This window comes from Streptomyces sp. NPDC058701 (assembly GCF_042715295.1).
In the GTDB taxonomy this organism is placed as follows: domain Bacteria; phylum Actinomycetota; class Actinomycetes; order Streptomycetales; family Streptomycetaceae; genus Streptomyces.
The window spans coordinates 1-56,159 of sequence record NZ_JBHXSY010000013.1 but is presented as its reverse complement, the minus strand read 5'-3'; the positions used below and the strand labels follow the sequence as shown (position 1 = coordinate 56,159).

At 74.7% G+C, this 56,159-nt stretch carries 49 protein-coding genes (1 of these 49 running past the window's edge); 28 read left to right on the top strand and 21 right to left on the bottom strand.

Annotated features, from left to right (window positions below):
* Positions 1 to 410: the final stretch of a DUF418 domain-containing protein gene (locus tag ACFWW8_RS16470; RefSeq protein WP_386529140.1), read on the top strand. It extends 844 nt beyond the left edge of the window; the window shows 410 of its 1,254 coding nt (coding positions 845–1,254); its start codon lies beyond the left edge, outside the window; the stop codon is at positions 408 to 410.
* Between the two features lie 626 nt (positions 411 to 1,036).
* Positions 1,037 to 1,693: a DedA family protein gene (locus tag ACFWW8_RS16465; RefSeq protein WP_386529137.1), complete on the top strand. Its 657-nt coding sequence runs from the start codon at positions 1,037 to 1,039 to the stop codon at positions 1,691 to 1,693.
* Between the two features lie 169 nt (positions 1,694 to 1,862).
* Here ACFWW8_RS16465 and ACFWW8_RS16460 read toward each other — a convergent pair whose 3' ends face one another.
* Both ACFWW8_RS16460 and ACFWW8_RS16455 read right to left on the bottom strand, forming a co-directional pair.
* Complete coding sequence (locus ACFWW8_RS16460) at positions 1,863 to 5,231, bottom strand: CARDB domain-containing protein (protein ID WP_386529134.1); 3,369 nt, start codon at positions 5,229 to 5,231, stop codon at positions 1,863 to 1,865.
* Between the two features lie 488 nt (positions 5,232 to 5,719).
* Positions 5,720 to 6,364 (bottom strand): dihydrofolate reductase family protein, encoded by a 645-nt coding sequence (locus ACFWW8_RS16455; protein ID WP_386529131.1) that lies wholly within the window; start codon positions 6,362 to 6,364, stop codon positions 5,720 to 5,722.
* Positions 6,365 to 6,473: 109 nt separating this feature from the next.
* On the opposite strand from ACFWW8_RS16455, the gene ACFWW8_RS16450 reads away from it, so the two are divergent.
* Complete coding sequence (locus ACFWW8_RS16450) at positions 6,474 to 6,590, top strand: MarR family transcriptional regulator (protein WP_386529128.1); 117 nt, start codon at positions 6,474 to 6,476, stop codon at positions 6,588 to 6,590.
* A 286-nt stretch (positions 6,591 to 6,876) separates the two neighbouring features.
* Here the strand turns inward: ACFWW8_RS16450 and ACFWW8_RS16445 are convergent, their stop codons facing one another.
* The gene (locus ACFWW8_RS16445; protein ID WP_386529125.1) at positions 6,877 to 7,050 is read right to left on the bottom strand and encodes a CsbD family protein; all 174 of its coding nucleotides are present in this window, start codon (positions 7,048 to 7,050) and stop codon (positions 6,877 to 6,879) included.
* A gap of 147 nt (positions 7,051 to 7,197) precedes the next feature.
* Here ACFWW8_RS16445 and ACFWW8_RS16440 point away from each other — a divergent pair, with 147 nt between their 5' ends.
* Entirely contained in the window at positions 7,198 to 7,389 is a 192-nt protein-coding gene (locus ACFWW8_RS16440; RefSeq protein WP_386529122.1) for a hypothetical protein, read from the top strand.
* Between the two features lie 81 nt (positions 7,390 to 7,470).
* Here ACFWW8_RS16440 and ACFWW8_RS16435 read toward each other — a convergent pair whose 3' ends face one another.
* The 7 genes from ACFWW8_RS16435 to ACFWW8_RS16405 form a co-directional block, all read right to left on the bottom strand.
* Entirely contained in the window at positions 7,471 to 7,701 is a 231-nt protein-coding gene (locus ACFWW8_RS16435; RefSeq protein WP_386529119.1) for a hypothetical protein, read from the bottom strand.
* 933 nt (positions 7,702 to 8,634) lie between these two features.
* Positions 8,635 to 11,811, bottom strand: coding sequence for a condensation domain-containing protein (locus ACFWW8_RS16430; RefSeq protein ID WP_386529117.1), 3,177 nt, complete (start codon positions 11,809 to 11,811; stop codon positions 8,635 to 8,637).
* Positions 11,801 to 13,735 carry an amino acid adenylation domain-containing protein gene (locus ACFWW8_RS16425; RefSeq protein WP_386529114.1) on the bottom strand — a complete coding sequence of 645 codons (1,935 nt, stop codon included), beginning with the start codon at positions 13,733 to 13,735 and terminating at the stop codon, positions 11,801 to 11,803. Before ACFWW8_RS16425 ends, ACFWW8_RS16430 begins: the two co-directional genes overlap by 11 nt.
* A 1-nt stretch (position 13,736) precedes the next feature.
* A complete protein-coding gene (locus tag ACFWW8_RS16420) occupies positions 13,737 to 15,737 on the bottom strand; it encodes a non-ribosomal peptide synthetase (protein ID WP_386529112.1) in 2,001 nt (666 codons plus the stop codon).
* Positions 15,737 to 18,916, bottom strand: coding sequence for an amino acid adenylation domain-containing protein (locus tag ACFWW8_RS16415; protein WP_386529109.1), 3,180 nt, complete (start codon positions 18,914 to 18,916; stop codon positions 15,737 to 15,739). Before ACFWW8_RS16415 ends, ACFWW8_RS16420 begins: the two co-directional genes overlap by 1 nt.
* 434 nt (positions 18,917 to 19,350) lie before the next feature.
* A complete protein-coding gene (locus ACFWW8_RS16410; protein ID WP_386529107.1) occupies positions 19,351 to 20,781 on the bottom strand; it encodes a non-ribosomal peptide synthetase in 1,431 nt (476 codons plus the stop codon).
* Positions 20,782 to 20,837: 56 nt separating this feature from the next.
* Positions 20,838 to 22,181 (bottom strand): MFS transporter, encoded by a 1,344-nt coding sequence (locus tag ACFWW8_RS16405; RefSeq protein WP_386529104.1) that lies wholly within the window; start codon positions 22,179 to 22,181, stop codon positions 20,838 to 20,840.
* 452 nt (positions 22,182 to 22,633) lie between these two features.
* Between ACFWW8_RS16405 and ACFWW8_RS16400 the strand changes: the two genes are divergently transcribed.
* Together ACFWW8_RS16400 and ACFWW8_RS16395 are read left to right on the top strand one after the other, a co-directional pair.
* Entirely contained in the window at positions 22,634 to 23,221 is a 588-nt protein-coding gene (locus ACFWW8_RS16400) for a TetR/AcrR family transcriptional regulator (protein ID WP_386529101.1), read from the top strand.
* Entirely contained in the window at positions 23,218 to 23,598 is a 381-nt protein-coding gene (locus ACFWW8_RS16395; protein ID WP_386529098.1) for a hypothetical protein, read from the top strand. The genes ACFWW8_RS16400 and ACFWW8_RS16395 overlap by 4 nt, the downstream gene beginning before the upstream one ends.
* 33 nt (positions 23,599 to 23,631) lie before the next feature.
* On the opposite strand, the gene ACFWW8_RS16390 is transcribed toward ACFWW8_RS16395, so the two are convergent.
* Positions 23,632 to 23,868, bottom strand: coding sequence for a hypothetical protein (locus ACFWW8_RS16390; protein ID WP_386529095.1), 237 nt, complete (start codon positions 23,866 to 23,868; stop codon positions 23,632 to 23,634).
* A 295-nt stretch (positions 23,869 to 24,163) separates the two neighbouring features.
* Here ACFWW8_RS16390 and ACFWW8_RS16385 point away from each other — a divergent pair, with 295 nt between their 5' ends.
* From ACFWW8_RS16385 to ACFWW8_RS16345, 9 genes are all read left to right on the top strand, one after another.
* Positions 24,164 to 24,517: a PRC-barrel domain-containing protein gene (locus ACFWW8_RS16385; RefSeq protein WP_386529093.1), complete on the top strand. Its 354-nt coding sequence runs from the start codon at positions 24,164 to 24,166 to the stop codon at positions 24,515 to 24,517.
* 134 nt (positions 24,518 to 24,651) lie between these two features.
* Positions 24,652 to 25,011, top strand: coding sequence for an ATP-binding protein (locus ACFWW8_RS16380; protein WP_386529091.1), 360 nt, complete (start codon positions 24,652 to 24,654; stop codon positions 25,009 to 25,011).
* Positions 25,012 to 25,155: 144 nt separating this feature from the next.
* Entirely contained in the window at positions 25,156 to 25,506 is a 351-nt protein-coding gene (locus ACFWW8_RS16375) for an STAS domain-containing protein (RefSeq protein WP_386529088.1), read from the top strand.
* A 170-nt stretch (positions 25,507 to 25,676) separates the two neighbouring features.
* Complete coding sequence (locus ACFWW8_RS16370) at positions 25,677 to 26,531, top strand: STAS domain-containing protein (RefSeq protein ID WP_386529086.1); 855 nt, start codon at positions 25,677 to 25,679, stop codon at positions 26,529 to 26,531.
* Entirely contained in the window at positions 26,528 to 26,956 is a 429-nt protein-coding gene (locus ACFWW8_RS16365) for an STAS domain-containing protein (protein WP_386529084.1), read from the top strand. Before ACFWW8_RS16370 ends, ACFWW8_RS16365 begins: the two co-directional genes overlap by 4 nt.
* Positions 26,953 to 27,354, top strand: coding sequence for an anti-sigma regulatory factor (locus ACFWW8_RS16360; RefSeq protein WP_386529081.1), 402 nt, complete (start codon positions 26,953 to 26,955; stop codon positions 27,352 to 27,354). The genes ACFWW8_RS16365 and ACFWW8_RS16360 overlap by 4 nt, the downstream gene beginning before the upstream one ends.
* Positions 27,342 to 28,583: an ATP-binding protein gene (locus ACFWW8_RS16355; RefSeq protein ID WP_386529080.1), complete on the top strand. Its 1,242-nt coding sequence runs from the start codon at positions 27,342 to 27,344 to the stop codon at positions 28,581 to 28,583. The genes ACFWW8_RS16360 and ACFWW8_RS16355 overlap by 13 nt, the downstream gene beginning before the upstream one ends.
* Positions 28,577 to 29,938 (top strand): PP2C family protein-serine/threonine phosphatase, encoded by a 1,362-nt coding sequence (locus ACFWW8_RS16350; RefSeq protein WP_386529078.1) that lies wholly within the window; start codon positions 28,577 to 28,579, stop codon positions 29,936 to 29,938. The genes ACFWW8_RS16355 and ACFWW8_RS16350 overlap by 7 nt, the downstream gene beginning before the upstream one ends.
* A gap of 135 nt (positions 29,939 to 30,073) precedes the next feature.
* A complete protein-coding gene (locus tag ACFWW8_RS16345; RefSeq protein WP_386529076.1) occupies positions 30,074 to 30,616 on the top strand; it encodes an ATP-binding protein in 543 nt (180 codons plus the stop codon).
* On the opposite strand, the gene ACFWW8_RS16340 is transcribed toward ACFWW8_RS16345, so the two are convergent.
* A complete protein-coding gene (locus ACFWW8_RS16340; RefSeq protein ID WP_386529075.1) occupies positions 30,524 to 31,162 on the bottom strand; it encodes a LysE family translocator in 639 nt (212 codons plus the stop codon). The two genes, ACFWW8_RS16345 and ACFWW8_RS16340, sit on opposite strands and share 93 nt — an antisense overlap.
* A gap of 135 nt (positions 31,163 to 31,297) precedes the next feature.
* Between ACFWW8_RS16340 and ACFWW8_RS16335 the strand changes: the two genes are divergently transcribed.
* The 5 genes from ACFWW8_RS16335 to ACFWW8_RS16315 all read left to right on the top strand — a co-directional run bounded on the left by ACFWW8_RS16335 (position 31,298) and on the right by ACFWW8_RS16315 (position 41,036).
* Positions 31,298 to 31,804 (top strand): hypothetical protein, encoded by a 507-nt coding sequence (locus ACFWW8_RS16335; protein ID WP_386529073.1) that lies wholly within the window; start codon positions 31,298 to 31,300, stop codon positions 31,802 to 31,804.
* Between the two features lie 54 nt (positions 31,805 to 31,858).
* Entirely contained in the window at positions 31,859 to 33,346 is a 1,488-nt protein-coding gene (locus ACFWW8_RS16330; RefSeq protein ID WP_386529070.1) for a hypothetical protein, read from the top strand.
* Between the two features lie 163 nt (positions 33,347 to 33,509).
* Positions 33,510 to 35,402 (top strand): RNA ligase family protein, encoded by a 1,893-nt coding sequence (locus ACFWW8_RS16325; protein WP_386529068.1) that lies wholly within the window; start codon positions 33,510 to 33,512, stop codon positions 35,400 to 35,402.
* Positions 35,402 to 38,308 carry a poly(A) polymerase gene (locus ACFWW8_RS16320; protein WP_386529066.1) on the top strand — a complete coding sequence of 969 codons (2,907 nt, stop codon included), beginning with the start codon at positions 35,402 to 35,404 and terminating at the stop codon, positions 38,306 to 38,308. The genes ACFWW8_RS16325 and ACFWW8_RS16320 overlap by 1 nt, the downstream gene beginning before the upstream one ends.
* Positions 38,309 to 38,879: 571 nt before the next feature.
* A complete protein-coding gene (locus tag ACFWW8_RS16315) occupies positions 38,880 to 41,036 on the top strand; it encodes a discoidin domain-containing protein (RefSeq protein ID WP_386529064.1) in 2,157 nt (718 codons plus the stop codon).
* 242 nt (positions 41,037 to 41,278) lie between these two features.
* Here the strand turns inward: ACFWW8_RS16315 and ACFWW8_RS16310 are convergent, their stop codons facing one another.
* Positions 41,279 to 42,196 carry an NADP-dependent oxidoreductase gene (locus tag ACFWW8_RS16310; RefSeq protein ID WP_386529537.1) on the bottom strand — a complete coding sequence of 306 codons (918 nt, stop codon included), beginning with the start codon at positions 42,194 to 42,196 and terminating at the stop codon, positions 41,279 to 41,281.
* A gap of 351 nt (positions 42,197 to 42,547) precedes the next feature.
* On the opposite strand from ACFWW8_RS16310, the gene ACFWW8_RS16305 reads away from it, so the two are divergent.
* Positions 42,548 to 43,861: an ROK family protein gene (locus ACFWW8_RS16305; RefSeq protein ID WP_386529061.1), complete on the top strand. Its 1,314-nt coding sequence runs from the start codon at positions 42,548 to 42,550 to the stop codon at positions 43,859 to 43,861.
* 132 nt (positions 43,862 to 43,993) lie between these two features.
* Here ACFWW8_RS16305 and ACFWW8_RS16300 read toward each other — a convergent pair whose 3' ends face one another.
* The 4 genes from ACFWW8_RS16300 to ACFWW8_RS16285 form a co-directional block, all read right to left on the bottom strand.
* Positions 43,994 to 45,088 carry a LacI family DNA-binding transcriptional regulator gene (locus ACFWW8_RS16300; RefSeq protein WP_386529059.1) on the bottom strand — a complete coding sequence of 365 codons (1,095 nt, stop codon included), beginning with the start codon at positions 45,086 to 45,088 and terminating at the stop codon, positions 43,994 to 43,996.
* 134 nt (positions 45,089 to 45,222) lie between these two features.
* On the bottom strand, positions 45,223 to 45,384 hold the full coding sequence (locus tag ACFWW8_RS16295; RefSeq protein WP_386529058.1) for a hypothetical protein: 162 nt from the start codon (positions 45,382 to 45,384) through the stop codon (positions 45,223 to 45,225).
* Between the two features lie 244 nt (positions 45,385 to 45,628).
* The gene (locus ACFWW8_RS16290) at positions 45,629 to 45,976 is read right to left on the bottom strand and encodes a hypothetical protein (RefSeq protein WP_386529055.1); all 348 of its coding nucleotides are present in this window, start codon (positions 45,974 to 45,976) and stop codon (positions 45,629 to 45,631) included.
* A gap of 170 nt (positions 45,977 to 46,146) precedes the next feature.
* A complete protein-coding gene (locus ACFWW8_RS16285; RefSeq protein WP_386529052.1) occupies positions 46,147 to 47,223 on the bottom strand; it encodes an RNA ligase (ATP) in 1,077 nt (358 codons plus the stop codon).
* A 193-nt stretch (positions 47,224 to 47,416) separates the two neighbouring features.
* On the opposite strand from ACFWW8_RS16285, the gene ACFWW8_RS16280 reads away from it, so the two are divergent.
* On the top strand, positions 47,417 to 48,160 hold the full coding sequence (locus tag ACFWW8_RS16280; protein ID WP_386529050.1) for an SDR family NAD(P)-dependent oxidoreductase: 744 nt from the start codon (positions 47,417 to 47,419) through the stop codon (positions 48,158 to 48,160).
* 169 nt (positions 48,161 to 48,329) lie between these two features.
* Here the strand turns inward: ACFWW8_RS16280 and ACFWW8_RS16275 are convergent, their stop codons facing one another.
* The gene (locus ACFWW8_RS16275; protein ID WP_386529049.1) at positions 48,330 to 48,995 is read right to left on the bottom strand and encodes a peptidoglycan-binding protein; all 666 of its coding nucleotides are present in this window, start codon (positions 48,993 to 48,995) and stop codon (positions 48,330 to 48,332) included.
* 881 nt (positions 48,996 to 49,876) lie between these two features.
* Entirely contained in the window at positions 49,877 to 51,289 is a 1,413-nt protein-coding gene (locus ACFWW8_RS16270; protein ID WP_386529046.1) for an MFS transporter, read from the bottom strand.
* Positions 51,290 to 51,559: 270 nt separating this feature from the next.
* Here ACFWW8_RS16270 and ACFWW8_RS16265 point away from each other — a divergent pair, with 270 nt between their 5' ends.
* The 3 genes from ACFWW8_RS16265 to ACFWW8_RS16255 are packed head-to-tail and all read left to right on the top strand — an operon-like array spanning position 51,560 to position 53,013.
* On the top strand, positions 51,560 to 51,982 hold the full coding sequence (locus ACFWW8_RS16265) for a hypothetical protein (RefSeq protein ID WP_386529044.1): 423 nt from the start codon (positions 51,560 to 51,562) through the stop codon (positions 51,980 to 51,982).
* A gap of 35 nt (positions 51,983 to 52,017) precedes the next feature.
* Positions 52,018 to 52,458, top strand: coding sequence for a hypothetical protein (locus ACFWW8_RS16260; RefSeq protein WP_386529041.1), 441 nt, complete (start codon positions 52,018 to 52,020; stop codon positions 52,456 to 52,458).
* Between the two features lie 24 nt (positions 52,459 to 52,482).
* Entirely contained in the window at positions 52,483 to 53,013 is a 531-nt protein-coding gene (locus ACFWW8_RS16255) for an adenylate kinase (RefSeq protein WP_386529039.1), read from the top strand.
* Positions 53,014 to 53,087: 74 nt separating this feature from the next.
* On the opposite strand, the gene ACFWW8_RS16250 is transcribed toward ACFWW8_RS16255, so the two are convergent.
* The gene (locus ACFWW8_RS16250) at positions 53,088 to 53,384 is read right to left on the bottom strand and encodes a hypothetical protein (protein ID WP_386529036.1); all 297 of its coding nucleotides are present in this window, start codon (positions 53,382 to 53,384) and stop codon (positions 53,088 to 53,090) included.
* A gap of 97 nt (positions 53,385 to 53,481) precedes the next feature.
* On the opposite strand from ACFWW8_RS16250, the gene ACFWW8_RS16245 reads away from it, so the two are divergent.
* Positions 53,482 to 53,937, top strand: a complete 456-nt coding sequence (locus tag ACFWW8_RS16245) for a hypothetical protein (protein WP_386529033.1) — start codon at positions 53,482 to 53,484, stop codon at positions 53,935 to 53,937.
* Between the two features lie 110 nt (positions 53,938 to 54,047).
* Here the strand turns inward: ACFWW8_RS16245 and ACFWW8_RS16240 are convergent, their stop codons facing one another.
* Positions 54,048 to 55,010: a helix-turn-helix transcriptional regulator gene (locus tag ACFWW8_RS16240; RefSeq protein ID WP_386529030.1), complete on the bottom strand. Its 963-nt coding sequence runs from the start codon at positions 55,008 to 55,010 to the stop codon at positions 54,048 to 54,050.
* Between the two features lie 260 nt (positions 55,011 to 55,270).
* Between ACFWW8_RS16240 and ACFWW8_RS16235 the strand changes: the two genes are divergently transcribed.
* Positions 55,271 to 55,735 carry a DUF3224 domain-containing protein gene (locus ACFWW8_RS16235; RefSeq protein ID WP_386529027.1) on the top strand — a complete coding sequence of 155 codons (465 nt, stop codon included), beginning with the start codon at positions 55,271 to 55,273 and terminating at the stop codon, positions 55,733 to 55,735.
* A 49-nt stretch (positions 55,736 to 55,784) separates the two neighbouring features.
* Complete coding sequence (locus tag ACFWW8_RS16230; protein WP_386529024.1) at positions 55,785 to 56,108, top strand: ArsR/SmtB family transcription factor; 324 nt, start codon at positions 55,785 to 55,787, stop codon at positions 56,106 to 56,108.
* Positions 56,109 to 56,159: the final 51 nt, after the last annotated feature.

The following is a 56,159-nucleotide window of genomic DNA, read 5'->3' as shown; positions in this document are numbered from 1 at the left end:
AGTTCGGCGCCGTGCCGAGCACGTCGTGGGACTGGCTGCTGGTGGCCGACCCGTACAGCCAGACCCCGCTGGAGACGCTGGGCAACGCGGGAGTGGGCTGCGCCCTGATCGGCCTGTGCGTCTTCGCCGCGCGGCACCGAACCGGAGCCAGGCTGCTGCGGCCGCTGGCCGTGCTCGGGGCGATGGCCCTCAGCGCGTACGTGATCCACGCCCTGGTGCTGGCCGGCCCGGCGTACGGCGTCGCCTCCTGGTTCGCCTGGATCGCCTTCAGCGGAACATCGCTGGCCCTCACCTGGGCCTGGCAACGCGCCTGGGCGCACAGCCCGGTGCGCCGTGGACCAGTGGAACACGCGCTCCGGCTGGTCGCGCGGGGCAGGACCCGGCCGCTCCGAGCCACCGGCGACCCGTGACGATGCGCCCAAGGGGCATCCGGCCGGCTTCAGCCCCTCGGCGGGCGGCCCGGACGGGACCCGCCGGGGCCGTCGGCCCGGGCCCTGCCCGTGAAGAAGGGCGAAGGCCGTAGCCACCAGGAAGACGGTCACGGGGTTCCCCGTCGCTCGATTGCCACCAGCCGGCTCCGGGCACCGCTTGCCTCGCATTCCACGCCTGCGCCACCCCGCTCGACCCTTCCCTTGTGCGGGTCCTTCGCTGCTGAGCGGCTCATCGGATGTTCATCCGGTTGGTTCCAGGGCGCTCCACAGCCCTGGTTCCGCTGCGGCGTCGTCTCGTATGCCCGGGCCTTCACGTCGCAGCGGTGTTTCCCTCAGCCTGAAGGCTCGTCGGCCCGCATTCCGCACGCCCTCCCGTGAACACCGAGGTGGGCGATGCGCCGTGGCCGCGTGACCACCGCAACCGCGCGCCATGACCGCTGCCCCTGTTGCCCCGAGCGCCCCCGCGCGCGCGGCCGGGTCCAGTCGGCCGTGTCCGCGGATCTTCCCCCGAAGAAAAGGGGGCAGAAGATGACGGCGGGCTGCCTACCGTTTTCACTTTCGCCCTCGCCGCGGGGACCGAAGCCCACGGAGCTCGGAGTAGACAGATGGAGCAATTCACAGTGACCGCCGAACCCACGGGCGGCATAGCGGGCTGGGCGACGAGCCTCGTCGAAACCATGGGCGGCCCTGGAGCAGGGCTGGCCATCGCATTGGAGAACCTCTTCCCCCCGTTGCCGAGCGAGGTCATTCTTCCGCTGACGGGATTCGCCGCGGGGAACGGGGTGATCAGCCTGTTCTCCGCACTCTTCTGGACCACCGCGGGCTCCGTGGTCGGGGCATTCGCCCTCTACCAGATCGGCAATCTCTTCGGCCGAGAGCGCATGTACGCCCTGTGGGCCCGACTTCCCCTGGTCAAGACATCCGATCTGGAGAAGACCGAAGCGTGGTTCGCCAAGCACGGCACGAAAGCCGTGTTCTTCGGCCGGATGATTCCCGTCTTCCGCAGCCTCATCAGCGTACCGGCCGGGCTCGAACGGATGCCCGTACCACTGTTCCTTCTGCTCACCGCCCTGGGCAGCTCGATCTGGAACTTCCTTCTCATCATGGCCGGATACTGGCTGGGCGATCAGTGGGAAATGGTCGAGCAGTACGTGGGAATGTTCTCGAAGGCCGTGTTGGCTCTCGTCGTCGTGGCCTTGGCCGTAATGATCACGCGCACCATACGAGCCCGTCGGACGGCCCGCAACCATGAGGATCCATAGAACCTCCGGGCCACAGCCGTCGGGTACGCGGATGACCGGGTGGACCACGACCCGGCGGGGGCCGGAGGACGGGAGGCGGCATCGGGTGCGCCGGCGCGGCGTCCCGCCAGGGGCGGTCACCGCCGTGACCGCCCCTGCTCCTGTGGCGCCTTGGGCGCCCCGGAGTGCGTTACGGGTTGCTGATGACGAACTGCGAGCCGGGCTCGACCAGGATGTTGCCCTCGGCCGAGTTGGTGATGGTCACGTTCGACAGGGTGGCGCTGCCCCGGGCGCCGCTCATCGCCAGGATCCCGGAACCGTGGTTCGACTTGTCGATGCGGACGTTGCTGATCCTGACGCCCGGCATCTCACCGCCGCCGGTCTTGAACTGAATGCCGTCGTACGTCGAGTCGACGATGTCGGTGTCACGGATGGTGACGCCCGGGATCGGCTGTCCCTGTGCGAACAGGGTGATGGCGCCGAACTCCTGGTCCTCGTTCCAGAACGCGCCGCCCGTGCGGTACAGGGCGTTGTTGGCGATCAGCGTCTGTCCGGAGAAGGGCAGGGGATCGTGGTCCGTCGCCAACATGATCCCCGGGTAGTTCATGGTGTCGGCGATGATGTTGTTCTCGATGGTGTTGCCGAATCCGCCGTAGACGGCGATGCCGTTCGCACGCCACGGCAGCTGGATGGTGTTGTTCTTGAAGTGGTTGTTCGAGCCGATGTCCACCGAAGTGTCCTTGACGTACTTGCTGGCCCAGACGGCCAGCGCGTCGTCACCGTTGTTGCGGAAGGACGAGTTGTAGACGGTTGAGTTGCGGGTGCCGTTGGCGAAGTTGATGCCGTCGGCGTACGTGTTGCGGACCCTCATCCCGCTGAACTCGACGCCGTCGCCGGGGCCCCACAGTTCGGGGATGTTGGTGTAGTCGCGGCCGGCCCAGACGCCCACGTTGGCGTGCTCGATCCACACGTTGCTGATCTTCGTGTTGTTGCCGAAGCGGCCGTTGAGGCCGACGCCGCCCTCTTCGCTGCCGTTGTTCCCGCGGATGGTGCCGGAGCCGAAGATCGCTATGTCGGAGATCTGGGTGTTGTGGTCGATGTCGAAGCCGAAGTTGCCCTCGTGCGGATGGTTGATGCCGCCCGCCTGGTGCGGCGGCGTGAGGGTGTACAGCTGCGAGTGCCACATGCCCGCACCGCGGATCGTCACGTCCCGGATGCCGACGGTGTTGTAGATCCCCCGGTTCAGCGGGTCGTCGGTCAGGATCTTCTGTTCCTGACGCCACTGGCCCGCCGGGATCCACACGCAGGAGATCTCACCCTTCTGGTCCGCGGTCACGGCACGCTGGATCGCGTCGGTGTCGTCGAGGCCGTCGTTGGGCACCGCGCCGTAGTTCGTGATCGACACACAGCCGGCCGGCTGACCGGCCGGGCCCGCGACCTGCTCCAGGTCGATCATGTCGATGATGTAGAAGGAGGCCGTGTCGCCCGCGTCGCGCTGCAGCCGGAACCTGGTTCCCGCCGGGTAGCTCTGCGCCAGCAGGGCGTGGGACTCGTCGAACAGCCGGCGCGCGTCAGCACCCGGCGTGTTCGTCAGGCCTTCCGGGTCGTCGGTCGTCCCGTACAGCCAGCTGTGTTTGGACGTCAGGCCGAGTTTGCGGACGAAGACGTCGTTCGCGTAGAGACTGATCGTGGCCTCGGCACCGCCACCGGAGGGGGCGTCCGGGATGGAGTTGCGCACCACGATGGAGTTGGATGCGTTGACAGTGAACTCGACGAACTCGCCGGTGGAGTTGAGGCGGACTGACTTGCGGCCCGAGGACTCGGTGGCGAAGTTGGTGTGCCCGAAGGTCCGCTTCGGGTCGGAGGTCAGCAGGGTGCCCCGATAGCGGGCGTCCTCCGCCTCGTACTCGGTGTACGGGACGGCGGCCCCGCGGCCCACGACCAGCGAGCGGCTGAAGACGTTGTTGCTCTCGTTGGTCTCGGCCACGATCGCCGTGGCGTCGGCGGTCGCGGTGAGGGTGACTCCCCCGCTCGCGGCCGTCCAGGTGCCGGAGACCGGCACGGTGACCGACTGACCGGCGGCGACCGCGGGTGTCGTCCCGTTCAGCGTGGTGGTTCCGGCGGCCAGCCGTGTGACGGTCCCGGCGGCGACACCGGTGGTACCCCGGTTCTGGACCGTGGCGGTGAAGGAGACCTGCGTGCCGACGGCCGGGGCGGCCGGGTTCGACCCGATCGCGGTGACCGTGAGGTCGGGTCCGGGGGCCTGGCCGACGACCAGCTTCGAAGAGCCGGTCCGGCTGTTGTTGGTGTCGTCCTGCTCGACGACGGTTCCCGCCGGGTCCACGACGGCGGACACGGTGTAGTTGCCCGTCGCCTTCTTGCCGACAGCGACCCTGACGGTCGTGGAGGCACCGGCGGCGAGTGCGCCGACCTGCGCGGTACCAGCCACGGCACCCTCGAGGCTCACGTGGACCGATGTCGCCGGCGAGGCGGCCGTACCGGCGTTGCGGACCGTCGCGCTGACCTCGACGGGGTCGCTCTCCGAGGGCGAGGAGGGAGTCCACACGAGGTCGGTGATCGTGAGGTCCGGGTTCGGGGCGGCGGTTCCCACCACCTGGAACTCGGCAACCTGCGCCCCGGGGGCACCGCTGTTCGTGAAGAACTTCAGCTGGACGTCGGCATACCGGCCGGTGACCGGAATGGTGACGGTGTTGCCGCCCGTTGACGGGCTGAAGCGGTAGTCGGCGCGCGCCTTCAGGGACGTGAATCCGGCAGCCGCCTGCTCACGTCCGAGCACCTCGACGGCCTGCGTCCGCGGACCCCACGCCTGGTCCGGGTTGAGCCGGACCCTGACCGCCTGCACGTCGGCGTTGGCGCCGAGCTTCGCCGTCAGGGTCGCGGGGAAGCCGGCCGACTCCCAGTAGGTGGAGACGTTGTCGTCGTTGGCGTTGGCAGCCACGTACGACTGGGTGACCGAGGAGGCCACGATCGGCTTGTTGCGCGCCAGGTTGGTGCCGCTCGGGTCCGGTTCGACCGGTCCGCCGTCCTCCTCGCCGAAGACCTCCAGCTCGGAGAGCTGGGCGGCGTTCCATCCGGTGTTCGCCGCCACCTGCACCCGTACGAAACGGGCCGTGGTCGCCGTGACGGGGATGCTGAGGGTGTTGGCCGTCGCCGGGTCGAAGGTACGCGCACCCGATCCGGAGAGCGGGGTGAACGAGGATCCGTCCGTGCTGCCCAGCACGCTCAGGGTCTGGACCCGCGAGCCCCAGGAAGCGGGCAGCTTCAGTGCCACCCGGTCGACTTCGGTGCTGCCCCCCAGGTCGACCTGCACCCACTGCGGAAACGCCCCGGTGGGGCCCTCCCAGTACGATGCCTGGCTTCCGTCCGTCACGTTGCCGGCGACGTAGCCGCCGTTCGTGCCGCCCGCACTCGCGGGCTTGCCAAGGGCCAGGTTGAGGCCCTCCGCGGCATGGGCGGGCACGGGCAGAAGGCCGACGCCCAACAGCCCCGCCGCCAACGAGCCGACGATCAGTCGCCGGCCCTGGTGTCTGGATCGCATGCAGTCCTCTTGATTCCTCATCCGCGGCAGCCGACGGCGGCACGGCCGCTGCGCCGCGGTGGAGCACGGCTGATCAGCGGGGGTGCGAGCAGCCGGATCGGCAGCACCAGGTGAATGTCGACAGACTCCTTGCCAAGCGCCGACCACGTACCGAACACGAAGCAGCGGACGCACCAGCAAGCTTCTTTGAGCGTTTTAGTCAATTTTTTGCGTTGGCAGAGTGATACGTTTCTATCAGGTGACGAATCTGTCAACGGGTCGCGCAGGATTCGCCAATTGGAGCCCCTGTCCGGAAGGCGGGGCGCGAGGGTCGGCGTCTGGCGGGCCGTGTCCTCAGAGGCGCCAGAGTGTGATCACTACCGCGCAGAAGACCAGCGTCCACTCGTGTACCGGCCAAGGCCGGTGCGCGGCTCGGGACCAACGGTCAGGACCGCACCTCGCGTCCGTCGGTCCGGCCCCCTGCCGGCCGCGCCCGTCGGCCGGGGGCCTCAGCCGGCGGTTCCGGCGCCGCGGTCGGGGGCGCTCATGTCGCCCGTGGCGGGGATGCCGTCGGCGAGCCCGTAGCGCAGGTACACGGTGCCCTTCGGGCCGGCCACCGGCGGTGCGAGGAGCGTGAGGTTGGCGGGCACCGCGCCGTCGTCGAACACCTTCTTGCCGACGCCGAGCACGATCGGGTGCAGCCAGAGGTCGAGGCGGTCGAAGAGCCGTTCGCGCAGGAGCGTCTGCACCAGGTTCAGGCTCCCGACGACCTTGATGTGCTCGTGCCGGTCACGGATCTCCCGCACCGCTCCGGCGAGGTCCGGGCCGAGCTGCGTGGATCCGGCCCACGAAAGGTCGGGCCGGCCGCGGGAGGCCACGTACTTCGGAACGCCGTTGAAGAGCGTGGCGATCTCGTGGTCCTCGCCGCCCTCCTGGTAGGGCCAGTGGGCGGCGAAGATGTCGTACGTCCGGCGGCCGAGCAGCAGCGCGTCCGTGCCCTCGTACGCGGCGCCGACCTGCTCCCCGGCCACCTCGTCCAGCAGGGGCGCCTGCCAGCCGCCGAAGGGGAACCCCACCGGGTCCTCGTCGGGGCCGCCGGGCGCCTGCCCGACGAGGTCGAGGGTCGCGAACAGCTCGATGTGGATGAGGCCCATGGCGTACTCCCCGTGCAACGGTCGTCTCCGTCAAGGGGTAGACCTTCCGGCGCCCGCGGATTCATCGGCGCGACGCGACGTCACCCGCCGGTGCCGCCCGTATGCTCGAATGCGCGCCCTGGCCGGGCTCCTCGGTGCGGCCGGCCCCTCCGTCACCCGGCTGTGCGACCGTCTCGAAGCCGCCGGGTTCCTGCGGCGCCACCCCTGTCCCGGCAACGGCCGCTAACTCACCCTGCGGCTCACCCCCGCCGGGGAGACCCACCTCGCGCACGTCCGGGAGCAGCGCGCCCAGACGCTCGCCCACGCCCTCGGCGCGATGACCTGCGACGGCCGCGAGGCCCTGGCCACCGGCCTCGCCGCCCTGCACCTGGGCATGACGGCGGCCGCCGCGTTCCCCGCGCAGAAGACGAACCCGGCCGCCTGAGCCGCCCCCGGGCGGGTGCCGGTGCCCGGCAGGACGGTGGAGGGGGCGGGCCCGGCTGCGGGCCCGCCCCCTCCACCACATCGCGCGGTCAGTCCTTGAAGACGTCCTTGACCTTCTCCTTGGCCTCGCGCGCATCGCCCTTGGCCTGCTCGGCGCGGCCTTCGGCGGTCAGGCTCTCGTTCCCCACGAGGCGGCCTGCGGCCTCCTTGACCTTGCCCTTGCCCTGCTCGCCCTTGGCCTGAGCCTTCTCTTCACCGGACATGCTCATCACTCCAAGCGATGGAAAACCCTTACGCCAGGTCATCTGCCCCGCCCCCGCGACCTAAACATCACCCACCGTGTTTAGTCGCCCTCGATGAGGTAACACCAAGTAGCTACAGGCAGTCAGAACCCGACGGAAGGCAGGAACATGACCCTCGTAACGGTACTCATCCTCGTCGCGGTCCTCGCAGCCATCGCCCTCCTGGCCTTGGCCCCGAGTGCGCCCGAACGCCGCAACCCCTCCCCCGGCCGCAGGCGTACGGGTACCCACCGCCGCGCCGCCACTCCCCGCCTGAACCACATCCCCCGCCAGCAGGGCACCCAGCACCACGCCCGCTGACCCGGTGCCAGGCGCTGACCGGCGACTCCCGGTGCGGGCCGTGAGGGCCCCGGACGCGGCCGCGTGCGCGTCCGGGGGCCCTCACAGGGGTCCGGTCGCCTCGATGTTGTCGAGCGCGGTGGGCAGTTCGGTCCCTCCTCCGACGGGCCGGATGTAGGCGCGCCGGCTCCAGCACGATCCCCGGTGGGTGGGGACCTCCTCGCGGACCACGGCCACCAGTTCGCCCTCGGTGCCGGAGGCGATGTCACGGACCAGGCTCCCCAGCAGCGGATGGTTCTCGTGGATGGAGCCCAGGGAGGTGCCGCGCTTCACCACGAGGCTCCTCCCACGACCTCTCCGCGGCGACCGGGGGCCCCGCCGCCGTACCGGAGGCGTGCCGACCCGTGGTGCGTACGGGGCCGGAGGGGACCGCCGCGGTGCTGCGGAGGGACCGCGGGGCCGTGGGATCTCGTGGTGTCGGGGGGGATGCGCATCGTGTCCTCGCTCGTTTGGTGGACCACCGGTTCGTCTGTACTTCGGTGCGGGGGACGCTTTGGATGTCACGGGTGCGGATCGCACAGAATTTCCACCGTTCCCCGTACGTACCCGTACCGGGGCCGCGGCGCCGGGCTTCGGCACCGAGCGACCTGGTGATGACGCGCTCTGGCCGTCCGGCCGATCCGCGCACCGGGCCGGGCGGGGTGTGCTGGAGGCGTCCCCGGGGCAGCCCGCCCCTCCCCTCGCGTGGAGAGGTCGCCACCGCCATGTCCGTTCGCCGCCGTCGTCTCGCCGCCGTATCCCTCCTCGCCGCCACCGCCACCGCCCCCGGGGCCGGCGTCGGCGCCCCCGCGATGGCGGACGTCCCCGTTCCCTCCCGGCGCCCTCCCCCGCCCCGGCCACGGGGACGGACACCGCGTCCGACCCGAGCCCTCAGCCGGACGACTGGACGCAGCAGGAGATCCGCGAGCAGGCGCAGGTCGGGACCCGGGAGAAGGCCGACCAGGCACTGCGCGACGCGGTCCGTGCCGCCGGCCTGGCCCAGAATCGGGTACCCGGTACCAACCTCACCGTCCTGACCTGGACCGGTCCCGCCTGATCCGGGACGGCACGGGCCGGGCCCGACGGCGAGGTCCTCGTTGGCCGGTAGGGACGTGAGATCCCCCTCCAGCCACCGGGGTGGGTTCCCCCTTCCAACGCGGGACCGGCACCCCTGCGCCGGCGGCTGCGCCCGGGGCCTTCCTGCGGGCCGCGGGCGCAGCCGGCCTGTCAGCCGGTCTCGGGCGTCATGCCGCCTATCATCTCGGCCAGTACGGTCCGCCGGTCCTCTCCCGGCCGCGCCCGGAGCGGACGGGCCAGGCGGGCGCTGTCGTAGTGCCAGCGGTGGTCGAGGTCCCCGGGTGCCCCGCCGGTTGCGCGGACGTCCGCACGGGTGCCGAGCAGGTCCGTGAGGTCGTGCGCCAGGTCGGTCCAGGAGACGTGGCCGCCGCACGCGTTGGCGACTCCGTGCACGGGGCGCTCCAGGCACTCGGCCACCGCACGGGCGAGGGCCGCCGCGTGCACCCAGGCGGCTCCGTACCAGGCGTGCCCGCCGGTACCGGGACGCGGCAGTTCGATCGGGCCGCCTCGGCGGGCGGACTGGTACAGCGTCCCGATGGCTCCCCAGCGCAGCTGTTCGCGCAGCCGGTCGTGCGCGCCCCAGACGATCGGTGCCCGCACGGCGCTCGCGCCCCCGCGCCCCCCGGTCCCCGCTGCGCGCAGCAGCGTCGCCTCGCAGTCGAGCTTGGCCCTCCCGTACGGACTGACGGGCTCGTGGGGCGGCGCCTCTTCGGCGACCCGGTCCGTCGCGGGGTGCCCGTAGGCGTCGACGCTGCTGACGAAGACGAACGGGCCCCGCCGCCAGGCGTCGGCCATCGCCTCCATCGCGGCGAGGTCCACGTCGTGCCGGGTGAAGGTGCAGGCCGCGTGGACGACCGCGTCCGCCTGCGCGACGGCGTCCCGCAGCCCGGCCAGGTCGGTGAGGTCGCCCTCGATGACGTCGACGCCCTCGGTCGCGATCAGGTGCGCGGACTCGGGCCGGGCCAGCGCCAGCACGGGGCGGCCCCGCGCGGCCAGTTCGCGTACGACGAACGCGCCCACGCCGCCCGTCGCGCCGGTGACCAGCACCGTGCCCGGGCGGAGGTCCCGGGAGCGGGGGGCCGGCCGGCTCGCGGCCTTCGCGGCGCTCTGCAGTGCCGCCCGTCCGTCGAGGAGCGCGGTCAGCGCCCGCGGCGTACGGGCCTGGAGCACGTCGAGACCGGTGAGCGGCAGTCCGAGCTCCGTGCGCAGCCGTTCGGCGAGCTGCACGGCTTTCAGGGAGTGGCCGCCGAGGGCGAAGAAGTCGTCGTCGGGCGACGCGACGAGGCCGAGCGCGGCGGTGAAGCCCGCCGAGACCGCTTCGGCCCGGGGGCCGGACGGGACCCACGGCGCGGACGGCCCGGGCAGCCGTGCGGGGTCGAGCGGACCGGCCGCCGAGCGCGGCAGCGCGTCGAGCAGCGTGACCGTGGCGGGCACGGCCTCGGGCGCGAGCGACCGGCGCAGCAGGGACAGCAGTTCGTGACCGGACGGGCCGACGCTCTCGCGCAGGACCGCGTACGCCACGGGCGGCCCCTGCACGGGCCGGACCACCGTGGCGTCGGCGACCTGCGGGTGGGCCCGCAGGGCCTCCGCGGCCGGATGGCGGTCGCCCTCCGGGGCGGCGGGGGCGGCGGCGCCCGGGCCCGGCACGGCGTCCTCCGGGCTGCGGCCGCTCTCGCCGTCCGCGGGGCCGGCGTCCTGCCCCGGGCCGGGGTCAGGTCCGGGTTCCGCGCCGTGGTGCGGGCTGTGGTCGGGGCTGTGGTCCGGGCCGGGGTCCGCGCCGGGGAGGGGCAGCTCGGCCAGGGTGAGTTCCGGGTCGGCCGCCACCGCGTGGAGCAGGGCCGCGTAGTCCCGTACGGCCGCTTCCGCCACGGTGTCGTCCAGCGTGTTCGCGTCGTATTGGACGAGCGCCCGGGGCGGTGCGGCGCCGCCCGGCGCCAGGCCGTAGGACAGGGTGAACTTCGCGCCGTCGGAGGGGACGTCGACGTACTCGGCCGACATGCCCGGCAGCCGCAGCACCGTCGGCTCGCCGAGGACGTCGGAGGTGACACCGACCAGCGCGGTGCCGTCGGCGCCGCGTGCCCCGGCGCCCAGGCGTTCGAGGACCAGGTCGAAGGGGATGTGCCGGTGGCGCTGGGCTTCGAGGAGCGCGTCGCTCACGCGGCGCAGCAGACCGGTGAAGGACGGACCGCCGGACACGTCGACCCGTACGGGCAGGGTGTTGACGCACAGGCCGACGAGGCCGCGCATGGCCGTACCGCTGCGGTGGGTGCCCGCCACGCCGATGACGAGGTCCTCGTCGCCGGTGAGGCGGTGCAGCGCGGCGAAGGCCGCGGTGAGCGACACCGCGAAGAGCGTGGCGCCCCGCTGGGCGCCCAGCGCCCGCAGTGCCTCGGGCACGCCGGCCGCGAGCGGTACGGTGCGCACGGCCGCGGGCCGCGCGGACCGGTGCGGCGCGGTGTGCGCCGGCCGGGGCAGCCGCGGCGGGGCGGCGTCGGCCAGCAGGGCGCTCCAGCGGTTCAGGTCCGCCTCGAACCCGGGCAGGCCGTCGTGCTCGCGGCGGGCGAAGTCGGCGTACTGCGGCGGCGCGGCGAGGGTGCGCCGGCCCGCTCCGCCGGTGGCCGCCGCGTAGAGGACGGCGATCTCGTCGGCCACGGTCTCCAGCGAGCCGCCGTCCACGGCGATGTGGTGGAACGTCAGCAGCAGGGTGTGGTCCTGCGGGCCGTGGCGCAGGACGAGCGCCCGTACGGCGTCACCGGCCGCGAGGTCGAACGGCCGCGCCGTCTCACGCCGCAGCAGCTCCGCGGCGCCCGCCACGTCGGTGTCGACGACGTGTACGGGCACCGTCCGCGGCGTCGGGAGCACCTCCTGGCGGGGCTCTCCCCCGCGCTCCGTGTAGCGGGTGCGGAGGATCGCGTGCCGGGCCACCAGCGAGGTGAGCGCGGTGGCGAACGCGGCCGCGTCGAACGGGCCGCGCACCCGGGTGGCGAACGGCACGTGGTACGAGTCGCCCGCGCCGCCGAGCCGTTCCATCAGCCACATGCGGCGCTGGGCGCGGGACAGGGGGGCGCTTCCGTCCTGCGGGGCGGCGGTGCCGGATGCGGCCGTACCGGATGCGGTGGTCCCGGACGCGCCGGTACCGGAGCCGGTGGGGTCCTGCGGGGCGGGCCCGTCCTGGCCGGCGGGCGCTTCGGCGGGGGGCCCGGCGGGCGCTTCGGCGGGGGGCCCGGCGGGCGTACGCCGGGCACTTCCGGCGCGGGCGCGGCGCAGCAGTTCCCGCTGGAGCTGCCGGCGGCGGTCGTGCGCGGCCGAGTCGGCGTCAGTGGACATCGCTGTGCTCCGGGGTCTCGGGGTGGAGGTCGCCGTGGGCGGCCAGCAGGGCGCGTTCGACCAGCGCGGCCTGCGCGGCGACGGTGGGGGCGGCGAAGAACTCGGCGAGGGAGAGTTCCACGCCCAGTTCCTCGCGCAGGTCGTCGGTGACGGCGAGGGCGAGCAGGGAGTGGCCGCCGAGGACGAGGAACTCGGCGTCGGCGCGGGTGACCTCGCTGCCCAGGGACTGGCTCCACACCTCGGCGACGGCCTGCTCCAGCGGTGTCATCGGCGCCGTCGGCCCGTCGCCCGGGCGGTCTCCGACCGCGTGGGCGCGTCCGGTGAGGGCGCGCCGGTCGACCTTGCCCGCCGGGGTGAGGGGAAGCCGCTCCAGGACGGTGACCGTGTCGGGCACCAGGTGGGCGGGCAGGACGGCGGTGAGCCGTTCGCGCAGCGCCGTACCGGCGGGCACGGGGCCGGGCGCGGCGACGACGAACGCGACGAGGCACGCCTCGGGGGTGCCGGCGCCGTCGACGGTGACGGCGGCGTCGTCGACGTCCGGCTGCTCGCGCAGCGCGTGTTCGACCTCGGCGGGTTCGATGCGGAAGCCGCGGACCTTCACCTGGTCGTCGTTGCGGCCGTGGAACCGGAGGACGCCGTCGGGCCGGAGGGAGACGACGTCGCCCGTACGGTAGAGCCGGCCGGCGGCGGCATCCTCGACGAACCGGTCGGCGGTGAGCGCCGGCAGGCCCGTGTACCCGTGGGCGAGCCGGCTGCCGCCGATCCACAGTTCACCGCGGTCGCCCGCGTCCACGGGGCGGCCTTCGGCGTCCAGGACGTGTGCGGTGGCCCCGGCGATGGGCCGGCCGATCGGTATCGGCGCCTCGCAGTCCTGCGCGGTGACCCGGTGGGCGGTGGCGAAGGTGGTCGTCTCGGTCGGCCCGTAGCCGTTGACGAGTTCCAGCCAGGGGAAGGCGGTGAGCACCTCGCGGGCCTGTGCGGCGGCCATCGCCTCGCCGCCCACGACGACCGAGCGGAGCTGGGCGAAGACGCGGGAGCGGCGCGCGGCGAGCTGGTGGAAGAGGGCCGTGGTGAAGAACGCCACCGTCACGCCGTGCCGCTCGACGTGCCGGGCCAGGTCCTCCAGGGACGGCCGCTGCTCGGTGCAGACGACGACCGCGGCGCCGTTGGCGAGCGCGACCCAGACTTCGAACGTCGAGGCGTCGAAGGTCATCGGCGAGTGGAACAGCACGCGGTCGCGGCCGGTGACGCTGACGTAGTCGGGTGCGCCGACCAGCTCGGCGACGGCACGGTGCGGCACCACGACGCCCTTGGGGCGGCCGGTGGAACCGGAGGTGAACATGATGAACGCCGGGCCGTCCGGGTCGGATTCGTCGAGCGCTCGCCCGCTCGTGAACGGCTCCTCGGGCAGGGCGAGGACGGGGCCGGGGAACGTGGCCGCGTCCAGCAGCTTCGCGTCGCCGACGGTGAGCGTCACCTCGGCGTCGGCGATCATCGCCTCGGTACGCGGCCGGGGCTGGGCGGGGTCGAGCGGCACGCAGGCGGCTCCCGCCAGCCACAGCCCGAGCTGCGCCACGACCGTACGGGACGACCGCGCCGTCAGCAGGGCCACCCGGTCGCCGCGGGCCACGCCGTGTTCGCGGAGGCGGGCCGCGAGGGCGCGGCCGGCCTGGAGGAGACGGTCGTAGGTGAGGGTGGTGTCGCCGTCCACGACGGCCAGGGCGTTCGGGGTGAGGCCGGCGTGGCGCGCGACGAGCGCCGGCAGGGTGGCCGCGCGAGCCGACGGCGGTACGGGCGCGGGGGCGTGGGCGCCGGGCGGCCACTCGGAGGCGGTGCCGTCCGCGGGAACGACGGGCCGCGGGGCGGTGGTGTCACCGGACTGCGGGGTGGTGGTGTCGAGGGGCTGCGGGGTGGTGGTGGTCATGTCAGGCTCCTTCCGGTCGCGGGGTCCGGCGCTGTTCGAGGAGGGCGGCGAAGGCGCGGAGGTCGGTGCTGCGCAGAAGCTCGGGGGCGCGCAGCCGTACGCCGGTCTCGCGTTCGACGGTGTCCAGCAGCCGTGCGGCGACGAGGGACGTGCCGCCGGCGTCGGTGAAGTTGTCGCCGAGACCGGTGCCGGGCCGGCCGAGCAGCTCGCGCACGGTCGTCAGCACGAGCCGCTCGGAAGCGGTGGCGGCGGCCTCCGCGGCGATGCCGTCCGGGGTGGCGGTCCGCGGCGCTCGGGGGTCCGGGGTGTCGGCCCCGGCCCCGGCCGCCAGGGCGGTTCGGTCCACCTTGCCGTTGGCGTCGAGCGGGAAGCCGTCGACGATCCGTACGGCGGTGGGGACGGCCTGCTCGGGGAGCCAGGCGCGGACCGTGGCGAGGAGGTCCCCGGCCGTGGGTTCGGCGCCGTCGGCGGGCCGTACGTGCGCGACGAGGTGTCCGTGGCCGGAGCTGTCGCGCCGCACGGTGACGACGGCGCTGCGGACCCGGGGGTCCTGCTCGAAGGCGGCTTCGACCTCGGCCGGTTCGATCCGCACCCCGCTGATCTTCACCTGGTCGTCGAGGCGGCCGAGGAAGTCCAGGCTGCCGTCGGCGTTCATCCGTACCCGGTCGCCGGTGCGGTAGAGGCGGTCGATCCCGGGCAGCGCCGGTTCGCGCGGCGGCGGGGCGAAGCGGCGGGCGGTCAGTTCGGGGTCGAGGTAGCCGAGCGCCAGGCCGTGGCCGCCGACGCGCAGTTCACCGTCCTGTCCGCGGGTGACGGGGCGGCCGTCGGTGTCCGTGACGAGCAGGGTGACGCCCGGCAGCGCGGTGCCGATGGGCGGCGGGGCGGGGTCGCCGGCCTCCGGGTCGGTGGCGCGCATGGTGTGGGTGGTGGTGACGACGGTGGCCTCGGCGGGGCCGTAGGCGTTGTGGACGGTCGCGGTGACGTCGCTGCCGGGGCGGCGGCGCATGCGGTCGCCGCCGACGACGAGGTGGCGCAGCTTCAGGTCCCGCGGCCACGGGCGGTCCAGCAGCGGTTCGACGGTGGGCGTGGCCGCCACCGCGTGGGTGAGGCCGCTCTCCCGCCACCAGTCGGTGAGGACGTGCGAGTCCCAGCGGGTGTCGTCCGGGGCCGGGACGAGGGCGGCGCCGGAGGTCAGGCCGGCCCACAGCTCCAGCAGGTGCGGGTCGAACGCGACACCGATGAGCAGGGACTGCCGGTCACCCGGTGCGAGACCGGTCGAGGCCCGGTACCAGTCGAGGACGACGGAGAGCGAGGCCTCGGCCACGGCGACCGCCTTGGGGCGGCCGGTGGACCCGGAGGTGAGGACGGCGTACAGGGCCCCTTCGGGCGCGCGCCGGGTACCGCGGACGGATGCGGTGAAGGCCGCCACCACGGCGGCGGGGGCGTTGACGCCCTCGGTGGGCAGCGGCAGCGGGACGTGCTCCCCGCCGCGGTGCTCCTCGGGCAGGACACCCGGGTCGCCGACGAGGCAGGCGACGTCGAGGTCCTCGGTGACGGCCCGGGTCCGGCGTTCGCCGGGACGGGGGCCGAGCGGCAGGTAGACGGCGCCGATCCGGGCGAGCGCGACGGCGGTCACCACCAGGGCCGTGGACCGGTCGAGGCAGACACCGACCAGGTCACCGGGGCGTACGCGGTCGCCCAGGGCGGCGGCGACCCGTACGGCCGCCGCGTCGAGGTCCTGGTACGTCCAGATCCGGGCGCCGTCGACGACGGCGGGGGCCTGCGGGTCACGCCGGACCAGGTCCTCGAAGCGGGCGACCACACGGGTCGGTTCGGCGGCGGGGCCGTGGGCGACGCTGAGCGCGGTGGCGACGGCGGTACCGGGGGCGGTGGCGGTGCCCGCGGAGGCGGCGGTGCCCGCGGCGAGGCGGGTGTCGTGCGCGGTGGCGGCGGTGCCGGGGGGCGTGGTGGCAAGAGCGGGCGCGGTCGGGGACTGGGTCATCACGACTCCGTGGAGAGGGTGGTGGTGGCGAGGGCCTCGGCCTGGTCGGCGAGCACGGGGTTGCGGAAGAGCACCCTCAGCGGCGGGCGCGTGCCCAGCCGGGGCTCCAGCCAGGCGGCCAGCTCGGCGGCCAGCAGGGAATGGCCGCCGCTGTGGAAGAAGTGGGAGCGGGTGTCGAACCGACCGTGGCCGAGGACCTCGCGCCAGCCCTCCGCGAGCAGGGCCGTCATCGGGTCGTCGGACTCCGCGCCGACCACGGACCCGGCCGGGGCCTCGGAACCGGCTCCGTGCTCGGTCTCGTGCTCGGACGTCGCGGCGCCGGGGTCGAGGTCGAGGGCCGCCGCTCGGCGGGACAGCGCCGTACGGTCGGGCTTGCCACCGGCGAGCGTCGGCATGGCGTCCAGCCGGGCCCACCGGGCGGGCACGAGCGGGCCGGGCAGGCGGCGGCTCAGCTCGGCGTGCAGCGCCTTCTCGTCGAAGGCCGCGCCGTCGGCCAGGTCTTCGAGGAAGCCCACGAGCCGGGGGCCGCCGGGGTTCTCCCGGTCCAGGACGACGGCACAGGACCGGCCGCCCAGCACCGCGGACGCCGCCGCCTCGATCTCCTCCAGCTCGATGCGGTGGCCGCGCAGCTTGATCTGGTTGTCGCGCCGGCCGAGAAAGTACAGCAGGCCGTCCAGACCGCGGTAGCCGAGGTCGCCGGTGAGGTAGACGCGCTGCCCGCCGAGGGCGTCGACGGTGACGAACCGGGCGGCCGTCGCCTCCGCGTTGCCCGCGTAGCCCTCGGCGAGACCGGGTCCGGCGACGGCGAGTTCACCGACCGCGCCGGACGGCAGCGGGCGGTGGTGGGCGTCCAGGACGTGGACCCGCTCGCCGGGGAGCTCGGTGCCCAGGGGGATCTCGGCGCCCCCGGTGAGGGCGTCGCGGGAGACCTCGTGGACGGTCGAGCTGATGGCCGCCTCCGTGACGCCGTACACGTTGAGCACGGTGGCGTCGGTGTCGGCGAGGACGCCGCGCAGCGCCTCCACGGGCAGGCGCTCGCCGCCGAGGACCAGCAGCCTGGGCGCCCAGCTCTCGTCGCGCAGCGCGGGACGCAGGTCCTCGCGGGTCGCGAGGAAGTAACTGGTCGGCAGGTTGGCGACGGTGACCCGGGCGGACACCAGGAGTTCGGTGATCTCGGCGCCGGTGGGCACCTCGTACTCGGGCACGACCAGGCAGGCGCCCGCGTGCAGGGCCGGCAGCACCTCTTCGAGCGCCACGTCGAAGGACGGCTGGGCGAACATCAGGACCCGGTCCGAGCTGGTGAGGCCGAACCGGTCGGCGGCGGCCGTCAGATGGTGCACCAGGGCAGCGGGGCCGACCGCGACCGGCTTCGGCAGCCCGGTGGAACCGGAGGTGTGGATGACGTACGCGGTACCGGGAAGCTGCGCGGCCCCGTGCGCGGCGGGCAGGACCGGCGCGTCGATCCGGGCGGTCGGCAGCGCGTCCGGCAGGGCCGGGGTGCCGTCACCGGTGAGGACCAGCGCCGGGGCGAGGCGTTCCAGCAGCAGTCCGAGCCGGGCCGGCGGATCGGCCGGGGACAGCGGGCAGTAGACGGCGCCGGTCCGCAGGCACGCGAGCAGGGCGACGACCGAGTCGGTCCCGCGGGGCAGGACCACGGCCACCGGCCGGCCGGGGGTCACCCCGGCGGCGCGCAGGCGCTCGGCGAGAGCGCCGACGCGGTCGTCGAGTTCGCCGTACGTGAGCCGGCGCGCGCCGCACAACAGGGCGGGCAGCGACGGGTGGTGCGCGGCCACGGGATCCAGCGGATCGCGGTTGGGCGGTACGGGTACGGGCTCGGCGGCCGGCTCCACGGCGGTGGGCGCCAGGTCGGCCAGCGGGGTCTCGGGGCCGTCGAGATAGGCGCGCAGCAGGTCCAGGAAGCGGCCGGAGAGCAGCCGGGCGACGTCCTCGCCGAAGAGGTCCACGTCGTAGTCCCAGACCAGGGTCATGCCGGGCGAGCCGTGGCGCGGGGTGACGCCGCGCCGGTCGTCCGGGAGCAGCACCACGTCGAGGTCGAAGCGGGTGGTGCCGGTGTTGAAGCCCTCGAAGAGGGTGATGTCGAGGCCGGGTACGTCGATCTCGGGCAGCGGTGCGTCGTGGGCGCTGAACATGACGCAGAAGAGCGGGTTGTCGGCGCCGGAGGTGTGCATGCCGAGCGCCCGGGTCAGCTCCTGGACCGGCACGTCCTGGTGCGGCAGGGCGCGGATGAGGGTGTCGGTGACCTCGTCCATGGTGTCCTGGGCGGGGGCGGCGGCGTCCAGGACGAGCGGCAGCGGGATGGTGTTGACGAACATGCCGACGGCGTCCTCGTAGCCGAGGGGGCGGTTGCCGACGGCGGTGCCGATGACCATCCGGGATCGGCCGCTGTGCCGGCGCAGGAGTTCGGCGAACAGGCCGAGGAGCGTGGCGAAGGGGGTGAGGCCGCGGGATCGGGCGTGTCCGCGCAGGCGTTCGGCGAGGTCGGCGCCGATCGTCTGGCGCAGCTGTGCGCCGTGGTGCATGCGGCGGGCGCCGGGGCGGGTGAGGCCGGGCAGCGGCAGGTCGTGCTGCTGGTCGCGCAGTGCGGCCCGCCAGAAGTCGAGCGACGCGGGGGCGTACGCGGCTCCGGCCCGGTCCCGGACGTGGTCCGCGTACGAGGAGGCGGGCGGGAGGTGCAGGCTTTCGCCGAGGACGTGGGCGCGGTAGACCCGGAAGACGTCGTCGAGCAGGATCGCGAAGGAGTGCCCGTCGTGGATCAGGTGGTGCTCGACGTGGACCAGCCGGTGGTGGCGCTCGGCCAGCCGCACGAGCGTCCAGCGGATCAGCGGCGCCTCGAAGGTGTCGAGCGGAGTCTCGGCCTCGGTGCGCAGGAGCCGGGCGAAGGCCGCCTCGGGGTCCGCCTCCGTGGCGAGATCGACCGTGTGCAGGCGCGGCGAGCACTGCGGCGCGACCCGCTGCCCCGGTACGGAGCCGGCGGAGGCGACGAGTTCGAGCCGCAGGCCGGGGTGGCGCGCCAGCGTGGCGTCGAGCCCCCGGCGCAGTGCCTCGGTGTCGAGCGTGCCCCACAGGTCCAGTGAGGCGGTGAAGTTGTAGGCGCGACTGCCGGGCTGCATCTGCTCGTGCAGCCAGACGATCTCCTGCGAGGAGGAGAGGGGAAGCATGGGCGATCCCTGGGGTTGTCGGGTCGGTGTCCGGTGCCGGTCACGGTCGTGTCCGGCGGTCGTGCGGGCGGCGCGGCGGGTCGCGCCGTGCCGCCCTGCGCGTGAGGGGATGCCGTGGGGGGAGGCTCTGGGGGCCCGGCGGTGCGGCGGCGTGGGTGCGCCGGTCGGCGTGGGTGGGCCGGGTGCCGGGAGGTGCGGGGCGGGCGTGGACGGCGGTGCGTGCGGACGGCGGTGCGCGGTGGCCGCGGGTCGGGGACGCGCACCGGGCGCTGCGGACCGGGGGCCGGTACGGGTGCGGACGGCCGCCGCGCCGTTCCCGGGGCGCGGCGGTGGCGCCACCGCGCCGCGCGGGCCGTACGGCCCGGCCCGGCCGCCCCGCAGCCTGGACGTCCGGTGGGCCGGGCGTCCGGGCGTGGGGAGGGGCGCCGGCGGGGTCACCCCGCGGTGCGCTCCGGGGGGCGCAGCGCGTGGGTGAGGGCGTCGAACGCCCGGTGCGCGGTCTCGTCGTCGAGTACCGCCCGGTCCCACACCATCCGCAGGCGGAGCTCCGCTCCCTGGGTGACGGAGACGGCGAAGGGCCCGCGGACCGGTCTGCCGTCGACGTCGACCTCCCGTCCCTCGACACCGGCCAGCCTGAGGGGCGGTCGGCGCCGGTCGTCGTCCACGGTCAGCAGTCCGTCGAGGCCTCCGGTCCAGCCGGATCCGGCGGCCCGTGCGGCGCCGACGACCGCGTCGAACGGTACGTCGGCCCGGTCGAGGTCGTCCCACCACCCGTCGGCCGTGGCTTCGGGGCCGGGACCCGGGCCGGTGTCGGCCGGGAAGACGAGGGTGTTCAGGAAGCAGCCGACGACGGGCTCCGCCCCCGTGGGGCGGCCGCCCCACGGATAGCCGAGGGGGACCGCGCGGTCCGGGCCGTACAGCTCCCGGGCCGCGGCGCGGCAGGCGTCGAGCAGGCCGGGGAAGGACACGCCGCCGTGGTGAGCGGGCAGTCGGGCCTGCGCGGCGCCGCCGGGCGGTGCGCCCTCGGGCACGCGTTCCGGACGGGGTGCCGGAGCGTGGGCGCGCAGCGCGCGCAGCCGGTCCGCCCAGTACGCGGCCGCTTCGGGCGTCTCCGCCCTTTCCTCGGCGGCGAGTTGACGCAGGACCGCGTCCCGGTAGGCGGCGAGTTCGGCTGCCGTCTCGCCCGGTGCGACGCGGGGTGCGGTGGAGCCCGTCGTCTCCTCGTCGTACGCGGCGCCGAGTTCTTCGACGATCCGCGCCAGTGAACGGCCGTCGCAGACTGCGTGGTCCAGGACGACGGCGAGGAGGTCCTCCCCGCCCGCCTTGCCGCGCTCATCCCCGCGCCCCTCCCCGCGTACGAGGAAGAGGCGCAGGGGGGGACCGTGCGCGTCCCAGGAGGACAGCGCGCGGCGGAGCGCGTCGGCAGGCGTCTCCCCCGGTACGAGGGCCGGCCGCGTCACGCCGGCCTCCGGAGCGTCGATGCTCAGGACGGGGGTGCCGCGGACGACGGTGGGCCGCGAGCGCAGGGCGGTGTGCCGGGCGGCGAGCCTGCGGGCCGCAGCGGCCAGGCGCTCGGGGTCGACCGTTCCGTACGGGAAGGCGAAGCACATCGGCACCACGTCGGGGCGTCCCGCCGGGTCCAGCGAGCGCACCAGCGCGAAGCGGCGCTGCGCTCCGGTGACGGGCAGCAGGGCGTCGGTCCGGTCGCCGGTGAGGCGCCGGTAGCGGGTCAGGTACTGGCTGGTGATGCTGGGCACGTGGTCCTCTTCGTCGTGACCGCGGTCGCGGTCGCGCGGATCGGTGGGTCGGCGGGTGGGGCCCGGCTGCCCGCCCCTGCGGACGTGGCGGTGCGGGTCGGTGGCCACGGGCGACGCCCCCTCGGCACGGGGCCCGCGGCAGGCGTCCGCGCACGGTGCGGTGGTCAGCCGGCGGGCGCCGAGGCCGGCCGTTCGTCGGCGTCGGCGGGGGCCTTCTCCGGCGGTGTCCCCCGGTCGGCGCCGTCGCCGTCGTCCTGCGGACCGGGCAGGTCCCGCATCCGGCGCAGCGGGGAGAAGATCAGCGGCAGCGGTACGGCGAGGATGCCGACGGCGCACCAGGCCAGTGCCGTGCGCGACCCGTAGGACTGGGCGAGGGTTCCGCCGAGGAGCGCGCCGATCGGCAGGGTGCCCCACATGAGGAAGCGCAGGGTGGCGTTCATCCGGCCGAGCAGGCGCGGTGGGCACAGGCCTTGGCGGAAGCTGACCTGGGCCACGTTGTAGACGACGGCGCCGAAGGAGACGACCCCCGATCCGGCGGCGAAGAACACCGCTCCCGCGAAACCGTGCCCGGACAGGGGCCACAGCAGCGCGAACGGGCCGGTGGCGAGGACGGACAGGAGGATGACCCGCGCCTGCCCCAGCCGCGCGGCGAGCCGCCCGGCGCACAGGGCGCCCAGCAGCCCTCCCACGGCCGATGCGGACAGCACCAGCCCGAGCCCGCCGGCCTCCAGTCCGACGACGCGGACGAGGTGCACGGTCTGCGTCGCCATGAGGACGGCCATGGAGAAGTTGGCGAGGCCGGTGGTGAACGCGATGACGCGGAGCAGCGGATGGCCGAAGACGAAGCGGACGCCCTCGGCGATCTCCTTGCGCAGCGAGCCCCCGGCGGCGGCGGGCTCCGGTGGTTCCTCGACCTGCTCGATGCGGCGGAGGAACAGCGCGGAGAGCACGTAGCCGATCACGTCGACGATGACCGCGAACTGCGCACCGACAAGCTGGACGAGCCCGCCGCCGACACCGGGCCCGGTCACCTGGGCGGTGGACCGGACGGTCTCCAACGCGCCGTTGCCGGCGACGAGTTGGTCGCGGGGAAGGATCTGCGGCAGGTAACTCTGGTGAGCGACGTCGAAGAACACGGTGGCCACGCCCGTCACGAGCGCGACGACGTAGAGCTGGACCATGGTCAGGACGTCGGCGAGCGCGGCGGCGGGGACGCTCGCCATGGCCACGGCGCGCACCAGGTCCGCGCGGACCATCAGCGGTCGCTTGCGCAGGCGGTCGGTGAGCGCCCCGGCGGGCAACCCGACGAGCAGGAAGGCGGCGGTCTCCGCGGCCGTCAGGAGGCCCACCTGGAAAGCGGGCGCGTCGAGTTCGAGGACGGCCACGAGGGGCAACGCCACCAGTGTCACCTGGGCACCGAGCTGACCGGTGGCGGCTCCCGCGAGCAACAGTCGGAAGTCGCGCAAGCGCATGGGGCCACCGGCGGCGGCTCGGGATGTGTCGGACATGTGAACGACAGTCCCCGACCGACCGATCGGGAGTCAAAGCAAACCTGTCAGTTTCGGACTTGTTTTGCGGCGCCACGGACACAATTCAGGAAATCTTTCGCACTACCCGTGGTACGACCGCGTGAATTCCTGCCTGTCGCGCACACAAGCCGGACAGGTGGGGCAAGGAGCCACAAGGGGTGCGGGAAGGGGACGGGCGGCCCCCAACACCCTGAGTGATCGGTTCGATCCTGACCGAAAACCCTCATTCGTGATCACCCCGCTACGGAAGCACCCGTTCCGTCCGCTATACGGACGGCGCGTACGGCCGACGCCCCGGAGGTGGAGGAGCTGACGAGCTGCCGTCGGGGCCGCGGAGCAGGGGCGCGAGGGTGCCCCACGGCCGGGCAGATCACACCCGGCCGGCCGCCAGGACTTGTTTACGATACGGGTCGACCCGTATCGTAAAGCGCGTGAACTCCTCTCCGTCCCCCAGGGGACGTCCCAGGGATCCCCGCTCGCACGAGGCGATCGTCGGCGCCACCACGGAACTGCTCGCCGAGGTCGGCTACGCCGCCACGTCCATCGGGGCGGTGGCCGCCCGCGCCGGCGTCGGCAAGGACACGGTCTACCGACGGTGGCGCGGCAAGCCGGAGTTGGTCTTCGAAGCCGTCTTCACGACCACCGACGACGCTCCGGTCCCGGACACCGGAACGCTGGCCGGGGACCTGACCGTCCTGCTGCAGGGTCTGGTGGACGAGTTCCACGCACCTGCCGCCGCGGCGGCCCTCCCGGGGCTTCTCGCCGACTTCGCCGCCGATCCGGTCCTGAAGGCACGCATCCGCAGCGACTTCCTGGCCCCCTCGAAGGAGCGGCTGGTGATCGTCTTCGAACGCGCCGTGGCACGCGGGGAGATCGCGGCCGGGACACCCGTGGACCTGGTCCTGGACACGCTGGCGGGATCAGTGTTCTTCCACATCGGTCTGATCGGGGAACATCCCGACCCGCGGCTGGCGGGCCGGCTGGCCGCCGTCATCTCCCAAGGAATCGAGACCCGATGAACGGTTGGCTCCTCGCGGCGGGCATCACCGCGTCCGGTGTGGCCGCGGCGCACATCGCCGGCGGGCACCGGGACGTGGTCCGCCCGCTGCTCGCCTGCGGACTGTCCGACGAACCCAAACGCGTCCTGCACGCCGTGTGGCACATGGTGAGCATCGACCTGGTGCTCTCCGCGGCCGCATTGGTCCACCTCGCGCTGGCCGGCGCCACGTCGGCGACCGGTCCGCTGGCATGGTTCGTGGCCGCGCACTTCCTCGCGTACACGGTCGCCTTCCTGGTCGTCACCCTGTCGGTCGGCTGGCCGAAGCCGCTGCTCCGGCTGCCGCAGTGGTTCCTGCTCCTGCCGGTCGCGGCCCTGACGGCGGCGGGCGCCTCGTAAGGGGGGAAATGAGCCCCTCGGCGGTGAGCGCGCTCAGCCGGCCAGCGCCGCCAGCAGCGGGCCCCTGACACGCTCCGAGCGGGCGCGATGGGCCCGGCGTCGCTCGACGTGGACACTGCGCCGGGACAGGCAGAGTTCGCCCGCGGGGACACGGCAGGTGGGACAGGCCTCGGCGAACGCACCGTGCCGGAACCGGCGGTGCGTTTCGTACGCGGCGTCCAGGGCCGCGTCGAAGACGGAACCCGGTATCAGCGCTGGGGCAGTACGCACGGAGGGCATCTCCTCACATGGGGGGAGCGCGGCGGCGTCGGCGCCCGCACTCCACAGGTCGAACAAGCGGTTCCTCCCCCGGCTTCCCCGTTTTCGCAGTTCGACACGGGGGTTCGGCATCCGGCCGCCGCATCGGCGCCGTGAGCCGGTGGTTCCGGGAAAAGCGCGGGGTACCGGGTGTGAGCCGATTTTGCCGGGGCAGGCGTTCTTCAGCGAGGCCGTACCGCCCCGGTTGTTCGAGGGATGCGAGGGAGCGGACGGCCGCTCAATTCACCGATTCAGGAGGAGTCTTCGCATGACTGAGAACGTGTGGGGTTACCGCGAAACGTCCGGCCGTCTGGCCGGCGCCGATCTGACCGGATACAAGGTCGAGGCGACGGACGGCTCCATCGGGAAGGTCGACAAGCACTCCGATGAGGTCGGCTCCTCGTACATCGTGGTCGACACCGGTCCGTGGATCTTCGGCAAGGAGGTCCTGCTTCCCGCCGGCACGATCAGCCGGGTCGACGCGGACGACCAGAAGGTCTACGTGGACCGGACCAAGGAGCAGATCAAGAACGCTCCGGAGTTCGACAAGGAGAAGCACCTCGGCAACGAGGACTACCACCGCGAGGTCGGCGGCTACTACGACGGCCCGCACCGCGTCTGAGCGACTCTCCCCCCGTGGCCCCGGGCGGGGGTGGCAGCCTCCGGGCCGCCGCCCCCGCCCGCTGCCGTATTCTGCCCCGGGCCGGATGCACGGCGCGGGACAGTGGGGGAAGGCGGCCGGTGGAGGGAGAGGCGATGGTCCGGAGGACGGCCGAGGCCGCGGCTCTGCGGTGCGAGGACGCCCGGCGGATCGCGCGGCAGGTCCTGGCGGAGGAGCGCTCCGAGGTGGTGGACGACGTCCTCATGATCGTGTCGGAGCTGGTCTCCAACGCGGTGCGCCATGCGGGCGGCGTGACCGGGTTCACCGTACGCCGTGACGGAGGCGCAGTCGTCGTCGAGGTCGCCGACGCTTCCCCCGAACACCCCCGCAGTCCGGGCACGGCGCCCGACGTGCCCGGCGGGTTCGGCTGGATGCTGGTCAACCGACTCGGCGCCCGCGTGGACGTCGGCTCGAACCCCGGCGGCAAGACCATCACCGTGTTCGTCCCGGTCTGACCCGTCGCCGGGAGCGGTCACCCCCGCGTCAGGGGCGATCCTCCGCACGGCAGGGCCCGCCGCGGCCCGCGTGCGCGCCTGCCCGGACGGTCCGGAGGGCACCTTCCTGTCACCGTCCGTCCGCACGCCTCGTAAGCTGGGCAGGTGGCAGATGAGCATGAGGAGGGGTCGCGGTTCACCCCGGTGGAGAGCGCGGAGCTGGCCGTCGTCCGTGTCGGCGGCGAGATCGACATCGATCGGGCGCCCCTGCTGGGTGACGTACTCCACAACGTGATCACCCAGGCCGACGGTCCCGATGAGATCGTCGTGGACCTGGACGCCCTCACCTTCTGCGATTCCGCCGGCCTGAACGCGTTCGTCCGGGCCCACCACCTCGCCCGGCAGCACGGCCGTCGGCTTCGCCTGCACGCGCCCAGGCCCCAAGTCGTGCACCTGCTGGAGATGTCCGGCGTCGACCAGCTGTTCCAGATCACCCCGCGCCGCCCGGCCTCCTGAGGGGCGGCCGCCCCGGCACCGATCAGACCCCGGCCCGGGACCCTGCGTGCCTTCCGCCGAACCGGGACCAAGGTCGGCCCGCGGACTTCGCCTTGGGAAGAACCAACGGCGTCCCGCAGCCGAAGGGCATGCCATAGGGTTCCCGGAGACGAATAAAAAGGATGCTCATAGTGACTGACGAAAATGTTTCCGACCGCCTGATCAGCCTTTTGTCGGTCCGGGGTGAAGACCTCGGCGCCGACTGGGCGGACAAGGTGACCGGCTCGCTGGGCGGGCGGGTGAGCCGGGCTGAGGTCCAGCGGGAGCTCCAGGAGCTGTACGACGCTCTGGTGGCCGCGCTGGACAGCGGCAGCCTGGACGGGCGGGCGGAGGCATTCGGCGAGGTTCGTGCGCTTCTGACCGAACTGTCCCGCACCAGGGCCCGACAGGGGTTCAGCCCCACCGAGACCGCCGCGAGCGTGTTCGCCCTCAAGGAGGTCCTGGAGCCGGCCCTGGACGGTGAGAACATCGATGTACGGGCGTACGTGAAGTTCGCCTCGCTGCTGGACGCCCTGGGTCTGTTCACCATCGAGGTCTACACCCGCACCCGCGAGGAGCTCATCTCCGCGCAGGCCGAACAGCTGATGGAGCTGTCCACGCCGGTGGTGAAGCTGTGGGACGGGGTGATCGGCGTACCGCTGGTCGGAACCCTGGACTCCGCGCGCACCATGGTGGTGATGGAGAAGATGCTCCAGGCGCTGATCGACACCGGGTCCGAGCAGGCCATCATCGACATCACCGGCGTGTCCGCCGTGGACACCGAGGTGGCGCAGCACCTGCTGAAGACGGTGGTGGCCGCCCGGCTCATGGGTGCGGAGTGCACCATCTCCGGCATCCGCCCGCAGATCGCGCAGACGATCGTCGCCCTCGGCATCGACTTCGGTGACATCGTCACCAAGGCCACTCTAGCCGACGCCCTGCGCCACGCCCTGCGCCGCTCGGGCGTCACGCTCTCCCGTACGGCGCCGCAGGCCGGTGGCCGGTGAGCGACCAGGTTCCGGTCCTGCGGATCGGGCAAGTGCTGTTGGTCTCCATCCAGACCGACCTCGACGACCAGTCCGTCATGCAGCTGCAGGACGACCTCGCGGCCGCCGTGGTGGACTCCGGCGCGCACGGGGTGGTCATCGACATCACCGCCGTGGAGATCGTCGACTCCTTCGTGGGGCGGATGCTCTCCACCATCGCCTCCATCTCCGCCCTGCTGGACGCGCAGACCGTCGTGGTGGGCATGCGGCCGGCCGTGGCCATCACCCTGGTCGAGCTCGGCCTGTCGCTCGGCGGGGTCAGGACCGCGCTGACGCTGGACAAGGGACTCCAGGTTCTGGAGCAGGCCCGCGGGCACCGGATGGGGGGAAACAGGTCTGATTCCTCGATCGGATTCGGTGCCGTCACCACAGATGAGGGTCTGTGACCGGCCCGGCCGTGCTGGAGATCACTGCCAACGCCGGTGTGGTGCAGGCCCGTCAGCTGGTCCGCTCCCTGGCCCAGGAGTGCCGGCTCTCCCTGGTCGAACAGACCAAGCTGGTCACCGCGGCCAGTGAGCTCGCCCGCAACACCCTCATCTACGGGGGCGGTGGCACCATGACCGCCACCCTGATCGAGGAACGGGGCCGGCGGGGCGTGCGCCTGGCGTTCGAGGACCAGGGTCCCGGCATCCCCGACGTGGACCTGGCCCTCACCGACGGCTGGACCTCGGGCAACGGCATGGGCCTCGGCCTCTCCGGCTCCAGGCGCCTCGTCGACGACTTCGTCCTGGACACCGCGCCGGGACAGGGCACCACGGTCACCATCACCAAGTGGGCCCGGTGATTGCCGTCGGCGGGCCGCTGCTGCTCGACTGTGAGGACTCCGCCTGGTTCCGCGACCAGCCCGAAGCCGCACGGGGCGCGGCCGCCGCGCTCGGCCGTCGTGTCGGCCTGGGAGAGCACCGCACCGCCCAGCTCGTCCTGGCGGTCGCCGAGCTGGCCACCAACGCCAGCAAACACGCCACGGACGGCTCCGTGGTGCTGCGCGTGCTGCGCAACCGGGACGTCGCGGGCGTCGAAGTGGTGGTCGTGGACAGCGGTCCCGGCATGGCGGACGTGGCGACGGCACTGCGCGACGGGGTCTCCACCACCGGAACCCTGGGCATCGGGCTGGGCGCGGTCCAACGCCTCGCGGACCGGTTCGACATCCACTCCGTGCCCGGGCTCGGCACCGTACAGCTGGCCCGTTTCTGGCCGCACCCCCTGCCCCCGTCGGTGGCCGGCGAAGCCGTCGTGGGCGGCATCACCCGGCCCATCGGCGGCGAGGAGGTGTGCGGGGACGCGTGGGCCGCGCGCACCGACACGGGCGAGCGGACGGAGCGGACGGAACGGACGGCCGCGGTACGAACCGAACGGCCGGACCGGGTCGGTACGGCTTTCGGCGGCGCCCTGCGGGCTTCGGCCGGGGCGGCCGACGGTTCGGTGCCCGCCGCGTCGGCCGGTCGCCTCCGGCCCACGGGCGGGCCGGGCAAGGTCCGCTCCGAGCTCGTTCACGGAGCCGTCGCGGGATCGGGACCGGGCGTGCTGGTGATGTCCTGCGACGGCCTGGGCCACGGCCCGATGGCGGCGGCCGCCTCCCAGGCAGCCGTCAAGGCCTTCCGCCAGGGCTCCGCGCGCCTCCCCGACCAGGCGGTGCAGGAGGTGCACCGGGCCCTGCGCGGAACTCGCGGCGCGGCGGTGGCCGTCGCCCGCCTGGAGCCGGACGGCCGCGTGCTGTTCTGCGGCATCGGCAACATCTCGGCGTCCGTCGTCACGCCCGAGTTCCGCTCCAACCTGCTGTCCCATCCCGGGATCGTCGGCCACCAGATGCGCCAGCTGCGCACCTACGAACAGCACATGCCCTTCGGCGGAGCACTGGTGATGCACTCCGACGGTCTCAGCGAGCGCTGGAAGCCCGGTGATCTGGGTTCCTTCCTTCACCACTCACCTGCTCTCGTCGCCACGGGACTCCTGCGTCACGCCGGGACCCGGCGTGACGATGCCAGCGTGGTGATCGCCAAGGGGGCATGGTGAGCGTGCCCGTCTCCCCTGCCCACGACCGGACTCGCGTACTGGTCACGGCGGTCGGCACCGATCGGGACGTCTTCGCCCTGCGCCGCCGCGCCAAGGCCGTCGCGCAGGCCGTCGGCCTCGACAACCGCGACCAGGTCCGCCTGGCGACCGCCCTGAGCGAACTCGGGCGGGACCTCCTGCGTCCCGCCCCGATGACCGTCGCCTTCGACGTCCTGCGCGAGCCGGCGTCGCTCAGGGCCTCGCTGCGCTGGCGCGACGAGCGCGTCCCCGGCGACGAGTCGCTGGCCGCCGTCACCCGGCTGCTCCCGCAGACCCGGTACGCGCCGGCCGCGGACAACGGGTCGGCCACGGCGGTCCGCCCGCCCGGCGGTCGCATCGACATCACCTGCCTCCTTCCCGCCGCCTCCGCCCGCCCGGACGTGGACGAGGTCCTCCGCCTCCTGGCGGCGGACGCCCCCGGCAGTGCGATCGACGACCTCCAGGCTCAGACCCGCGACCTCATCGCCGCGCTGGAGGAAGCCCACGCCCAACGCGACGAGCTCGAACACCTCAACGAGGAACTGACCGAGACCAACGCCGGCGTGATGGCCCTGTACGCGGAGCTGACGGTCGAGCACAAGGACGTCGTCGAACGGTTCAGCCAGGAGCACGAGATCGCGCTCACCCTCCAGCGGGCCTTCCTGCCCGCCGCCCTGCCCCGCACCCGCGGGGTGGACGTCGCCGTGCGCTATCTCGCCTCGGCCACCACCGCCGAGATCGGCGGCGACTTCTACGAAGCCGTCGACACCCCCCACGGGCTGCTGCTGGCCGTCGGCGACGTCGTCGGCCACTCGCTCCAGGCAGCCGTCGTCATGGGCCAACTGCGGTTCGCCCTGCGCGCGTACGCCGCCCAGGGCCACCCCCCGCACGTCCTGCTGGAGCACCTCGACCACCTGCTGGGACTGCACGAGCCCGGATGGACCACCAGCCTGTGCATCGTGCTCGTCGAACCGGGCAACACACGCATCCAGGTCGCGAACGCCGGCCACCTGCCGCCGCTGCTGCTCTCCCCCGGCGACCCCCCGCGCCTCCTGCGCGAACACGGCCCGCTCCTGGGCATCGGCGTGCCCCACCCGCCCGCCACCAGCCACCCGGTCGGGACGGGCAGCCGTCTCCTCATGGTCACCGACGGCCTGATCGAAACCCGCGACGGCGACCTGTACGAGCGCCTGGACCTGCTCAGCAGCACGGCCGCGGCCGGCCCGGACGACCCCGAAGCACTGTGCACGCAGCTCGTGGAGACGTTCGCCGCCGACCCCGAGGACGACATCGTCGTGCTCGTCGCCCGCCTCCGGCCCGTGCCCGAAACGGCCTGAACCCGCGCGGCCCGGACCGGCCCGACCCGACCCGACCGCGACGGAAATCGCCCCGTACGGCGTGCGGGGCCCGTACAGTCCGGGGACGGGCCCGTCCGCCGGAGGCGCGGCTCCCGGACGCTGGAGTGGGCCCGCATGGACAAGTTGGCAGAGGGAGCCGGACCGCACGCCCCGTCAGTCCCCTCCATATCCGCGACAGCCGTGTTCGAGGGCATCGAACCCATCGCCACGGCACGGGACTTCGCCCGCTCGTTCCTGCTGGAGGTGCGGGACGTGCACCGGATCCCGGTGTCCGACCAGGCGATGGGCGCCGTCGAACTGGTGGTCAGCGAGCTGATCACCAACACCCGCAAGTACGCACCCGGCCCCGGTGCTCTGGCCCTCCACATCCGGGACGGCTGTGCGGAGGTGACCGTCTCGGACGGCAACCCCGAGGCGCCCGTGGTCCTGCGGCCCGACCCCGCCCGGGTGGGCCGGCACGGCCTGGAGATCGTCGCGGCCGTCTCCAGGAGCCTCCAGGTCCACCGCGAACCCGCCGGAAAGCGGATCACCGCAGCCATCGGCCTGACCGACGCCCCCGGTTCCCTACTCCTTGCGGCCCGTCACGGCGACGGTGACGCCCAGGCCGATCATCGTGAGACCGCCGACGCCGCCGACGGCGGCGAGCCTGCGCGGTGAGCGGGCGAACCAGGTACGGCCGGCGGCCGCCGCCACGCCCCAGGCGCTGTCGGAGACCACCGCGATGACGTTGAAGACCAGCCCGAGCAGCAGCATCTGCGCCGTGACGCTCCCCTGGCCCCGGTCGACGAACTGGGGCAGCACCGCCGCGAAGAACACGAGGGTCTTGGGGTTGGCCACGCCCACGACGAAGCCCTCCCCCAGCGTGCGCAGACTGCCGTACGGGGGGGCGCCACCGCCCAGCGCCGCCTGCAGCGAGCCGCGCCCGCGCACCGCCTTGACCCCGAGGTACACGAGGTACGCGGCGCCGACGAGCTTCAGCGCGGTGAAGGCCAGGACCGAGCGTTCCACGACGGCCCCGACCCCGAGCGCCACGGCCACGACGAGCACGTAGGCACCGAGGGTGTTGCCGACCACCGTGGTGAGGGCGGCTCGCCGGCCCTGTGCGAGGGCGCGGCCGATCACGAACAGCACGCTGGGGCCGGGGATGACGATCAGCAGGAAGGACATGGCCGCGAACGCCGGCAGTCGGTCGGTGGACACCATGCGCGCATGTAAGCACGGGGTGGGGGCGGCCCGCCCGGGAATTCCGGGCGGTCGCGGGCCGCCGTCCCGCCCGGCACATCACCCGTCCGCGTGACGGGCACGGTTCCGGGCCCGCGGGTGCGGCAGGGTGGGCGCATGCAGCTGCGCCGGGCCCTGCCCCTGTCCCTTGCCGCGCTCGTCATGGCCACGGGTTGCGTGACCGTACGTCCCGCCGTGCCGCCCGAGGCGCCGCGGCCGCTCCCCGGGCCGGCCCGTCCCGAGCCCGCCCGACCGGAGCCCGCGGCCTGGCCGTTGGGCCGGCTCCCGAGCCCCGCCGGGCCCGCGCCCGCGACTCCCGCCGACGCTCCCCCGGCGCCGGACGCCCGGACGGGTCCGGGGCGGGCGGACGCGCCCGGTTCGCGGACCGCCGCCCGGACCGCCGCCCGCCCGGGTGCCGCCGCTGCCGAGCCGCGCCGCCCGCGCCGGGCCAAGGCCGTGAAACCCGCCCGCCGGACCCCGGCGGCGGCCCCCGCCACGCCCCGCAAGCGGGGGGCCGCGAAGGCCGGTTCCCGGCCCGCGCCGCGGCGGACGTACGACATGGCGCCGCTCTGCGAGGCCGCCCGGGGCACGGTGTCGCCGTCGATCGTGGCCCTGTGCCGGTAGCGGGCGGCGGATATGGTTCGGAAGCGTGAGGCGGACGACTCGGGAGCGGAAGACATGAACGACGCGGGAGTGCGGGTGGCGTCGGCGGCCGTGCGGGCGCTGAGGGAACTGGCGCAGCAGCGGGCGGACGAGGTCGAGCTGTTCGACGGATTCACGGACGCGGAGCTGGACGGCTGGAACGTCCCCGTGCCGGACGACGTACGGGCCGTGCTCCGGGAGATCGGCGGGCTGGAGACCGAGGAGCACGAGTACCGCTTCGGGCCGCGTGGACGCGAGGTGTTCGGTGACGGCTACTGGACCCTCGGCGAGACCGACTTGGGTGAGGGCTCGCTGATCGTCGGGGTCGGAGCCGAAGGCTGGGGTCCCGTCGTGGGGGTCAACGCTTCGGGGTACGACCCGGACGTCACCGTCCGGGCGGCGGACTTCGTGGGCTGGCTCGCCGGTGTCACCGAGCGGCTCGCCGCCGGGGTGGAGGAGCAGCCGCGGGCCGAGCACTCCGCGACGGCGACCTCCAGCGTCGAGGTGGCCGAGGGGACCGACACCGAACTCGCCGCGCTCGTCGGGCGCGGTGATCCGCTGACCGACCTGGTGGACCTGCGCGCCCTGCCCGGCTACCCCTGCTCCGTGGTGTGGGAGCCGTACTTCTCCACGGCGCACCACACAGCCGACACCGGCAGCAGCGAGGTCCAGTTCCGGATCGCGGGCGACGGCCGCGCCCTCCTGCTGCGCAGCGTGGTCAGCGGCGACTTCCTCGGCCGGGCGGTACGGCGGCACACCGTTCCCCCGGACGCCGCCGGGCGGGCCGTGGCCGAGCTGCGGGAACTGGCCGTACGGTTCCCGGGGTTCGTCGGGGTCGAACCGGGCTGCACCGACGCCGACATGGACGGCTGGGCGGTCCCGGTGCCCGAGGACGTCCGCGGCGTGCTCCGCGAGGTCGGCGGGGTCACCGTGACGGGGCTGCCCGCGCTGCGGCTGCTCCCCGGGGGCCCCGAGCACATGGTGGACGCCGAGCTGCACCGGATGCTGGGCGGTGACGGAACGTACTGGCCCGTGGCCCGGATGGACTCCGGCCGCAAGGGCGTCCTCGTGCAGATCCGCCTCGACCGGGAGGACGGGCGGTGGGGGTACGCCGTCTCGGTGTCGACCAGCCCCAAGGAGCTGCGGGAGTACCCCGAGGTGACGCTGGTGGCGGAGTCGCTGCCGGACCTGCTGCTGACGTACGCCCGGCTGGCCCGGCAGGCGGCGGAGCGCGCCGACCTCGCGGGCCGCGTCGCCTGCGACTCGCGGTGGATGCAGCCCAACACCGGCGAGCCCTGGCCGCGGCCCGCACCCGTGCGCGAGTGGGCCGGCGCGGCCGACCCGCTGCTCGCGGCGGCCGCCGAGCTGCCGGAGGGCACGCACGCCGCCGACCTGCGGGAGGTCCCGATCCCGAGCGACCTGTGCTTCTACCGGGCGGCGGGCTGGCCGTACGCGGCGCGGCTGGACCGGCTGCACTTCGCCGAGGGCGGCCGGCTGGCGGCGGCGGTGCCGGTCGGCGGCTGACGGCGGGGCGGCTGACGGCGGGGCGGCGCGGGTGACGGGGTCGGGCGGCGGGGCTCGTCGGCGGGGGTGACCGCCCGTGCTCGCCGGCGGGGTTAATCGGTGGCCGCTCCGGGGCCGGATACCTAGAGTGACGGGGCCCCGGATCGTCGAGCAGGAGCGGATCATGCGCACGCACTACCCCCGTACGGCACATCTGCCCTGGTCCCCGGGGGCCACCGCGGACGACGTGCGGGCCACCGGGCCGGGCGGCATGGCCGGGCGCGAGGTCGTGGTGACCGAGAAGCTCGACGGGGAGAACACCACCCTGTACGCGGACGGCCTGCACGCGCGGTCGCTCGACTCCGCGCACCATCCCTCGCGGGCGTGGGTCAAGGGCCTCCAGGGCCGGATCGGCGCCGGGATCCCGGACGGCTGGCGGGTCTGCGGGGAGAACCTGTACGCCCGGCACTCGCTGGCGTACGAGGACCTGGACAGCTGGTTCTACGGCTTCTCGGTGTGGGACGGCGAGCACTGCCTGGACTGGGACCGGACCGTGCGGTTCCTGCGCGGCCTCGGGGTGCCCGCCCCGCGCGTCCTGTGGCGCGGCACCTACGACGAGCGCGCGCTGCGCAGGCTCAAGGTCGACACGGCCCGGCAGGAGGGGTACGTCGTCCGGACCGTGGACGGCTTCGCCCGCGAGAACTTCGGGCGGTACGTCGCGAAGTGGGTGCGCGGCGGCCACGTGCAGACGGACACGCACTGGATGTTCGCGGCGGTGGTTCCCAACGGGTTGGGTCCGGCAGCTCCGTTGTGGGCGGTCCGGTCCGGGGCCGAGGCCGACGTGGCGGGGCTGCTGGAGGCGGTGGGGATGACCGCCGACGGGTCGGGGGCCGCGGCGGACTCCGGGGACGCCTCGGGTGCCGGGGACGCCCGGGGCGCTGAGGGCATCCCGTTCGCGGTGGGCTCCGGCCTCGCAGGGGCGGTCGCCGAGGTGACGGCCCGCGTCGACGGGTGGGGCCGTACGGGCGAGGACCGGCTGGCCGGGGTGCTGGCCGCCGTGCTGCACGGTGCCCCGCGGGCCCGGATCGCCGCGCGGCTGGCGGCGGGGCCGCTCGGGATGCCGCTCGCGCGCCGGGTCGCCGACCTCGTGGGGCTGTACCCGTACCTCCAGCGGCCGTTCCCGGACGCGGAGCGGCGGGCCGGGCTGGTGCGGTTGTCGGCGGCGGCCGATCTCGCGGTGCTGCACGCGCTCGCCGGCACGCTGCTCCCCGGCGGGGGCGCGGACGGCGCCGCGGCGCGGGAGTGCGCCGAGTGGTCGGCGCTGTGTGCCGAAGAGGCGGGGCTGCTGGGCGCGGACCCGCTCCGGTCCCTGCGGGCGGCCCTGCGCGAGTCCCTGGCCGGGCTCGGGGAGGACGCGGCGGACCGCTGCTGGGCCGAGGCGCGGCGCGCGTTCGCCCAGGGCCGGATCTCGGGTCCCGGAGCGGGTGCGGGTGCGGGTGCGGGTGCGGGTGCGATGGTGGACACGGGCGCGGGGACCGGCGCCGAGGAGGCCGTGGCGGCGACCTGGCGATGGCGTGACGGATCGTTTCCGCGCCTGGTGCAGTTGTCCGGGCCCTCGGGCAGCGGCAAGAGCACCTTCGGCCGTGCCCTGCCCGGAGTGGACACCTACATCAGTCTCGACGACCTGCGCGGGGCCCGGGGGGCGCGGGCGGACCAGCGGGCCAACGCCGCCGTGCTCAGCGAGGGTCTGGACCGGCTCGACGCCGCACTGGCCCGCGGCGGCACGGTGGTGTGGGACGCCACCTCGCTCACCGACCAGCAGCGCGGACTCGCCGGTTCGGTCGCCCGGCGCCGCGACGCCCTCGTCACGCACGCCGTGGTGCTCGTCGGCGAGGAGGAGCTGGTGCGCCGCAATGCCGTGCGCCCGCACCCCGTGCCCCCGCAGGTGCTGAGCGCGCAGCTCCACCGGTTCAGCCCGCCCTACCCGGGCCAGGCGCACCGTACGTGGTACGTCGGCGCGGGCGGGCACGTCGAGGACACGGCCGGCAGCCTGGCCGCGAACGGCGGGGGCCACTGATGCGGACGAGCGAGGAGCTGTACCACCAGGTCCGCTGGGACCCCCGGTTCGACCCGGCGCGGTTCGTGCTCGGGCTGCTCCAGCGCGGGGCGGCGCCGAAGCGCGTGCCGCTGCCGTCGTTCGTACCCGGCGGCGACATCCCCTGGCACCGCGTGCTGTTCGTCGAGGCGGACGGCGAGCTGGTGTGGGACCGGGCCACCGGCGTGGACCGGATCGACGCGACGTCGGCGGGGCGGGTCCGTGACCCCCGGCTGCTGCGGGCGCCGTTCTTCACCGCCCGCACCCCGTACGCGTGGGATCCGGCGGGCGGCGGCGCGTGGCGGCCGGCGGAGGCCGGGCCGCGCCGCGGCGCGGGCGCCCCCGACCGGGTGCGGCTCCTGACGTGGAACACGCTCTGGGACCGGTACGACGCCCCGCGCATCGCCACCGCCCGGCGCAGGCCGCTGCTGCTGGCCGACCTCGCGGCCGCGGACGCCGACGTCATCGCGCTCCAGGAGGTCGAGCCCGGACTGCTCGGCATGCTCCTGGCCGCGCCCTGGGTACGGGCCGGCTACACCGTGGGCACGGATCCGGCCGGTCGCGACGTCGCCGAGCACGGGCTGCTGGTGCTCAGCCGGCTGCCCGTACGGGAGGCCGCGGCGCACGCGCTGGGGCCGCACAAGGCGGTCACCGTCGTGGCGGTGGAGACCTCGGCCGGCGCGCTGGTCGTCGCCGCCACCCACCTGACCAGTGACCACACCCAGGACGGGCACGCGCGACGGGCCGTCGAACTCGCCCGCCTGGCCGAGGGGTTCGGCGGGGTCACGGCCGAGGCCGGAGCGGGGGTCGCCCTGTTGGGCGACTTCAACGACGGCCGGTCCGGGGCGGACGGTCCGGCGGCGGCGCTCGGCATGCGGGACGCCTGGAGCGAGGTGCACGGGGCCGCTGACGCAACTCCGACGTTCGACCCGACGGCCAATCCGCTGGCGGCGGTCGGATCCCTGTCGGGCCGGGCCGCACGGCTGGACCGGATCCTGCTCGGGGCGGCCGGAGCCCGTGTGGAGCGCGCCGGGCTGCGCGGGGACGCGCCCGGTCCGGAGGGGCTGTTCGTCTCCGACCACTACGGCGTCGAGGCCACGGTGGAGTTCGTGGCGCGGGAGGCCGGAGGTCCCGCGCGGCTCGGCGTACCGGCGACGGCGCGGACCGCGGTGGCCTGGCTGCCGCCGCAGGACCCGCGGGTGGCGGACCTGCGGCGCAGGCACGATCCGGGGGTCGACGAGTGGCCGGCGCACGTGAACCTGCTGTTCGGCTTCGTACCGGAGCACTGCTTCGATGAGGCCCTGCCCCTGCTCGCGGAGGCGGTCTCCGGGGTACCGGCGTTCACCGCGCGCACGGAGGGCGTGTACGGCTTCGGACACCGCGAGGACGCCACGGTGTGGCTCGATCCGGCGGCGGCCGGCGCGGCTCCGTGGCAGGAGCTGCGGCGGGCTCTGGTCGAGCGGTTCCCCGGGTGCCGGGGGCGCGCCGACGCGGAGCGGGGCTACACCCCGCACCTGACCCTGGGGCGGAGCCGGGACCCGCAGCGCCTGCTCGCCGAGTGCGCGGCGCGGCTCGGCGGCGGCGCGTCCGCGCGGGTCGGGGAACTGGCGGTGCTCTCGCGGCGCGGGGACGGACCGATGCGGGTGCGGGCGACCGTGACGCTGGGCACGGGCGAGGTGCGGTGGACGGCCGAGCCCCCGGCTCGGGGCGGGCCCGACGGGGTGACCGGCGACGTGTCGGCCGCCGAGGAACCGGCAGCCGAGGAGCGCGCCCGAGTGGTGGCCGCGCGGGTGGCGACGGCGCTCGGTGACGGTGTGGTCCGCGTCGCCGGGTCGCGACGCATGCGCTGCGCACTGTCCCGGGCGGATCTCGATCTGGTGGCGGCCCTCCCGGGGGATCCCGAACTGGACGACGTACGGGCCAGGTTGACGGCGGAGCTGCCGGAGGCGGAGCGGATGCGGGAGGTGACCGGCGCCCGAGTGCCGGGGCTGCGCTTCGGCGTGGGGCCGCTGGAGGTGGACCTGGCCGTCGTGGGCTGCGGCTTGCTGGAGCCGGGGCGGGCGCTCGCGCGGCGGGCCGAGCTGGGCGAGGCGGCGGCCGTCGCGCTGAGCGCGCTGAGCGACGCCGACGCCGTACGGGAGGCCACGGGGGCGGAGTACACCGCCGCGTTCACCCGGCTGGCACGGGAGGTCAAGGCGTGGGCGCGCGCCCGCGGACTGGACTCGGCACCGTTCGGCGGGCTGCCGGGCATCGCCTGGGCGGTGCTCGCGGCGCGCACGGTGCGGGAGGCCGGTCCGGTGGAACACGCCTCCCTGCGGCGGGAGTTCTTCGCCACGTGGGCGGCCTGGGACTGGCGCGATCCGGTGGCCCTGCTCCCGGGAACGGCCCGGGCGCCGGCCGGGGGTGCGGTGACCGTGTTGACGCCGTCGGAGCCGGTGCGCAGCTGTACCGCCCAGGTGGGGCCCGGCATGCGCGATCTGCTGGTCCGGGAGCTGTACCGGGCCTGGGAGGCGCTGGAGGATGACCCTGCGGACCCCGGGGCCTTCGAGGCGGTCCTGGCCGCACCCCCGCTGCACCGCCGGCACGCCGCGTGGGCGGTGGTGACCGTGCGGACGCCGGCCGCCGGGGGGTTCGAGGACGCCCTCGGCCGTACGAGGGGCCGGCTGCGGGCGCTGCTCGGCGCCCTGGAGGAGGCGGGCACCACGGACGCGCACGCCTGGCCCCGGCCCTTCGAGACGGGCCCGGGCCTGGTCCGGTACGCGGTGGGCCTGGGTCCGACCCCGCCGGACGCCGCGCGGCTGGCCCGGCTGGCGGCGCCCTGGTCGTCCGGCCTGCCGGGGGTCGACGTCACCTGGGCCCCGGCCGGGGCCGTCCCGGACCTCCCCTGACCCCCACGCCGCCGAACCGAACAGGACGACGGCGATCCGCGACCCGTCCGCGGGCCCATGGGAGCTGGTACGGGTGAGGCCGCTGGGCCGCACTGCATCGTGCACGCGGAGCTCCTTGCCGTGCGGGCGCCTCCCGGCCCCGCGGGACGGCTCTCCCCCTGCGCGAGCCGTCCCTCGGACCGGCCCGGTGCCGGCACCGGGGCAGGGCGGGCCCGGGCCGCCGAAGGCCGTTGCGGGCAGCCCGCGCCGTGCGTCCGTAGCGACGACCAACGAACGCACACCGTCCCGGCGGCCCACGGTCCGGACACTTCCCGAACGCCACCCCGGGCTCCGTCCCGCCCTGCGGGCGCGGCGGAACGGAACGGTCAGGAGCCTCAGTACAGCGCTGTCGAGTTTTTTCGTCAACACTTTTCACAAGGATTGAAGGAACTGCAAGTTCACAGGCCTGATACGCAGTTGACACACCGTTTGATCTTCAGTTCATGAACGCTCAAACCCTTGACGGCCTCCTCTGCGGGCAGTTCACTCACGCTTCGATCCCCCCGGATCCCCGACGTCAGGAGCACCCCGCATGCCCCTCCTCTCCGACCGTCCGCCGCGCCTCGCGGTCGCGGCGCTCGCCGCGGCGCTGGTCGCCGCCCTCCTCGTGCTGTTGCCCGGCACCGCCGCCCACGCGGCACCCGTCCTGCTGTCGCAGGGCAAGCCCGCCACCGCCTCCAGCCTGGAGGGCGCCGGCACCCCCGCCGGGGCGGCCGTCGACGGCGACAACGGCACCCGCTGGTCCAGCCAGTTCGCCGACCCGCAATGGATACAGGTCGACCTCGGCGCACCGGCCCAGCTGAGCCGGGTCGTACTGCGCTGGGAGGCCGCCGCCGCCAAGGCGTACCGCGTCGAGCTGTCCACCGACGGTTCCACCTGGTACACCGCCTACTCGACCACCGCCGGCGCGGGCGGCAACGTCACCCACGACGTCACCGGCACCGCCCGGTACGTCCGGGTGTACGGGACCCAGCGCACCACCGGATACGGCTACTCCCTCTGGGAGTTCCAGGTCTACGGCACGACCGGCACCGGACCGGTCATCCCCGGCGGCGGCGACCTCGGACCGAACGTGATCGTCTTCGATCCGTCGACGCCGAACATCCAGGGCCGCCTTGACCAGGTCTTCGCCCAGCAGGAGTCGGCGCAGTTCGGCTCGGGCCGCTACCAGTTCCTGTTCAAGCCCGGCACGTACAACGGGCTCAACGCGCAGATCGGCTTCTACACCTCCATCTCGGGCCTCGGCCTGAATCCCGACGACACCACCATCAACGGCGACGTGACCGTCGACGCGGGCTGGTTCGGGGGCAACGCCACGCAGAACTTCTGGCGTTCGGCGGAGAACCTCGCCCTCAACCCGGTCAACGGAACCAACCGCTGGGCCGTCTCGCAGGCCGCTCCGTTCCGCCGGATGCACGTCAAGGGCGGGCTGAACCTCGCTCCGAACGGCTACGGCTGGGCCTCCGGCGGCTACATCGCCGACTCCAAGATCGACGGCCAGGTGGGCAACTACTCGCAGCAGCAGTGGTACACCCGGGACAGCTCGATCGGCGGCTGGTCCAACGCGGTGTGGAACCAGGTGTTCTCCGGCACCCAGGGCGCACCCGCGCAGTCGTACCCGAACCCGCCGTACACCACCCTGGACACGACCCCCGTCTCCCGTGAGAAGCCGTTCCTGTACCTGGACGGCGCCGACTACAAGGTCTTCGTCCCGGCCAAGCGCACCAACGCCCGCGGCACCTCCTGGGGCAACGGCGCGCCGCAGGGCTCGTCGATCCCGCTGAGCCAGTTCTACGTCGTGAAGCCGGGCGCGAGCGCGGCCACGATCAACGCGGCGCTGACGCAGGGCCTGCACCTGCTGTTCACGCCCGGGGTGTACCACGTCAACCAGACCATCCAGGTCAACCGCCCGGACACCGTCGTGCTCGGCCTCGGCCTCGCCACGATCGTCCCGGACAACGGGATCACCGCGATGAAGGTGGCCGACGTGGACGGCGTGAAGCTCGCCGGCTTCCTGATCGACGCCGGCACCGTCAACTCGCCCACCCTGCTGGAGGTCGGCCCGGCCGGCGCCACCACGGACCACGCGGCGAACCCGACCACCGTCCAGGACGTCTTCATCCGGGTCGGCGGCGCGGGCGCCGGCAAGGCGACGCTCGGCATGGTGGTCAACAACCACGACACGATCGTCGACCACACCTGGATCTGGCGTGCCGACCACGGCGACGGGGTGGGCTGGGAGACCAACCGCTCCGACTACGGGTTCCGCGTGAACGGCGACGACGTGCTCGCCACCGGCCTGTTCGTCGAGCACTTCAACAAGTACGACGTGGAGTGGAACGGCGAGCGCGGCCGCACGATCTTCTTCCAGAACGAGAAGGCGTACGACGCGCCGAACCAGGCCGCGATCCAGAACGGCGCCATCAAGGGCTACGCGGCCTACAAGGTCGCCGACTCGGTCACCACCCACGAGGGCTGGGGCCTGGGCAGCTACTGCTACTACAACGTGGACCCGACGATCCGTCAGGAACACGGTTTCCAGGCTCCGGTGAAGCCCGGCGTGAAGTTCCACGACCTCCTGGTCGTCTCGCTCGGCGGCAACGGCCAGTACGAGCACGTCATCAACGGCATCGGTGCCCCTACCTCGGGCACCTCGACCGTTCCCTCCACCGTCCTGTCGTTCCCCTGATCCACCCCTGACCCCCGGAAGACGCGGGGCGGCCCGGCGGCCGCCCCGCGTCTTCCGGGCCATGCGAGAGAGCCCCTGCGAGTCCGCCCAACTCGTCGCCCGACGGGTGGCTCCCGGTGGACCCGGGGTCGGTCCGGTCCGGCAGCTGAAGCACGTGCAGCCGGTGTGGGAGAACGGCGTACGGCAGTGCCTGCACGCTCGGCGTGTCGGACGGTCCGGTGCCGCGGGGGCCCGCGGCGTGCTCAGACCTCGATCACGATCTTCCCGGCGGTGTGGCCGTCCTGGCTGAGTGCGAAGGCGGCCGCCGTCTCGGCGAGGGGGAAGGTCTCGGCGACGGTGACCTTCAGCTTGCCCGAGTCGGCGAGCCGGCCCAGTTCGGCCAGGTCGGTGCCGACCGGACGGACCCACATCCACTCGCCGCCGGAGCCGGTGACGGTGGGGTCGGCGATCGACGCGTGCCGGCCGTCGTCGTGGAGCACCTCGCGGGTGACGTCGAGGACGCCGCCGACGAAGTCCGCGACGACGGTGGCGCCGTCGGGGGCGAGCGCGCGCACCCGGTCCGCGAGGCCGTCCCCGTACGCGACGGGTTCCGCGCCGAGGGCGCGCACCCGGTCGTGGTTGCGCGGGGAGGCGGTACCGATGACGCGGGCGCCGAGCGCGCGGGCGATCTGGACGCCGAGGGAACCCACGCCGCCCGCGGCGCCGTGGATGAGGACGGTGTCGCCCGCGCCGGTGCCGAGCCGGGTGAGCACCTGGTAGGCGGTGAGCCCTGCGAGCGGGAGTCCGGCAGCCTCGGCCCAGCCGAGGGAGGCGGGCTTGTGCGCCAGGGCGCGTACGGGGACGGTCACGAACTCGGCGAAGGTGCCGCCGTGCACGTAGTCCTTGCGGGCGTACGCCATGACCTCGTCGCCCTCGGCGTACTCGGGGGTGTCGATCCCGACGCGTTCGACGGTGCCGGCGACGTCCCAGCCGGGGACGACCGGGTACACGACGTGCATCAGGGCGTCGAGCCCGCCGGACATGATCTTCCAGTCGACGGGGTTGACGCCCGCGTACCTGACCCGGACCAGGACCTCGCCCGGACCCACCTTCGGCAGCGGCAGCCGGGTCTCGGCGAGCACCTCCGTCCCGCCGTACGTCTCGTAGGCAATCGCCCTCATGGTGGCCTCGGCCATGTTCCGACCTCTCCGTGTGATGGTGGACCCCGCCCCGGAGCCATCCCACCACGCACGCCGCGCCCGTCCCCCGAAGCGGGGCGGGCGCGGCGCGGCGCTGCGCGGGGTCGGGCCGGGTGTCAGCCGGAGCGGTCCCGTTCGGCAGGGCCGGAGAAAGGCGCGCGAGGTCGGCGGGGAGGCGCCGGGGGCCGACCGGCCCGCCATCTCCACTGGTTCGTTTTCGTCCCGCGCTTAATTTAGAGCGTGAGTTAAGCCGCGCCCAAGGGTCGCGCCACGGGGTCGCGCAAGGGTATGTTGCGAGCGGAGTGACGCCGACGTCACTGCGGAAGGGACCAGATGACCACGGGGCGTAGCGGACGAACGGTGCGGGACCTGCGGCGCGGCAACCGGAGCGCCGTACTCCAACGGCTGTACTTCGGCGGGCCGATGAGCCGGCAGGAACTGGGGCCGGCCACCGGGCTGAGCTCGGGATCCGTCAGCAATGTCGTGGGCGAGCTCATCGCGGACGGACTGCTGGAGGAGGCGGGCGTCGTCGACTCCGACGGCGGCCGCCCCCGCACCCTGCTCCGCGTGGCGCCCGGCAGCGCCCACATGATCGGGGTGGACGTCGGCGAAACCCGCGTCCGGGTCGAGCTGTTCGACCTCACACTGACCGAACTCGCGCGCACCGAGACGCCGTTGCTGCCGCGCGGCTGCTATGACGTCGGCCCCATCGTCGACCACATCCGGACCGGCATCGCCACGGTCCTCGCCGAGGCCGGAGTCGGTACCGAACGGCTGCTGGGCGTCGGGGTCGGCGTCCCGGGCATCGTGGACCGCGGGGCCCCCGGCGGAGCGGTGGTGCACGGACAGACCATCGGCTGGGACGCGGTGCCCCTGGAGGGGCTGCTGCGCGCGACGGGGGCCCTGCCCGAGGACGTCCCGTACATCATCGACAACGGCGCCCGCACGCTCGGCCAGGCGGAGATGTGGTTCGGCGCGGGACGCGGGGCCCGCGAGGCGGTGGTCGTGCTGTTCGGCTCGGGCGTCGGCGCGAGCCTCATCACGGACGGCTCGCCGGAGGGCGGCACCACGGAGGGAACCCCGCTGGAGTGGGGCCACTTGACGGTGTCGGTACGGGGCCGGCGGTGCCGGTGCGGGGCCCTGGGCTGCCTGGAGGCGTACACGGGGGCGGAGTCCCTCCTGGCGCGGTGGACCGAGCGGGGCGGGCGCCCGGAGGACTCGGCCGACGAGGAGGAGGCCGTGGCCGCGCTGCTCGCGGCGGCGGGCGAGGCGGAGCCTGTCGCGCTGGCGGTGCTGGAGGAGACGGCGGAGTACCTGGGCGCCGGCCTGTCGGACCTGATCAACCTGTTCCGGCCCGAGCGGATCCTGATCGGCGGCTGGGCGGGCCTGATGCTGGGCCCGCACATCCTCCCCGCGGTACGGGAGCACGCGACGCGGTACTCCCTGCGCCACCCGGCCGGCCGGGTCGCCATCAGCCTGGGCTCCCTGGGCCCGGACGCGGTCACGGTGGGCGCGGCCACCCTCCCCCTTTCGGCGTTCTTCACCACGGGCGGCCGCCGCGCGACCCCCGAACCGCAGACGGAACCCCCGGGCTGGCGCACGGCCCTGGACGTCCGCGGCGGGGCGGCGGCGGCCCGGCAGGCGTAGGGCGGCGAGGGGGGCGCGGTACGGCCGGGGGCTGGGCTGCGGGCCCGGGGGGCGGCACCCGGGCCCACGGAGCGGCCGGGGTACGGGTACGGCGCGACGGTTCGGGGCGCGGTCGCCGGAGCCGGCGCGGACTCACGCCGACGCGCGGATCACCAGCTCGGGAGCGAACAGCACGGCCTCCGCTTCTGCGGGGGCCGCGCCCCTCACCCGGTCCAGGAGGAGCCGGACCATCTCGGCCGCCATGTCCTCCACCGGCTGACGCACGGTCGTCAGCCGCGGCCGGCACGCCGCGGCGGCGCTGGAGTCGTCGAAGCCGACGACCGCCACGTCGTCCGGGACCCGGCGGCCGTGCTCGCCGAGCACCAGGCACGCCCCGTGCGCCATCACGTCGTTGGCGGCGAACACCCCGTCCAGATCCGGCTGTTCGGCGAGGAGCCGCCGCATCGCCCGTTCGCCCCCGTCCAGGGTGAAGTCCCCCTCGGCCACCCTCACCCGGTCACCCGCCGCCTCCCGGAAGCCCGCCAGCCGCTCCTGGCTCGCCGGTACGTCGGCCGGGCCGCCGATCGCCGCCAGGCGTCGGCGCCCGCGCGCCAGCAGGTGCCGGGCGGCCAGCGCGCCGCCCTCGCGGTGCAGCAGGTCGACGTGGTCGATCGGCACCCCGGCCGCCGGGCGCGCGAACAGGACCGCGGGCAGCCCCGCCCCGGCGAGCATCCCGGGCAGCGGGTCCCGCGGGCTGGTGGTGGCGAGCAGGGCTCCGTCGGCGTTGCCCTGCGCGAGGTACGCGAGCACCTCGGCGCGGTCCTCGGCGCCGTCGGCGAACATCAGCACCGGGTGCACCCCGCGCGGCCGGAGCGCCCGGACCACGCCGCTGACCACCCGGCCGAAGAAGGGGTCCTGGAAGACACCGGCCGCGAACTCGTCTCCGCCTCGCGGTGAATCGGCACCCGCGCCGCAGACCACGAGGGCGACCGTGCCGGACCGCCGCGTCACGAGCGAGCGGGCCGCCCGGTTCGGCACGTACCCGGTCGAGGCGACCGCCCGGCGGACGGCCTCCTGGATGGCCGGGTCGACGTTGCGGACCCCGTTCACCACCCGCGACACCGTCGCCCGGGAGACGCCGGCGGCGCGGGCCACGTCCTCCAGCGTCGGCGCCCCCGCCGCCCCTCCCCCGGCTGGCGCGCCCGCCCCGGTCCCCACCCCTGTCGCCGTACGCCCCCCAGTGTCCATGGCCGCAGCGTAACGCCCCCGTCCGGGCGCGGCGGAGTGCGGCTGGGCTCGTGCGGCCAGGGCTCGTGCGGCCGCTCGGGCCTCCAGGGTTGCGCGGAGCGGGGACCAGTGCCGCAGGGCCCGTACGCAGGCCGTCACCGCTCCCCCGGTACGGCCGACGAGCAGCGGGTCCTCGGCACAGCACGCGAAGGGCGGCCGGCGTGAGGGCTGCGGTGCAGGTTCAGCGCGGGGGCGAGCAGGACGTGGACGCCCTTGCGGCGGGCCTCGTCGCCCAGCAGGACGCCGAGTCCGGACACCCGGCCCTCGTCTCAGCCCGGTCCGCGCACCGGGCGCGCGTGGCGCGCATCGCCTGTACGAGCGGCAGCCCGAGCGGCCCGGCCGGCCCGTCGGAGAACACCATCCGGCGCAGCCCCACGGCCGGCTCGGCGGGAGTGTGCCAGGTGTCGGCGCCGGTCAACAGCCCGACGCACTGCCGGAGATCCAGCTCGTCCGCGAGCCGCCCCGCGTCGTCACCGCCACCGTCACCCCTCGGTCGACTTGTCAGGCGGCCACCGGATGGGCGGCCTGGAACGCGAGCCTCGCGTCCGCACCGTCGGCGAGCCTTCCGAGCACCTCGTCCAGAGCGAGGAATGCGGCCCAGGGCTCCTCCCCGGCCGCCCGGACCAGGTGTCCGACCAGGAGATCCTCCAGTTCGTACGCCACGTCGTGCACCAACCGCAGGTGCGCCGCCAGCCGGGGCGGCGCGGCGAGGGTCCTGAGCAGCGCGGACACCTCGGGCGGCAGCGGGCGCACCGGCGGCTCGCCCGGCGCGGTGAGCGCCCGGAAGAGGCGGCCGCCCCCGTGGTCCGCCGGGGCGGGAGCGGCCGTCGGTACGGGTTCCGGTTCCATCGGAAGAGTGTGCACGAACGGTGCGGGGACGGTGCGGGCAGGCCCGGCCGGGTCCCCCGCGGCCCCGGCCGGAGGGCCCGGGACTGCCGGGGGGCGGCGCCGAGGCCGGCGCCGAGGCCTGGGCCGGGGGCCGCGGCTCGCGGCGGGCCCGGGCCCGGGCCCGGGCCCGGTCACTCGTACTCCGTGCCGCCCTTGCGGGTCAGATAGGCCGGACTGACGGCCTTCGCGATGGCGCGGCCGCCCACCACCGGGCTGTGCCGCTCGGTCGCCGGCCTGATGACGACCCCTTCGCGCAGGTGGAGCTCCCGCCCGGACACGGTCTCCCGGCCGCTGGCCAGCTCCAGCACCGTGGCGAGCGCGTACGGCCCCTCGTACAGGCGTGGGACCAGCGGGAGTTCGCCATCGTCCAGCACCTCGGCCGGGTCCAGCCAGCGCACTTGGCCGTCGATCTCGGCGCAGACGTCGAAGACGGCGTACCCGGGCGGCGCTTCGGCGGTGCGCACGTTGGTCCCGTACGCCAGGTCCTGGACACCCGCGCCGTACACCTCTCCGAAGATCCCGATCCGGGTCGCGCCGAGACGGGCGGCGAGGGCGGCCGCGACCGCGGGGACGCCGTGGCCGCGTACGGCACGCCAGTACAGGTTGCGCTCGTCCTCCTTGAGCGCCAGGCTCCTCGAGCCGAACCCCTTGGAGGAGACCAGGGACCGCGCGCCGTCGACGACGTAGGTGAACAGCGAGGCGGTGCCGTGCAGTTTTTCGGTGAGGACGACCGGCTCGCCGGCCTCGAATATGTCCGGATAGCGCTGGAGGTTCTCGATGTCGACCCACGGCATCAGGTCGGGGGCGGACTCGACGTCGCCGCTCATCGTGGTGGGGACGGGCGGCGACCACTTCGTGATGCCGAGCAGCTCCGCGAAGTCCGTGCCCTCCTCGGCGGCGCGCGCCAGGTCGACGTCGGCGAGGGCGCGCGGCCGGCACACCAGCCCCTGGGAGAGCTCGCCGCGCAGCCGGACGGCTTTGACCCGGTCGGCGGAACCTCCGGCGAGCCGGCCGGTCAGTCCCAGCTCCTCGATCAGAGCGGCCGGCAGGACGGCCTGTTCGGGGATGTAGAGCGCGAACTCGCCGCTCTTGTAGGCGCCTTTGGCGACGACGGCGCGGTAGAGGCCGACTTGGGCCAGTTCCAGCGCGTCGGCGTTCGGGTGCTCGTGGACGGTCAGCTCTTCGGCGGTGACCCGCAGGGTCGACATGGTCGGGCTCCTCGTACGTGACGGTGTGGCCGGCCGCGCGCCCGGTCGGGGCCCGCGGCGACGTCCCCACTCTCGCCGACCGATTTCCCCTGGTCCACCGCATATCGCGGTGCCCGTCACCGGCGCCCGGCGATCACGACCTGGCAGCATGGGCTCCACCGGCACCCGCTCGTCCGTCGCACAGGAGGCCCCCATGACACCTCGCCCGGTCACCGTCGTCACCGGCGGCAGCAGGGGCATCGGCGCCGCCGTCTGTCTGCGGCTCGCCGCCGACGGGCACGACCTGGCGCTGGGGTACCTGCGCGACGAGGAGGCCGCGGCGTCCGTCGCCGAGCAGGTGCGGGCACTCGGCTCGCGGTGCGTGACCGTACGCGGCGACACGTCGGAGGAGTGCGGCGTCGAGCGGCTCTTCGACATCGCGGGGGCCGAACTCGGCACGGTGAACGGCCTGGTGAACAACGCGGGCGTGACCGGTCCGCTGGGCCGGCTCGCCGACACCGCTACGGCGGACCTGCGGCGCGTGGTCGACGTGAACCTCTTCGGATACCTGCTGTGCTGCCGCCGCGCCGCGCGGGACATGGCGGGGTCCGGCGGCGGGTCGATCGTGAACGTCTCCTCGGCGGCGGCCACCCTCGGCAGCCCCGGGGACTACGTGCACTACGCGGCGACCAAGGCGGCGACCGACGCCCTGACCGTGGGGCTCTCGAAGGAACTCGGGCCGGACGGCATCAGGGTGAACGCCGTGGCTCCCGGCATCATCGAGACCGGGATGCACGCGGCGATGGGCGACCCGGACCGCCCCGCCCGGGCGGCGGCCGGCATCCCGCTCGGCCGGGCCGGCCGGCCCGGCGAGGTCGCCGGAGCGATCGCGTGGCTGCTGTCTGCGGACGCCTCCTACACGACGGGCGCCGTCCTGCGCGTCGCGGGAGGCCGCTGAGCCCAGGCGCCTGGGGCGCGGGCCGCCGAACGGAACGGGCCCGCCGGGACGCTCCCGCGGAGACCCGCCTCGCCCGAGCCACCGCGCACGACTCCTGCCCCCGTGCGTCACGTCACACGCCCGTTGATCACGGCTGGAACCCGGCGTCCCGAGTCCCGCCGGGCGGAACCTAGTCGAATGCCGAACGGGTGGACGGGCCGTAGATGCCCTTCGGGTCGCCCGTGATGCCGCGGTCGCTCTGGAGTTGGGCCACACCGCGTCGGGTCTGGCCGTCGTAGACGCCGTTGACGGTGACGTACGTGAACCCCTGCCCGTGGAGCCGTTCCTGAAGGGCGCGGACCTCCGGCCCGCGGTCACCCGGGCGCAGTGTGCCGTCGGCGGCCGGTGGTGGTGGTGTGGGCGAGGCGCCGGGCGGGGGCTTCCGGTCGGGGTTGCCCGTCGGGCCGGGCGACGCGGAGGCGGGCACGGGCGCGGAGGCCGACGCGGCCCCGGTGGTGGCCGGGCCGGCCGGCGCCGGGGAGGACTCGGGCGCGGCCGCGGCGGGGTCGTCGGCGTCGGCGCCCGGGTCGCGCTGCGGGAGCACCGGCACGGGAAGCCCGGGCGGCGGTACGGACCGTGCCGGCTCGGGGTCGGGCCCGCTGAGCAGGAGCACCAGGCACCCCGCCGCGGCGAGCGCGAACAGGGCGAGGAGGGCGAGGAGGGACGCGGGCAGCCGGCCGCCGCTCGCCGGGCCGGGGCCGGGGGGTTTGCCAGAGCCGTAGTCGTCGCCGTAGTCGTAGCCGTACGAGGTGCCCGTCCCCGGGGCGGTCGCCGTTCGCGAGGCCGGACCGGACACGGGCTCCGGGGCGGTTGCCCGGCCCGGGTCGGGGCGGACGCCCGGGATCGGTCCGGGAAAGGTGACGGGCCCGGTCTGCGGCCAGGTTGGCCCGGTCGCGCCGAACGAATCCGCCGGGCCGGCCGGGTGCGGCGGGCCGGCCGGGCGGCTCGAGGGGGCCACGTAGGGACGTACGAGGAGGTGGTCGTCGGGCACGGTCCGGCTCTCAGGGAAGGCGGGGGACGTCTGGGACATCATTGTCTCCCGGCAGCGAAGGGGCTCGCACGGCGGTGCGGTACGGCCGGCCCCCGCGCCCGCCGGGTCAGGTCCTGCGGCGCCGGACGACCAGCACCATGACTGTTCCGGTGGCCGGCTCGGCGGCGCCGCCGAGGGCCGGTTCACCCGCCACGACACCACCGCCCCGTACGGGCCACCCCGCCGGTCGGCGCACCGCACCGGCCCTCGGTCCGGGCCCGGCCGGGGTGCCGGACGGGGGCGCGGCAGGAACCCTCCGGCGCGGCCCTCGGCTCCGATCCGGTACCGCGCTCCTCTCCGGAGCCACCGCGGTGCCGGGCGCGGAGGCGGTGGGCCCGGAGCCGTACCCACCGGGCCGGGCGTTCCGGGTCGCGCCGCTCCGGGCACGGCGGGCGCCGGAACGCGGGGCGGGCAGCCGCTGGAGGGGCGGTGGCGGGTCTCGGCGCCGCCCGCACCGGTCAACGACCCCGCGGTGACGGCGCCGTTGACGGTGCCCGCCGTACCGAGGTCGGCGTTCACGTCGGGCGCGAGGATGCCGCCGGGCCAGGCTGCGGCGCCGCCCTTCCCCCTCCGCACGGCGCCGGGGACGTGCCACAGCGGTTCCGAACGGATCGCACCGCCCGCACACTGTCGGACGGTCCCTCCGGTCAGTCGGGGATCCCGTCGCGCCGACGGGCCGACGTGCCCCCGACCGTCACCGCGGCGAGGAGCATCAGGGCGGCAGCGCCCAGCGGCGCGGCGGGCGCGGAGATCCCGTCCACGGCGAGCCCGCCGAGCAGCGCGCCCGCGGCGATGGCCAGGTTGAACACGGCCACCATCAGCGAGGAGGCCGCCTCGGTCGCCGCAGGCGCCGACGCGACCATCCAGCTCTGCAGGCTCACCGACACCCCTCCGTACGCCAGCCCCCAGGCGAGCAGCAGCGCGGACCCGGCGACCGTGCCGGGGAGGGCTGCCATCAGCCCGAGGATCACGGCGAGGGACGCGCTGACCGTGAGCAGCGTACGGCGCGCATCGCGCGGCCCGGCCAGGAAGTTGCCCGCGACGCCGGCCACGCCGTAGCCGAGCAGGAGCGTGCTGACGTGGTGGGCGTCGATGCCGGAGACGTCCTGGAGGATCGGCCGGACGAACGTGTAGGCGGTGAACTGCCCGGTGACCACGAGGAAGGTGACGATGACCCCCACACGGACCCCGCGGTTCCCGCGGAGCAGCCCGAAGAGTTCGGGGAAGGCGACGGGGCACGTCGGCGGAAGCGGGGGCAGCAGCAGGACCAGGGCGACCAGTGTGAGGAGGCCGAGGACGCCGACCGCGGCGAAGGCGGTGCGCCAGCCGCCGACTTCGCCGAGCAGCGTTCCGGCGGGGACGCCGAGCACGGAGGCGGTGGGGACGCCGCCGAACACGACCGCGGTCGCCGAGCCCACGTGCCGCTCGGGCACGAGCCGTACGGCCAGCCCTCCCGCGATGGCCCAGAAGCCGCCGACGCTGACGCCGACGAGCAGGCGGGTCGCCAGCACGACGGTGAAGTTCGGGGCGAGGGCGGCGGCGAGGTTCGCGACGGCCATCAGGGCGATCAGCACGCACAGCACGAGCCGCCGGTCGAGACGGCCGGAGCCGACGGTGACGAGGGGCGCGCAGAACCCGGCGACGAGCCCGGGCACGGTGACCATCAGCCCGGCGGTTCCGTCGGAGACCCCGAGGGCGGCGCCGACGGGGGTGAGCAGGCCGACGGGCAGCAGCTCGGAGGTGATCAGGCCGAAGATCCCGAGGGCGACGGCGCAGACGGCCGCCCAGCCCGTCCACAGGGCACGCCCGGATCCGGCCCCGGATCCGCCGACGCCATCGTCCCCGTCGGCGTTGTCGGCCACGTCGGCGTTGTCGGCCACGTCGGCGTTGTCGGCCTTGTCGTACCCGTCGGCACCATCGCCCCCGGACGCACCACCCGACGCGGGATCCGCACCGGTACCGGACCGGGGCTCCGGAACGGTACGGGGCGTGGCGGACGGAAGGGAGTCGTGGGGCTCGGGGGACGGCGGCAGGTTGCCAGGCGCGGCGGCTGAGGTCATGGATGGGTACTCCGTACGGGCACAGTGGCGGGAAGGACGGTGCGGTACGGGGCGAGCGGGGGGTCGCGCCTCCCCCTTCACCCGTACGGTCGTACCAATTCCCCGCCCGTTCCGGTAATTCCCGCCCCGGCCACGGGCCCGGCCACGGGGTCCGCACACGGGCATTCTCGAACCACCTCCGTGGCGGATCGATTCCGCAGACGGGCCCGCGTCACCCGGACGCGTGAGCCGCCGGATCCGGTCGGCCGGGCTGTACGGCAAGGTGGTCGGATGCAGTTGCGCCGGGCCGTGCCCCTCTCCCTCGTCGCGCTCCTCGCGAGCGCCGGCTGTGTCTCCGTCGGCCCCGACTCCCCGGCTCCGGCAACCGGTTCCGTCCCGCCCGTCGGCGCGCCGGACCGGCCGGCCGCGCCGTCGGCCCTGCCCCTCGGGAAACTGCCCGGCCCCGCGGCGGACGAGCCGCGCCCGGTCCCGGACGTCTCCGCCGGGCGGCCGCCCGCCAAGGCCGCCCGGCCGCTTTCGGGCAGGCCCGCGAAGCCGGCGGCGCCCCGGCGGGCCCACCCGCCCGGGCCGGCGAGCCCCCACCCGCGCCGCAAGCCGACCGGCCCGCCCGCCATGGACGAGTTGTGCGCGGCCGCGGACGGGACCGTACCCCCCTCGATCGTCGACCTGTGCCTGCGGGAGTACGGTCGCTGACCGGGGACCGGACCGGGGACGATCCTCGACGGCGGGTGAGCGCCGAGGAGCTGTGCCGCCGCCTCGACGCGGCCGGGGTGGTCCCCACGGGCCCCGGCATCGCCCGCTACGAGGACGCCCCGGTCGCCCTGGACCACCCGGACACACCGCACCACCCGGACGTACCGCAAGGCCCTGACGCGTCGGCCGGGGCGATCGTCGTGCGCGCCGGGCTGCCCGTGGCGGCCGGGGTGCGCGCCGAGGACCTCGGAGGCGGGGTGCGGATCGTGGAGCTGCCCGCGGTGGAGCGGGCCGCGACGGTGGTGCACCGGGGGGCGATGGAGGGCGTACTGCCGACCTCGCAGGTCCTGGCCTGGTGGATCGACGCCCACGGCCACCGCTCGGCCGGATACGCCCGGGAGCTGACCCTGGCCTGCCCCGAGGACCGGGACCGGTGGGTCACCGAGCTCCAGGAACCCCTGGCCGACACGCCCTGACGGGGCGGCCCCTGAGGTGACGGGATGCGACGCGTACTGGTGGTGGGGATCAGCGGGGCGGGCAAGTCCACGATGGCCCGGGCCCTGGGGGTGCGGCACGGGCTGCCGTTCCACGAGCTGGACGCCCTGCACTTCACCGGCCCCGGCTGGGCGGTGAACCCCGCCTTCGCCGAGGACACCGCGCGGCTGGCGGGTGCCGAGCGGTGGGTCTTCGACTCCCTCGGCTACCCGGCCGTACGCGACCTGCTGTGGGAACGGGCCGACACCGTCGTCTGGCTGGACCACCCGCGGTACGTGGTCATGCGGCGGGTGCTGCTCCGTTCGCTGCGCCGGAGCCTGACGCGCGAGCGGCTGTTCGGCGGGAACCGGGAGGCCTGGCGGGAGTGGCTGCGCGCCGACCACCCCGCCTGGTGGGCCTGGCGGGAGTACGAGCCCCGCCGCGCCGAGATCCTGCGCCGGGCCGGTGACCCGCGGTTCGCCCCGCTGGAGCTGGTCCGGCTCCGGTCGCCCCGCGCGGCTGAGGCCTGGCTGCGCGAGCAGGGCGGCCCCGCGTAGGCAGGACGGAGCGACACCGGGATGACACCGGTACGGCACCGTCGGCACCGACGGCGTGCGCGGCCGCGGCGGCGTCAGGGGTGTCGGCCGCAGACCCTGGCGCAGCGCACGGCCGTGTCGCGGCGGGCGGTGCGCAGTCGGCGCACGGTGTCGTGGCCTCGGCGCCGCCACTCGGCCCGGGGCAGGCCGGCCCGCTGACCGCCGCCCGTGATCAGGGCGTTGACGGGGGTCATCGGGTCGGCGGCCAGGCCTTTGGCGAGGAGGACGCCGACCACGAGCGGTACCAGCGCCACGGCCAGGGCGGAACCGGCGGTGGTCACGTGCCGCAGGTGCGGGCGGGTCGGCGTGCCGTGCGGGGCCTCGGAAGTCATGGCCCCATTCGACCAGCGCGGGCGCGGTGGGGAATCGGGGCGGATACTCAGGCCGTTGGGCACGAGGTACTCAGACGGCGGGGCGGGGTGGTGGGTGATGGCGGTACCCGGGCAGGGGTTCGAGCCCTCGACCGGCGACGGGCCGGAGCCGGAACCCTCGGCCGGCCGGGAGCGCGAGCTCCGCACGGCTCACGAGGGGTTGTTGCAGATCCGCCGCTTGGTCAACGGCCCGGCGGGGGCGGCGGTTCCGGCACCGTGGGAGGTACGGCAGCCCGCGCGCGCGGTGGCGCTCGTACTGGAGGCGGCGGGGTTCCCCCCGTCGGCGGTGGACGCGGAGGGCCGGCGGACGCGCACGGGGTACCGGGTGGCCGACGGGCCCGAACCGGGCCGGGCGCAGGTGACCTGGTCCGGCCCGCCGGGCGGGGGCGCCGCCGAGGAGGAGCAGGAGCGGCTCACGGCCTGCGCGGGGGCGCTGGAGGGTCTCGGGTGGGTCTGCCTGCTGTACCGGGGCCCGCGGCGGCGCCGGTTCCTGGAGGTGGAACCCCCGCGCTGACCGCGGCGCGGGCGACGGGGGCGGCCGGCCGGACCCGGCGGGCCCCGGCCCGGCGGTCGGCTCGCGCCGGGACGCCGGCAGCCGAGCGTACCCAACCGGTCTTCGGGGCCTCAGCGGTAGCGGGCGGCGAGGGCCGATGCCGTCTCGGCGACCGCGCGGCGCAGGCCGGGCGGGCCGAGGACCTCGGCCTCGACGCCCAGCCGGAGCAGGTCGCCGACCGCCACCGCCCGGGACTCGACGGGGAGACGGAGCCGTACCCAGCCCTGCGCGTCGGGCGGTTCGGCCCCGGCGAGCGCCCGTACGCCGGCGGACCCGAACCACATCGGCAGCAGCTTCCGGCCCCGGGGGGAGAGCCGCAGTTCGGCGGTCTCCTGGTGGAGCGCCTCGGCGAGGCGGCCGGTGGATTCCCGCCAGTACGCGGCGAGGTCGAAGCCCGGCGGCCGTTCGAAGGTGTCGTCCGTGGTGTCCACGGTGAGGAACCGGGCGACCCGGTAGGACCGTACGGTGTCGTCGGCCTCGGCCGCGAGGTACCAGATGCCGCCCTTGACCACGAGGCCGAGGGGGCGCAGTTCGCGGTGGACCTCGCCGCTCCAGCGGCGGTAGTCGGCCCGGAGGACCCGCTGGTCCCAGACGGCCTGGGCGATCCGCGCGAGGTGCGGGACGGGGTCGGCGTCGCGGAACCAGGCGGGTGCGTCGAGGTGGAAGCGGTCCTGGAGGTGGCGGACCCGTTCGGCGAGGGCCGCCGGGAGCGCCGCCTGGAGCTTCAGCTGGGCGGCGGCCAGGTCGGCGCCGAGGCCCAGTTCCCGCGCGGGCCCCGGCGCTCCGGCGAGGAAGAGCGACCCCGCCTGGGCGTCGGTGAGTCCGGTGAGGCGGGTGCGGTAGCCGTCCGCCAGCCGGTAGCCGCCCGCGGGGCCGCGGTCGGCGTGGACGGGGACGCCGGAGGCGCCGAGGGCTTCGATGTCCCGGTACACGGTGCGGACGGACACCTCCAGCTCGTCGGCGAGCTGGGGCGCGGTCATGCGGCCGCGGTTCTGCAGCAGCAGGAGGAGGGTGAGGAGCCGGTCGGCACGCATGCCGTCATTCTCGCCGCAGCTGCCGACCGCACCTGCCCGGCCCCACGCGCCTGCGCGACCCGTCCCGTCGGCCCCGCCCGCCGGTCGTACCCGCCTGCCGGTCGTACCCGCCTGCCGTACCTGACAGGAGGTGTCAGGTACGGCTGACAGCCTGTGGGCACCGCCGGATCGATCTCCGGTTCGGACGCCGGCCGGCCCCTGGCCGGCCCCCTGTTCACCCGCCGGGCGGAGTTGCCGTCCGGCCTGCCGAGAGGACCGCCATGTCCACGTTCACCCCCGACCGGACCCCCGACCGGACCCCCGGCACGGAGCCGTCGACCGCCTCCGTGGAGACCTCCGGGCACTTCACGTACGCCGGTTGGGAGGAGCTTCCCGTCGGCTCCCCCGACGGTTCCCCGCGGCTCGCCCGGGCCCTCGTCACGAACTCGTTCGCCGGCGGGGTGGAGGCGGCCGCGACCAGCTGCGCGTACACGATCGTCTACACCGGGGAGAACGTCGGCACCTACACCGGCATGGAACTGCTGTCCGGCAGCGTCGACGGGCGGACGGGGTCGTTCGTGCTGGAGGAGTCCGGCACCTTCGACCCCGGCGGCACCACCTGCCGTTTCGCGGTGGTCCCCGGGTCCGGTACCGGGGACCTGGCCGGACTCAGCGGGTCCGGCGGGTTCACCCACCGCTCCGGGGAGGCGTCGGTCGCGTACGCGCTCAGCTACCGGCTGGGCTGAGCGGGCCCCGGCCGCCGCCGAAGGCATCATCTGCCTTAGGGTGACCGCCATGGAACCCTCGGCCGCCACCCTGCCCCCGCTCTCCGAGCCGGACGCGGCCGCCGTCGCGGAGGTCATGCAGGGCCTCGCCTCACCCGCCCGCGTACGCATCCTCGCCCGCCTGCTGCACTCCCCCTGCTCGGTCGGCGACCTCGCGGAGGACCTCGCCCTCGGCCAGCCCACGGTCTCCAACCACCTGCGGCTGCTGCGCCACCTCGACCTCGTCACCGGCCGCCGCGACGGCCGCAACGTGGTCTACGAGCTCCACGACGCCCACGTCGAAGCCCTGCTCCAGCAGGTGCTGGCGCACGTGCACCACGAGGACCGGACCTGATCGCCGCCCGCTCCGGGCCGGGCGTCCGTCGGCCGCAGGACCGTACTGCGG

Bases quoted from the DNA above. Each gene is read 5' to 3' on its own strand.
- ACFWW8_RS16265 (WP_386529044.1), top strand. From the start codon at position 51,560: ATGCAGTTGCGCCGGGCCGTGCCCCTCTCCCTCGTCGCGCTCCTCGCG.
- ACFWW8_RS16245 (WP_386529033.1), top strand. From the start codon at position 53,482: ATGGCGGTACCCGGGCAGGGGTTCGAGCCCTCGACCGGCGACGGGCCG.
- ACFWW8_RS16395 (WP_386529098.1), top strand. From the start codon at position 23,218: ATGAACGGTTGGCTCCTCGCGGCGGGCATCACCGCGTCCGGTGTGGCC.
- ACFWW8_RS16335 (WP_386529073.1), top strand. From the start codon at position 31,298: ATGCAGCTGCGCCGGGCCCTGCCCCTGTCCCTTGCCGCGCTCGTCATG.
- ACFWW8_RS16430 (WP_386529117.1), bottom strand. From the start codon at position 11,811: ATGTCCACTGACGCCGACTCGGCCGCGCACGACCGCCGCCGGCAGCTC.
- ACFWW8_RS16310 (WP_386529537.1), bottom strand. From the start codon at position 42,196: ATGAGGGCGATTGCCTACGAGACGTACGGCGGGACGGAGGTGCTCGCC.
- ACFWW8_RS16340 (WP_386529075.1), bottom strand. From the start codon at position 31,162: ATGGTGTCCACCGACCGACTGCCGGCGTTCGCGGCCATGTCCTTCCTG.
- ACFWW8_RS16285 (WP_386529052.1), bottom strand. From the start codon at position 47,223: ATGTCGACCCTGCGGGTCACCGCCGAAGAGCTGACCGTCCACGAGCAC.
- ACFWW8_RS16330 (WP_386529070.1), top strand. From the start codon at position 31,859: ATGAACGACGCGGGAGTGCGGGTGGCGTCGGCGGCCGTGCGGGCGCTG.
- ACFWW8_RS16440 (WP_386529122.1), top strand. From the start codon at position 7,198: ATGACCCTCGTAACGGTACTCATCCTCGTCGCGGTCCTCGCAGCCATC.
- ACFWW8_RS16450 (WP_386529128.1), top strand. From the start codon at position 6,474: ATGCGCGCCCTGGCCGGGCTCCTCGGTGCGGCCGGCCCCTCCGTCACC.
- ACFWW8_RS16300 (WP_386529059.1), bottom strand. From the start codon at position 45,088: ATGGACACTGGGGGGCGTACGGCGACAGGGGTGGGGACCGGGGCGGGC.
- ACFWW8_RS16460 (WP_386529134.1), bottom strand. From the start codon at position 5,231: ATGCGATCCAGACACCAGGGCCGGCGACTGATCGTCGGCTCGTTGGCG.
- ACFWW8_RS16270 (WP_386529046.1), bottom strand. From the start codon at position 51,289: ATGACCTCAGCCGCCGCGCCTGGCAACCTGCCGCCGTCCCCCGAGCCC.
- ACFWW8_RS16350 (WP_386529078.1), top strand. From the start codon at position 28,577: ATGGTGAGCGTGCCCGTCTCCCCTGCCCACGACCGGACTCGCGTACTG.
- ACFWW8_RS16445 (WP_386529125.1), bottom strand. From the start codon at position 7,050: ATGTCCGGTGAAGAGAAGGCTCAGGCCAAGGGCGAGCAGGGCAAGGGC.
- ACFWW8_RS16315 (WP_386529064.1), top strand. From the start codon at position 38,880: ATGCCCCTCCTCTCCGACCGTCCGCCGCGCCTCGCGGTCGCGGCGCTC.
- ACFWW8_RS16345 (WP_386529076.1), top strand. From the start codon at position 30,074: ATGGACAAGTTGGCAGAGGGAGCCGGACCGCACGCCCCGTCAGTCCCC.
- ACFWW8_RS16405 (WP_386529104.1), bottom strand. From the start codon at position 22,181: ATGTCCGACACATCCCGAGCCGCCGCCGGTGGCCCCATGCGCTTGCGC.
- ACFWW8_RS16250 (WP_386529036.1), bottom strand. From the start codon at position 53,384: ATGACTTCCGAGGCCCCGCACGGCACGCCGACCCGCCCGCACCTGCGG.
- ACFWW8_RS16385 (WP_386529093.1), top strand. From the start codon at position 24,164: ATGACTGAGAACGTGTGGGGTTACCGCGAAACGTCCGGCCGTCTGGCC.
- ACFWW8_RS16425 (WP_386529114.1), bottom strand. From the start codon at position 13,735: ATGACCACCACCACCCCGCAGCCCCTCGACACCACCACCCCGCAGTCC.
- ACFWW8_RS16320 (WP_386529066.1), top strand. From the start codon at position 35,402: ATGCGGACGAGCGAGGAGCTGTACCACCAGGTCCGCTGGGACCCCCGG.
- ACFWW8_RS16415 (WP_386529109.1), bottom strand. From the start codon at position 18,916: ATGCTTCCCCTCTCCTCCTCGCAGGAGATCGTCTGGCTGCACGAGCAG.
- ACFWW8_RS16420 (WP_386529112.1), bottom strand. From the start codon at position 15,737: ATGACCCAGTCCCCGACCGCGCCCGCTCTTGCCACCACGCCCCCCGGC.
- ACFWW8_RS16455 (WP_386529131.1), bottom strand. From the start codon at position 6,364: ATGGGCCTCATCCACATCGAGCTGTTCGCGACCCTCGACCTCGTCGGG.
- ACFWW8_RS16235 (WP_386529027.1), top strand. From the start codon at position 55,271: ATGTCCACGTTCACCCCCGACCGGACCCCCGACCGGACCCCCGGCACG.
- ACFWW8_RS16230 (WP_386529024.1), top strand. From the start codon at position 55,785: ATGGAACCCTCGGCCGCCACCCTGCCCCCGCTCTCCGAGCCGGACGCG.
- ACFWW8_RS16240 (WP_386529030.1), bottom strand. From the start codon at position 55,010: ATGCGTGCCGACCGGCTCCTCACCCTCCTCCTGCTGCTGCAGAACCGC.
- ACFWW8_RS16290 (WP_386529055.1), bottom strand. From the start codon at position 45,976: ATGGAACCGGAACCCGTACCGACGGCCGCTCCCGCCCCGGCGGACCAC.
- ACFWW8_RS16380 (WP_386529091.1), top strand. From the start codon at position 24,652: ATGGTCCGGAGGACGGCCGAGGCCGCGGCTCTGCGGTGCGAGGACGCC.
- ACFWW8_RS16255 (WP_386529039.1), top strand. From the start codon at position 52,483: ATGCGACGCGTACTGGTGGTGGGGATCAGCGGGGCGGGCAAGTCCACG.
- ACFWW8_RS16305 (WP_386529061.1), top strand. From the start codon at position 42,548: ATGACCACGGGGCGTAGCGGACGAACGGTGCGGGACCTGCGGCGCGGC.
- ACFWW8_RS16325 (WP_386529068.1), top strand. From the start codon at position 33,510: ATGCGCACGCACTACCCCCGTACGGCACATCTGCCCTGGTCCCCGGGG.
- ACFWW8_RS16280 (WP_386529050.1), top strand. From the start codon at position 47,417: ATGACACCTCGCCCGGTCACCGTCGTCACCGGCGGCAGCAGGGGCATC.
- ACFWW8_RS16465 (WP_386529137.1), top strand. From the start codon at position 1,037: ATGGAGCAATTCACAGTGACCGCCGAACCCACGGGCGGCATAGCGGGC.